Source organism: Bradyrhizobium sp. CSA207, from assembly GCF_029051685.1.
Classification (GTDB): domain Bacteria; phylum Pseudomonadota; class Alphaproteobacteria; order Rhizobiales; family Xanthobacteraceae; genus Bradyrhizobium.
Map to the genome: position 1 here is coordinate 115,344 of NZ_JAACFT010000021.1, position 43,964 is coordinate 159,307.

49 protein-coding genes and 3 pseudogenes (1 of these 52 only partly in view) are annotated in these 43,964 nt (G+C 61.7%); 19 read left to right on the forward strand and 33 right to left on the reverse strand.

What is annotated here, in order from left to right; translation table 11 throughout:
- The 4 genes from GWG65_RS23850 to GWG65_RS23865 form a co-directional block, all read left to right on the forward strand.
- On the forward strand, nucleotides 1-264 hold the end of the coding sequence (locus GWG65_RS23850; RefSeq protein WP_275198013.1) for a hypothetical protein. Its footprint begins 309 nt before the window's first position; only the last 264 of its 573 coding nucleotides appear in the window; its start codon lies beyond the left edge, outside the window; it ends in the stop codon at nucleotides 262-264.
- Nucleotides 203-697, forward strand: a complete 495-nt coding sequence (locus tag GWG65_RS23855) for a hypothetical protein (protein ID WP_275198014.1) — start codon at nucleotides 203-205, stop codon at nucleotides 695-697. The genes GWG65_RS23850 and GWG65_RS23855 overlap by 62 nt, the downstream gene beginning before the upstream one ends.
- Nucleotides 698-1,005: 308 nt before the next feature.
- Complete coding sequence (locus tag GWG65_RS23860) at nucleotides 1,006-1,362, forward strand: hypothetical protein (protein WP_275198015.1); 357 nt, start codon at nucleotides 1,006-1,008, stop codon at nucleotides 1,360-1,362.
- Nucleotides 1,349-2,698, forward strand: coding sequence for a tyrosine-type recombinase/integrase (locus tag GWG65_RS23865; RefSeq protein ID WP_275198016.1), 1,350 nt, complete (start codon nucleotides 1,349-1,351; stop codon nucleotides 2,696-2,698). Before GWG65_RS23860 ends, GWG65_RS23865 begins: the two co-directional genes overlap by 14 nt.
- Here GWG65_RS23865 and GWG65_RS23870 read toward each other — a convergent pair.
- Together GWG65_RS23870 and GWG65_RS23875 are read right to left on the reverse strand one after the other, a co-directional pair.
- Nucleotides 2,695-3,984, reverse strand: coding sequence for a hypothetical protein (locus GWG65_RS23870; RefSeq protein WP_275198017.1), 1,290 nt, complete (start codon nucleotides 3,982-3,984; stop codon nucleotides 2,695-2,697). The two genes, GWG65_RS23865 and GWG65_RS23870, sit on opposite strands and share 4 nt — an antisense overlap.
- A gap of 790 nt (nucleotides 3,985-4,774) precedes the next feature.
- Nucleotides 4,775-5,098 carry a helix-turn-helix transcriptional regulator gene (locus GWG65_RS23875; RefSeq protein ID WP_275198018.1) on the reverse strand — a complete coding sequence of 108 codons (324 nt, stop codon included), beginning with the start codon at nucleotides 5,096-5,098 and terminating at the stop codon, nucleotides 4,775-4,777.
- Nucleotides 5,099-5,473: 375 nt separating this feature from the next.
- On the opposite strand from GWG65_RS23875, the gene GWG65_RS23880 reads away from it, so the two are divergent.
- From GWG65_RS23880 to GWG65_RS23900, 5 genes and pseudogenes are all read left to right on the forward strand, one after another.
- The gene (locus GWG65_RS23880; RefSeq protein ID WP_275198019.1) at nucleotides 5,474-5,770 is read left to right on the forward strand and encodes a hypothetical protein; all 297 of its coding nucleotides are present in this window, start codon (nucleotides 5,474-5,476) and stop codon (nucleotides 5,768-5,770) included.
- Nucleotides 5,760-6,332, forward strand: coding sequence for a hypothetical protein (locus GWG65_RS23885; protein ID WP_275198020.1), 573 nt, complete (start codon nucleotides 5,760-5,762; stop codon nucleotides 6,330-6,332). Before GWG65_RS23880 ends, GWG65_RS23885 begins: the two co-directional genes overlap by 11 nt.
- Before the next feature lie 318 nt (nucleotides 6,333-6,650).
- Nucleotides 6,651-7,754, forward strand: a complete 1,104-nt coding sequence (gene dinB, locus GWG65_RS23890) for a DNA polymerase IV (protein ID WP_275198021.1) — start codon at nucleotides 6,651-6,653, stop codon at nucleotides 7,752-7,754.
- A gap of 76 nt (nucleotides 7,755-7,830) precedes the next feature.
- The gene (locus GWG65_RS23895) at nucleotides 7,831-8,085 is read left to right on the forward strand and encodes a plasmid stabilization protein (RefSeq protein ID WP_275198022.1); all 255 of its coding nucleotides are present in this window, start codon (nucleotides 7,831-7,833) and stop codon (nucleotides 8,083-8,085) included.
- Nucleotides 8,082-8,177 (forward strand): annotated as a pseudogene (locus GWG65_RS23900) (VapC toxin family PIN domain ribonuclease); the annotation flags it as partial. The gene GWG65_RS23895 and the pseudogene GWG65_RS23900, both read left to right, overlap by 4 nt.
- 41 nt (nucleotides 8,178-8,218) lie before the next feature.
- Here the strand turns inward: GWG65_RS23900 and GWG65_RS23905 are convergent.
- The 4 genes from GWG65_RS23905 to GWG65_RS23920 form a co-directional block, all read right to left on the reverse strand.
- On the reverse strand, nucleotides 8,219-8,686 hold the full coding sequence (locus GWG65_RS23905; protein WP_275198023.1) for a metallophosphoesterase family protein: 468 nt from the start codon (nucleotides 8,684-8,686) through the stop codon (nucleotides 8,219-8,221).
- Nucleotides 8,687-8,767: 81 nt separating this feature from the next.
- Nucleotides 8,768-9,694, reverse strand: a complete 927-nt coding sequence (locus tag GWG65_RS23910; RefSeq protein WP_275198024.1) for a Ku protein — start codon at nucleotides 9,692-9,694, stop codon at nucleotides 8,768-8,770.
- 225 nt (nucleotides 9,695-9,919) lie between these two features.
- The gene (locus GWG65_RS23915) at nucleotides 9,920-11,080 is read right to left on the reverse strand and encodes a PHB depolymerase family esterase (RefSeq protein ID WP_275198025.1); all 1,161 of its coding nucleotides are present in this window, start codon (nucleotides 11,078-11,080) and stop codon (nucleotides 9,920-9,922) included.
- A gap of 4 nt (nucleotides 11,081-11,084) precedes the next feature.
- Nucleotides 11,085-11,504, reverse strand: coding sequence for a CopG family transcriptional regulator (locus tag GWG65_RS23920; RefSeq protein WP_275198026.1), 420 nt, complete (start codon nucleotides 11,502-11,504; stop codon nucleotides 11,085-11,087).
- 544 nt (nucleotides 11,505-12,048) lie between these two features.
- Here GWG65_RS23920 and GWG65_RS23925 point away from each other — a divergent pair.
- From GWG65_RS23925 to GWG65_RS23935, 3 genes and pseudogenes are all read left to right on the forward strand, one after another.
- Nucleotides 12,049-12,501, forward strand: a pseudogene (locus GWG65_RS23925) (hypothetical protein).
- Nucleotides 12,502-12,503: 2 nt separating this feature from the next.
- Nucleotides 12,504-12,779 (forward strand): annotated as a pseudogene (locus tag GWG65_RS23930) (SOS response-associated peptidase); the annotation flags it as partial.
- 2 nt (nucleotides 12,780-12,781) lie between these two features.
- The gene (locus GWG65_RS23935) at nucleotides 12,782-13,009 is read left to right on the forward strand and encodes a hypothetical protein (RefSeq protein WP_275198027.1); all 228 of its coding nucleotides are present in this window, start codon (nucleotides 12,782-12,784) and stop codon (nucleotides 13,007-13,009) included.
- A gap of 102 nt (nucleotides 13,010-13,111) precedes the next feature.
- On the opposite strand, the gene GWG65_RS23940 is transcribed toward GWG65_RS23935, so the two are convergent.
- From GWG65_RS23940 to vapB, 13 genes are all read right to left on the reverse strand, one after another.
- Nucleotides 13,112-13,387, reverse strand: a complete 276-nt coding sequence (locus GWG65_RS23940; protein WP_275198028.1) for a hypothetical protein — start codon at nucleotides 13,385-13,387, stop codon at nucleotides 13,112-13,114.
- Nucleotides 13,388-13,581: 194 nt separating this feature from the next.
- A complete protein-coding gene (locus GWG65_RS23945) occupies nucleotides 13,582-14,352 on the reverse strand; it encodes an amino acid ABC transporter ATP-binding protein (protein WP_275198029.1) in 771 nt (256 codons plus the stop codon).
- 15 nt (nucleotides 14,353-14,367) lie between these two features.
- Nucleotides 14,368-15,144 (reverse strand): glucose 1-dehydrogenase, encoded by a 777-nt coding sequence (locus GWG65_RS23950; protein WP_275198030.1) that lies wholly within the window; start codon nucleotides 15,142-15,144, stop codon nucleotides 14,368-14,370.
- Complete coding sequence (locus GWG65_RS23955; RefSeq protein WP_275198031.1) at nucleotides 15,141-16,136, reverse strand: NAD(P)-dependent oxidoreductase; 996 nt, start codon at nucleotides 16,134-16,136, stop codon at nucleotides 15,141-15,143. Before GWG65_RS23955 ends, GWG65_RS23950 begins: the two co-directional genes overlap by 4 nt.
- 3 nt (nucleotides 16,137-16,139) lie before the next feature.
- Complete coding sequence (locus GWG65_RS23960) at nucleotides 16,140-16,811, reverse strand: amino acid ABC transporter permease (protein WP_275198032.1); 672 nt, start codon at nucleotides 16,809-16,811, stop codon at nucleotides 16,140-16,142.
- 9 nt (nucleotides 16,812-16,820) lie between these two features.
- Nucleotides 16,821-17,492 (reverse strand): amino acid ABC transporter permease, encoded by a 672-nt coding sequence (locus GWG65_RS23965; RefSeq protein ID WP_275198033.1) that lies wholly within the window; start codon nucleotides 17,490-17,492, stop codon nucleotides 16,821-16,823.
- A 54-nt stretch (nucleotides 17,493-17,546) separates the two neighbouring features.
- On the reverse strand, nucleotides 17,547-18,386 hold the full coding sequence (locus GWG65_RS23970) for an ABC transporter substrate-binding protein (RefSeq protein WP_275198034.1): 840 nt from the start codon (nucleotides 18,384-18,386) through the stop codon (nucleotides 17,547-17,549).
- Between the two features lie 52 nt (nucleotides 18,387-18,438).
- Nucleotides 18,439-19,356 carry an allantoinase PuuE gene (locus tag GWG65_RS23975; RefSeq protein WP_275198035.1) on the reverse strand — a complete coding sequence of 306 codons (918 nt, stop codon included), beginning with the start codon at nucleotides 19,354-19,356 and terminating at the stop codon, nucleotides 18,439-18,441.
- A 13-nt stretch (nucleotides 19,357-19,369) separates the two neighbouring features.
- The gene (locus tag GWG65_RS23980) at nucleotides 19,370-19,912 is read right to left on the reverse strand and encodes an ureidoglycolate lyase (RefSeq protein WP_275198036.1); all 543 of its coding nucleotides are present in this window, start codon (nucleotides 19,910-19,912) and stop codon (nucleotides 19,370-19,372) included.
- Nucleotides 19,913-20,071: 159 nt separating this feature from the next.
- Nucleotides 20,072-20,812 carry a GntR family transcriptional regulator gene (locus tag GWG65_RS23985; RefSeq protein ID WP_275198037.1) on the reverse strand — a complete coding sequence of 247 codons (741 nt, stop codon included), beginning with the start codon at nucleotides 20,810-20,812 and terminating at the stop codon, nucleotides 20,072-20,074.
- A gap of 671 nt (nucleotides 20,813-21,483) precedes the next feature.
- Complete coding sequence (locus GWG65_RS23990) at nucleotides 21,484-21,756, reverse strand: hypothetical protein (RefSeq protein ID WP_275198038.1); 273 nt, start codon at nucleotides 21,754-21,756, stop codon at nucleotides 21,484-21,486.
- Between the two features lie 50 nt (nucleotides 21,757-21,806).
- A complete protein-coding gene (gene vapC, locus GWG65_RS23995) occupies nucleotides 21,807-22,205 on the reverse strand; it encodes a tRNA(fMet)-specific endonuclease VapC (protein ID WP_275198039.1) in 399 nt (132 codons plus the stop codon).
- On the reverse strand, nucleotides 22,205-22,438 hold the full coding sequence (gene vapB, locus GWG65_RS24000) for a type II toxin-antitoxin system VapB family antitoxin (RefSeq protein ID WP_275198040.1): 234 nt from the start codon (nucleotides 22,436-22,438) through the stop codon (nucleotides 22,205-22,207). Before vapB ends, vapC begins: the two co-directional genes overlap by 1 nt.
- A gap of 279 nt (nucleotides 22,439-22,717) precedes the next feature.
- On the opposite strand from vapB, the gene GWG65_RS24005 reads away from it, so the two are divergent.
- Nucleotides 22,718-24,145 (forward strand): Fic family protein, encoded by a 1,428-nt coding sequence (locus GWG65_RS24005; protein ID WP_275198041.1) that lies wholly within the window; start codon nucleotides 22,718-22,720, stop codon nucleotides 24,143-24,145.
- A gap of 207 nt (nucleotides 24,146-24,352) precedes the next feature.
- Here the strand turns inward: GWG65_RS24005 and GWG65_RS24010 are convergent, their stop codons facing one another.
- Nucleotides 24,353-24,568, reverse strand: a complete 216-nt coding sequence (locus GWG65_RS24010; RefSeq protein WP_275198042.1) for a hypothetical protein — start codon at nucleotides 24,566-24,568, stop codon at nucleotides 24,353-24,355.
- Between GWG65_RS24010 and GWG65_RS24015 the strand changes: the two genes are divergently transcribed.
- Nucleotides 24,552-25,403, forward strand: a complete 852-nt coding sequence (locus GWG65_RS24015) for a polysaccharide deacetylase family protein (protein WP_275198043.1) — start codon at nucleotides 24,552-24,554, stop codon at nucleotides 25,401-25,403. The two genes, GWG65_RS24010 and GWG65_RS24015, sit on opposite strands and share 17 nt — an antisense overlap.
- Before the next feature lie 12 nt (nucleotides 25,404-25,415).
- Nucleotides 25,416-25,832: a VOC family protein gene (locus GWG65_RS24020; protein ID WP_275198044.1), complete on the forward strand. Its 417-nt coding sequence runs from the start codon at nucleotides 25,416-25,418 to the stop codon at nucleotides 25,830-25,832.
- A 510-nt stretch (nucleotides 25,833-26,342) separates the two neighbouring features.
- Here GWG65_RS24020 and GWG65_RS24030 read toward each other — a convergent pair.
- The 6 genes from GWG65_RS24030 to GWG65_RS24055 form a co-directional block, all read right to left on the reverse strand.
- On the reverse strand, nucleotides 26,343-27,182 hold the full coding sequence (locus tag GWG65_RS24030) for an ABC transporter ATP-binding protein (protein WP_275198045.1): 840 nt from the start codon (nucleotides 27,180-27,182) through the stop codon (nucleotides 26,343-26,345).
- A gap of 77 nt (nucleotides 27,183-27,259) precedes the next feature.
- Nucleotides 27,260-28,579, reverse strand: coding sequence for an ABC transporter substrate-binding protein (locus GWG65_RS24035; RefSeq protein ID WP_275198046.1), 1,320 nt, complete (start codon nucleotides 28,577-28,579; stop codon nucleotides 27,260-27,262).
- Between the two features lie 132 nt (nucleotides 28,580-28,711).
- Complete coding sequence (locus GWG65_RS24040) at nucleotides 28,712-29,839, reverse strand: branched-chain amino acid ABC transporter permease (RefSeq protein WP_275198047.1); 1,128 nt, start codon at nucleotides 29,837-29,839, stop codon at nucleotides 28,712-28,714.
- A 15-nt stretch (nucleotides 29,840-29,854) separates the two neighbouring features.
- Nucleotides 29,855-30,784: a branched-chain amino acid ABC transporter permease gene (locus GWG65_RS24045; protein WP_275198048.1), complete on the reverse strand. Its 930-nt coding sequence runs from the start codon at nucleotides 30,782-30,784 to the stop codon at nucleotides 29,855-29,857.
- A 10-nt stretch (nucleotides 30,785-30,794) separates the two neighbouring features.
- The gene (locus GWG65_RS24050) at nucleotides 30,795-31,580 is read right to left on the reverse strand and encodes an ABC transporter ATP-binding protein (protein ID WP_275198049.1); all 786 of its coding nucleotides are present in this window, start codon (nucleotides 31,578-31,580) and stop codon (nucleotides 30,795-30,797) included.
- Entirely contained in the window at nucleotides 31,577-33,547 is a 1,971-nt protein-coding gene (locus GWG65_RS24055; RefSeq protein WP_275198050.1) for an AMP-binding protein, read from the reverse strand. The genes GWG65_RS24050 and GWG65_RS24055 overlap by 4 nt, the downstream gene beginning before the upstream one ends.
- 392 nt (nucleotides 33,548-33,939) lie before the next feature.
- Between GWG65_RS24055 and GWG65_RS24060 the strand changes: the two genes are divergently transcribed.
- Nucleotides 33,940-34,086, forward strand: coding sequence for a hypothetical protein (locus GWG65_RS24060; protein ID WP_275198051.1), 147 nt, complete (start codon nucleotides 33,940-33,942; stop codon nucleotides 34,084-34,086).
- Between the two features lie 133 nt (nucleotides 34,087-34,219).
- Here the strand turns inward: GWG65_RS24060 and GWG65_RS24065 are convergent, their stop codons facing one another.
- The 5 genes from GWG65_RS24065 to GWG65_RS24085 all read right to left on the reverse strand — a co-directional run bounded on the left by GWG65_RS24065 (nucleotide 34,220) and on the right by GWG65_RS24085 (nucleotide 38,559).
- Nucleotides 34,220-34,582, reverse strand: a complete 363-nt coding sequence (locus GWG65_RS24065) for a hypothetical protein (protein ID WP_275198052.1) — start codon at nucleotides 34,580-34,582, stop codon at nucleotides 34,220-34,222.
- A 170-nt stretch (nucleotides 34,583-34,752) separates the two neighbouring features.
- Nucleotides 34,753-36,255: an amidase gene (locus tag GWG65_RS24070; RefSeq protein ID WP_275198061.1), complete on the reverse strand. Its 1,503-nt coding sequence runs from the start codon at nucleotides 36,253-36,255 to the stop codon at nucleotides 34,753-34,755.
- Nucleotides 36,256-36,955: 700 nt separating this feature from the next.
- A complete protein-coding gene (locus tag GWG65_RS24075) occupies nucleotides 36,956-37,114 on the reverse strand; it encodes a hypothetical protein (RefSeq protein WP_275198053.1) in 159 nt (52 codons plus the stop codon).
- Nucleotides 37,115-37,417: 303 nt separating this feature from the next.
- Nucleotides 37,418-38,146 (reverse strand): SAM-dependent chlorinase/fluorinase, encoded by a 729-nt coding sequence (locus tag GWG65_RS24080; RefSeq protein WP_275198054.1) that lies wholly within the window; start codon nucleotides 38,144-38,146, stop codon nucleotides 37,418-37,420.
- Nucleotides 38,147-38,226: 80 nt separating this feature from the next.
- Nucleotides 38,227-38,559, reverse strand: a complete 333-nt coding sequence (locus GWG65_RS24085) for a hypothetical protein (RefSeq protein ID WP_275198055.1) — start codon at nucleotides 38,557-38,559, stop codon at nucleotides 38,227-38,229.
- A 228-nt stretch (nucleotides 38,560-38,787) separates the two neighbouring features.
- On the opposite strand from GWG65_RS24085, the gene GWG65_RS24090 reads away from it, so the two are divergent.
- Nucleotides 38,788-39,273: an adenosine-specific kinase gene (locus GWG65_RS24090; RefSeq protein WP_148741438.1), complete on the forward strand. Its 486-nt coding sequence runs from the start codon at nucleotides 38,788-38,790 to the stop codon at nucleotides 39,271-39,273.
- A 646-nt stretch (nucleotides 39,274-39,919) separates the two neighbouring features.
- Nucleotides 39,920-41,194, forward strand: coding sequence for a DUF2252 domain-containing protein (locus GWG65_RS24095; RefSeq protein WP_275198056.1), 1,275 nt, complete (start codon nucleotides 39,920-39,922; stop codon nucleotides 41,192-41,194).
- Between the two features lie 331 nt (nucleotides 41,195-41,525).
- On the opposite strand, the gene GWG65_RS24100 is transcribed toward GWG65_RS24095, so the two are convergent.
- Both GWG65_RS24100 and GWG65_RS40475 read right to left on the reverse strand, forming a co-directional pair.
- Entirely contained in the window at nucleotides 41,526-42,761 is a 1,236-nt protein-coding gene (locus tag GWG65_RS24100) for a hypothetical protein (protein WP_342760663.1), read from the reverse strand.
- A complete protein-coding gene (locus tag GWG65_RS40475; RefSeq protein ID WP_342760664.1) occupies nucleotides 42,722-43,198 on the reverse strand; it encodes an adenylate/guanylate cyclase domain-containing protein in 477 nt (158 codons plus the stop codon). Before GWG65_RS40475 ends, GWG65_RS24100 begins: the two co-directional genes overlap by 40 nt.
- A 370-nt stretch (nucleotides 43,199-43,568) precedes the next feature.
- On the opposite strand from GWG65_RS40475, the gene GWG65_RS24105 reads away from it, so the two are divergent.
- Nucleotides 43,569-43,748 carry a hypothetical protein gene (locus GWG65_RS24105; RefSeq protein WP_275198057.1) on the forward strand — a complete coding sequence of 60 codons (180 nt, stop codon included), beginning with the start codon at nucleotides 43,569-43,571 and terminating at the stop codon, nucleotides 43,746-43,748.
- Nucleotides 43,749-43,964: the final 216 nt, after the last annotated feature.

The window sequence follows — 43,964 nt, forward strand, 5'->3', positions numbered from 1 at the left end:
CATCTTGACTTCACGCTTATTCTACGGGGACGGCGGTACGCATCACGCATTCCCAAGCGCGCCGACGTCCCGTGTCTGCTTGTCAATCAACCTAAAGTCCGAGATCCATTTCATGGAGAGGCCAATGGTGAGCGACTTCGTTTCCTTGCGCTTGATCGGCGTCCGCCCGCTGTTGATGCATGCCGGCCGGTTGTGCGACCCCTTGGATCCGATCTCGCGCGAGCTCGCGAGGATTACCGGAAAGCGGCTGAAAACCGTCTCTGACCATCGCGAGATCGCGCGCATCGAATGGTTCGGGGGACTCTGGCTCGATGACGGCCGCCCATGCATTCCCGCCGAGGCGATCGAAGCTGCCTTCATCGCGGGTGCGAAGATGCAGCGGCGGGGAAGACAAGCTGCGGCCGGAATCGAGGTCGACGGTCCGGCCAGGCTGTTCTACGACGGCCCGCAGGATATCGATGAATTGTGGAAGCAGGAGCGCTTCCGTCTGCGGGTGCCGGTGCGCGTTGGCACGGCGCGCACGATGCGAACGCGACCGCGGTTCGACACCTGGAACGTCGATTTCAGAGCCTCTTATCTGCCGAGCCTTCTAAGTCCGCCGTTAATCGCGGACATTTTTGTGGCCAGCGGCGTTGCGCGTGGACTAGGCGACTGGCGGCCCAAATTCGGAAGATTTCGCGTCGAGTGTCTCGACTGACCAGCTTCGTGGCGGGGTGTGGCCCGGCCTGGCATGGCACGGTCCGGCGTGGCAAGGGGAGAGCCGGCGCAAGCCGGCTGCTCCAGCCACGCCTGCCCGATCCGACGCCGGACATTGGGCGAGCGTACCTCGAAATTGAATCCTTCAGACCATTGTCGCGGCCACAAACGTGAGGTGTCGTGCAGCCCCGAAAGGGGCCGCTCGGACGGCGGAACGGAAAGGACGGTGCGCTGGCCACCACCCCACGAATCCTTGGACGTCGCTTTGGGCCGGCAAGCAAAAGTTTTCCGCGCGAGAGGTTCGAGCCGATGCAAGGACTCGACGATCACCTCGTTGAGACGCTGCGTGACGGCTTTGGCGGACACCCGACCGTCAGCTTCGTCCAGGCGTGCAAACTATTGAATATCAATGCAAAAACGTTGCGGAGCCACGTCCGCCGCGGTAGCATCGCCTTCCGGCAAACGGGGCTCGGCAAGTTCCGCGTACGCCGCGAGTTTGCACTGCAGGACCTCGTAGACTTCTACACGGGAACCCTGCGCCGACTGGAACCTACGGCGCCGGTCCCGCCCGCCCGCGTCGACAGGAGCAAACGGGCCAGTTTCTTGGACGGCCACGCCACCCGCCGGGCCGCCCGGAAGGAGCGCAAACGCCATGCAAGCGCCTGACCGCAACGCTCACACACAGGATCGCACCGGCCAATCGGAACCGGTCAACGTCTATTTGCACACGGGCAGCCGGTTCTGGCAGATGCTGTTCGAGGTTAACGGCAAGCCCTACCGGAAGTCGTCACGAACCACGAGCAAGCGCGAGGCGATCGCCAAGGCGAAGCGATGGAAGGCGGAGGTGCTGGCTGAGCGCGCCGAGCGCCGGCCGGCGGCATGGTCCGACGCGCGCCCACCGACCGCGCTGCCCGATATGCCCTTTGGCGAAGCGGCGCAGATCTATTGGGACCAGCAGGGCCAATTCACCCGCAACGCCGAGGCCTTGGACGGTTACCTCGCGCGCATCGTGCAAATGGTCGGCCCGGACAAGATGTGCAGCACGATCGCCCGCGACGACGAACGCCGGATTCGCGCGGCCCTGCGGCGGGGCGAGCGGCCGGAGGGCATCGGCAAGCTCGGGCGGCCGCTGAAGGTCACGGGGGCCTACCGCCCAAGATCCATCAACGGCTACACCGACTTGATCGGCACCGTGCTGAACTGGGTCGAGATCATTCCGCCCTACCGCTGGGGACGCCGCCGCCGGCGGGATGAGACCGACCGGGAGATCGTGCGGCCGCGCTATCGCTGGCTGACCTTCGAGGAGCAGTGGCGGCTCGACAAGGTGATGGAGCCCGATCTCAAGGACGCGGTGCTGTTCGCGATCGATGTTGGGATACGCGAGGACGAGCTTAGCAAGCTGACCTGGAGCGCGATCGACTGGGCGCTCTGCACGGTCACCTTCCCGCTCAAGGCAAAGGGCACCGACGAAAAGATGCACACCGTCGACCTCACCGAGGAGGCGATGGCGATCCTCTATGCGCGCCGGGCACTGCACAAGCGCGAGGGTGTCCGGTCCGACCGCATCTTCCTGCTGCGCGCCCGCAGGAATCACTGGCATCAGGGCGAATTGCGCAAGAAGGGTGAGCTGATCGAGTTCTCGCCGCAACTGCTGTACCGGCGGTTCATCGAAGCCTGCGGCGCCGCCGGCGTGCAGGACATGCTGTTTCACGACTTGCGGCGGACCGCCGGTCGACGCATCTACGATGAGGAAGGCTCGGACATCGAAGCCGCCCGCGCGCTGCTCGGTCATGTCGACATCAAGACCACCCAGGACTATCTCGGCGTCACCGGGACTGCGATCAATCCGCACCTGCGCCGGCGCAGCGCTCGCGCAAAACTCGCCCTGGCTGAACTCGAGGCGGCGGCGAGGCGGACCGACGCCGCGCCGGGCAGCCGCGCGCACGTGCTGCACGACGTGCTGACGCGCCCGCCGACACCGCGCCTGCGCCGCGTACGCTAGACCCGCTCGACTCGCGCGGCAGATGGTCTGCGCGCCATGCGGCGTGCTTTGCGTCGCGCCGCGCGGGGCCGCGCGATCACGTAGCCGCCGCCGCGGATGTCGAGCGCGCCGGCCTTCTTGCCCCGCTTAAGACACTGGGCCAGCCACACCGGGCTGAGATCGGAGAGCTCCGGCTCGAGGCTTGCCGCGATGTCGCGCCGTGCGAGCGGCGAAGGCGAGACTGCGATCGCCACCACCATCCGCACCCACAACATGCGGCCGAATTCGCGTGCCAGCTTGGCGTCGGTGTCGTCACTCGCCCAGACTTTCTTCGGCCGCGGCGCCGCCTCGTAGTCGAACCAATAGGCGCCGCGCCGGCCAGGCACGCGTGCGATCCGCGACCCGGCCAGCGCGGCGGCCAGATCGAGGTAGGGGCGGTTGGTCGTCAGGGGAATGCGGCCCGTGCTGATCAGCGCCTTAGCCGCCATCGGCCGACGCCCGGCACGAAGCTCGAACGCGACCGCACGCGCCACCTTCGGCTTCGCTGCGCCCTGCCAGTCGGAGTCCACAACGGGCATCGGTGGATCGGCGTCGGCGCGCTCCGCGCGCTCGCGCATCACGTAGGCGCGAATGCGCGCCAGGCGCGCTGCCTTGACCACGGGCGACTCCGGCGGGCGCGCAATAGCTCGCCGCGTCGGCGGACGCCTCGGTCGCGACGGCCGGTTCGTCGGCCACGACCGCGGTCGGCCTTTTGGCGCATCAGGCGGTCGTGCACTGACGGCAGGCTTGGATGTCCTGGCAGCGACCCGCTCCTCGTAGCCCGCGAGAAACGTCCGCCGGGCCGGCTCGTTCGGAGCTGTGCCAACGGGCGCGCCCTCAGGCTTGAGGTCTTGCCGCAATGCGGCCGCGTTGCTCCGAGGAACTGGGTCGCGGCGCGCCGTGGCACGCGGCTGCGGCGCCGGAATCGGCCGCGGAGCGCCAGCGCTCGAGGGCTGGTCGTCGCGCGGCGGCGCTGCGGGTGCGGTGACTGCGCCCCGCGCGCGCGGCTGCTCGCTAAGGGTCAGGATCAACAGCAGGTCGCGCGCGAACCGATACGCGGCGCGCAGCACCGGACCGGGCAGCCGCGCCGCCATCATCTCGCGATCGCTGCGCCAGCGGTTGAGGCAGCGTGCGACGTTCTGCTTGCGGCCGCCGGCGCGGCGGACCACATCGGCGAGCCTCACCGCGTCGAGCCCACCGTGTTCGAGCAGCAGTGCGTCGGCCGCGGCGTACACCCGCGCTTCGGTCGAGGGCTTGTCGTCTGCCATCGCAAGTCTCCAAGGATTCGTCGGCAGGTGCGCGCCGGCCGTGTTGAACCGCCATGCCGGCGGGAGCGGGCGGGCTCCCAAATCCGCCGGCGGCGGGTCCCGAAGAATCCCCGAAGTCGGCCTGCAAATGCAAGAACTGCCTGCGGCGCAGGCAGTTCTTGCATTTGCACTTACAGGGGCCGCCTGTAAAGCCGCTGGCTTCGTCCTGCGAAGGGCACGGCCGGAATACTTAAAAGAACGGGTTTCCAAACAATGACTTAGTCCTTCATCGCTCTGACAACGGTTCGCGATCAAATGGGGAACAAAGAGCAAACAGTGGCAAACAAGGGAAGCCTATGTCCCGAAGTCCTCCCGAAGCCGGGAGCTGCCCGGTTCCCGGGTTCGGAGCTCGAAACTGCTTAACCAGCCTTGCGGGCTCACCAGCGGCACACCTAGCGCGCCGTCACAGAAGCGACCGCAGCAACTTCTCCACGGCTGTGCTTTCCGCCCCAGTAGCATGGTGGATCGTCCGACCCACCGTTGGCCGTCGCGACGCCACAGCACAACGCCAACTTGGCGTGGCCAAGGATTAGGGTTCGGCAAAGGAAGTGCCCGGCAAGATCGGCTAGTGAAGTTCGGCGTGTGTGCGTCCGGCCCGGGCCTTATCGCGCTTCTTTTGCGAGGGCGCGCTGGGACAGTCGCCTGCTCGGACCCGCAAACATCTTTGCTGTCGGAATCAGCAGGTCAGCGACATCGACGCCGTGGATGCGATCAAACGGAAACGAGTGGAAATGCGAGGCGCAAAGGAAAGTCAGCCGCGCTTGGCCCGACCGTGCCTAGTTTCGCCGGCACCGACCCCGCTCGCCGGCCCGGCAGCATCGGCTGCAGGCCGATCGGCCAGCACCTTTTTGGAAGGCAGCAGCAGCTCCGCGACCTCGACGCCCAGCGCGGCCGAGATCTTATCCAGTGATTCCAAGGTTGGATTTGCGGTCGCGAGCTCCAATGCGCTGATCAGCGCCTGACGCAAACTCGCCTCGTCGGCGAGGTCGTACTGCGACCACGATCGCTGCAGACGAAGCTCTCGAAGGTTGCGGGCAAGCAACCGCTTGGTGTGTGCCGGATTTCGCCGCTTCATCCGTCAGGATGATGCATTCCGCAAGCGCGGACAAAACACGCTTTAGCGTGTTAAATACGCTATGACGTGTTCCGTTCACCGATTCTGCTCTTACCGTCTCGCGATGAATGCCCCCTTTCCGGCCTCAGTCAGGTACGCGCTTAATATCTGGAAGCTGGAGGCATCGCTGCAATACCCAGCATGCAAGCGGCCCAATTGCCGGTGGCGAACATCCTCAGGCTGCGCCGAAATCGAGCCGCGGCGAACTCTGACGATGTAGTAGGAGGATTGCGAGCGCGGCGCAGTGGTCGAGCACCGATCGCTGGGCCCTCTCGTTTCCCGACCTTGCAAATGCGTTGAACAATTGCTATCGTCTGTTCAACGCTGGAGGTTGTCATGGCTGTGCGGACCCGCACGTCGACAGAGACCGAGAAGCACATTGCGCTTACGCGCAACCGGCTCGTGCTCGAGCAGGCGCGCGCCGTCGGGCTGCTCGGTAAGGCCAAGAACACGCGCTTGTCCGGGCGCGTGCCGGCAGGCCTGATCGAAGCGGCAAAGAAGCGGGCTCACGTATCTTCCGATACCGAACTTCTAGAGCTCGCGTTGTCGCGTTTGGCACTCGAAGACGATTTCGGCGCGCGTCTTGTTAGGCGCAGGGGAAGCATCCCGGCAGATATCGATCTTGCCATTTGATCTCCAGGGAGCATTGCGGAGGCTGAAGCCGCACAAGCGTTTGGAACGGTTGACGCGACGAGCAGATTCCGAGCTTGCCTGGGCGTCCGACGAGCCGCTCATCGGCGGCGCGCTAATTCTCGATACCAGCGTTTACCTCGACGTCTTGCAGGCACGCACGCCGGACGCTGTCGATGAATTGCTGACATATCGCGTCTGCCACCACTCGGCCGTCTGCCTTGCCGAACTAACGCATGTGTTCGGGCGGCTCGATCCGGCTCACCCCTCAACGATTGGGGTTCTGCAAACGGTACGGGATGTGATTGAAGACATTCCGCAGCATCGCTTGCAAGCTCCGGATACGGCGATGTGGGGCGAAGCGGGAATGCTTGCGGGCGAGCTCGTTCGTCTCAGCGGCGCGCCGAAGGGGGCGGGTCACGAGCGGAAATACCTCAACGATGCGCTCATCTATCTTCAGGCACGGGGTATCGGTGCCAGCGTATTAACAGGGAATGTCGGCGACTTCGACTTCCTGAACCAACTTGTTCCGGGAGTTCCGATCATTCTATATCGGCAGGTGTGAGCCAATTCCCGCAGTCATTCAGAAATTCCCGCGGTGCCAACAAGAAGTCCGGACAGGCTTAGAAGCTCCCACGACAGTTGAGGCCACGGCGTAAGGTCATTCCACACGATAATCCGGATAGCCAAAACTCTTAAGCTCCCGTCGGACGGGCCTTGTGCCGCTCCCGACGGATTCACCGATTTTGGTATCGGCGGAAGTCCGAAGCAAGCCACCAGCGGCTTGGCCCCGACCCAGCGATGTATCAACACGAAATTCCGAATGGCCTTTTGTTCTGACAGCTCTATTTGTCAAGGCGGAGCGAAGGACGGACCCGTAGAGATGGACGCACCGGCCGAAAGCCGACCCGACACCGGCCTTTCCCACCGCAAGATCATCCACATCGACATGGACGCCTTCTACGCGTCGGTCGAGCAGCGGGACAATCCGGATCTTCGAGGCAAGCCAGTCGCGGTCGGCGGCTCGGCGGAACGCGGCGTCGTAGCTGCGGCAAGCTACGAGGCCCGCAAGTTCGGAGTCCGGTCTGCGATGGCGTCCGTCAGCGCCAAGAGGCAGTGTCCGGACCTGATCTTCGTAAAACCGCGCTTCGAGGTCTACAAAGCGATCAGCCGGCAAATCCGCGAAATCTTCGCGGAGCACACGTCGATTATCGAACCGCTGTCGCTGGACGAGGCCTATCTGGACGTCACCGAAAACCTGCAGGGCATCCCCCTCGCCCGCGACGTCGCGCTGCGGATCCGCGAGAAGATCAAGGCCGAGACGGGCCTCAACGCTTCGGCCGGCATCAGCTACAACAAGTTTCTGGCGAAACTCGCTTCGGATCACAGGAAGCCGAACGGCCAGTACGTCATCTCTCCGGAGATGGGCGCCGCGTTCGTGGAGCCCCTGCCGGTCGGCAAATTCCACGGCATCGGTCCGGCGACGAGCGCGAAGATGAATGGCCTCGGCATCTTCACCGGAATGGACATCCGCAACCAGACGCTCGAGTTCATGAATGCCAACTTCGGCAAGTCCGGGGCCTACTACTACTGGATCTCGCGCGGCATCGACGACCGTCCCGTCAGGGCCAACCGCATCCGCAAGTCCATCGGCGCCGAGAACACGTTCTCGGCCGACCTGACGACTTTCGACGCCATGGCCGCCGAGCTCCGGCCGCTGATCGACAAGGTCTGGCGCCACTGTGAGAGCACCGGCAACCGGGGACGGACCGTGACGCTCAAGGTCAAGTTCTTCGATTTCGAGATCATCACCCGCAGCAGGTCCGTCGTGGCGCCGGTTCCGAGCCGGGACGATCTCGAAAGCCTAGCCGTCGGCCTGCTGCAGGCCGAGATGCCGATGCCTAAGTCCGTGCGGCTACTGGGGGTCTCGCTGTCATCGCTGCAGGCTAGTGATCTAGCCGAGCCGCAGCTGGATCTGCCGATCTGAGGCCATTATCCCTTGAAAAATGCTATCAATTATTTGACTTTGATAGCATCGCCGTCCGTCTCTGGAGGACGCCATCATGGCCGATGTCACCATCCGTAACCTCTCCAAGGAGGCGCATCGCGCTCTGAAAGTCCGCGCGGCGCAGCACAATCGCAGCGCGGAAGCGGAAATGCGCGCCATTCTGGAGGCCGCCGTGCGTCCCGAGGGCCGGCCGCGGCTCGGCACCGCCCTTTCGGAGATGAGCCGGAAGATCGGCCTCACCAATGCCGATGTCGAGGCACTTGAACATGGCCGCGCCGCGCGTGCCGCTGAGCCGATGCGCTTCGAATGATCTTGCTCGATACCAATGGGGTCTCCGAGGCGATGAAGCCCGAACCGCATCCATCGGTCCGCGACTGGCTCGACGCCCAGGCGGCCGAAACGGCACCGAAAGTTTCGCCTGACTGGACGTGCGGCGGCGCGGCCTATCCAACTTCAAGATCGTGGATGATCGGTTTCAGACCGTCGGGCGTGATTTCGAGGCGCGCAAGCGTGATCGGTAGCTTGAAGCGTTGGCGCCCAGCACTGCCCGGATTTAGGTAGAGCAAGCCGTCGACGGTGTTGATCTTCGGCACGTGGGAGTGGCCGGAAACAATGACATCGATGCCCTCAGCTACGGGATCGACCTGCAGGGTGTTGAGGTCGTGCAGAACGTAGAACAGCCGTCCGGCGAGCCGCACGAACTCGGTTTCGGCAAATTCGGTGGCCCACTCGCCCGTATCCACGTTTCCTCTGATCGCCGTGACGGGGGCAATTCTCCGCAGCGCGGTGATGATCTCGGGATCGCCGATGTCGCCGCCGTGAATTATGTGGTCGACATGGGCCAGCAGGCGCAGCGCCTCCGGCCTGAGCAGGCCGTGCGTATCCGAGATGATGCCGATGGTGAAAGTCATCGAAGCGTCCGGCTGAAGCACTCTATCGCGCGTTGGGCCGCGGCTTCCTGATGCACCGCCGGTGCCCCGGACATCAACCGCCTAAGCCGACTTCCGCCGCTGGCCCGTCGCGGGCTTCTTCGCCGCTGCTTCCTTCACCGGCTTCTTGCCTTGGATCGTCATCAGCATCTCTTTCTGGCCCGCCGCCGCCTTGCGCGGCTTCTTGGCGGGCTCTGCTGCCTTCGCCGGCGCCGCCTCCCGACCGACGCTCTGCCGCAGCGCCTCCATCAGATCGACCACGTTTTCGCCTTTGGGCCGCTCCTTCGGGCGGATGGTCTTGCCTGCGCGCTTCTGGTTGATCAGGTCGACCAGCGCGGTCTCGTAATGATCCTCGAATTTCTCGGGGTCGAACGTGCCCGTCTTCTGGTTGACGATGTGCCTTGCGAGGTCGAGCATGTCCTTGGTGACTTTGACGTCCTGGATCTCGTCGAAGTACTCCTGCTCGGAGCGGACCTCGTAGGGGTAGCGCAGCAGCGTACCGACGAGACCCTTCTCCAACGGCTCGAGCGCGATAATGTGCTCGCGGTTGGTGAGAACCACGCGGCCGATCGCGACCTTGTCCATCTCCCGGATGGTCTCCCTGATCACCGCGAAGGCGTCGTGACCGACCTTGCCGTCGGGACGAAGGTAGTACGGACGGATCAGATAGCGCGGGTCGATGTCGGCCTTGTCGACGAACTCGTCGATCTCGATGGTCCGCGTCGACTCTAGCGCCAGCTCCTCGAGCTCCTCCTTTGTGACCTCGATGTACTGTCCTTTGTCGAGTTCGTAGCCCTTGACGATGTCCTCGTTCGCGACCTCGTCACCGGTATCGGCGTCGACCTTTAGATATTTGATGCGGTGACCCGTCGCCCGGTTGAGCTGGTTGAACGCGATCTTCTCGCTCTCCGACGTCGCCGGATAGAGCGCCACCGGGCAGGTGACGAGGGACAGACGCAGGAAGCCTTTCCAGTTCGCTCGCGGGGCCATGGTGAACGCAACGCTCCAGGGTACGGGGACTCGGACTCAAGACGAACGGGGGCGGCCAGTTCCGACACGCCAGCCGCTTACCCCGAGATTCATTTGCGTCGGCCGCGATGCCAGCAGAATCCGAACCGGGCCTCTTCACTCTCAGAACGAAACGGGAATATAATCCGTGTGCGAGACCAGCTGGCTTCAGCTCGCTCGGGAACCGCTGCGCGAACCTGGTTTCGACTAACTCCCGAGCGAATGATCGAGGAAGAAGCGCAGCATTTCCCTGGTTGCGTCCGGCCCGCGCGGATCGGTGTAGGAGCCTGCGGGACTGCCTCCCGCCCAGGCATGGCCAGCGCCGTGAACATTCCAATGCTCGGACACGACGCGCCCGTCCGCATGGGTCAGGATCGTGCGGGTATATCCGTGCCCGTCCGGCACTCGTCCGTCGATCGCTTTCGATCTCATCCCCGTCGCGGCCTGCTCGACAATCCGGTCGGCGTTGTTCGGATTCACAGTGGTGTCACGGTCGCCGTGGAAAACGATGATCGGCACTGACGGGCCGCCATTCCTGGCTTTCCCGCCGCCCTGCCGCATCGCGACGAACGCTGAGGGAAGATCGCTTGCTGCGCCGCATGCCAGGCCGGAATGGATCCCAACGGCCGCGTACAGATCGGTGTGCGTCGCCCCCATGATGGCGGCAGCCGCCCCGCCGGCCGAGAGCCCTGCGACGTAGACGCGGTTCGGGTCGATCGGATAGTCCTGCATGATCTGACGGGTGATGCCCGCGATCAGCGACGGCTCGCCCCCGTTCCGTTGCTGGTCGCCCGTGCGAAACCAATTCCAGCATTTTGACTGATTGGCTCCGCTGGGCTGCTCCGGATAGACCACGAAGCAATTTCGTTCTTCCGCCAGGAAATTCATCCGGGTGCCAGCGGCGAAATCGTCCGGCGACTGGGTGCAACCGTGGAGCATGACCACGAGCGGAAGCGGTTCTCCTTGCGAGCGGCTGGGGATGAACAGTTTGTAGGTCCGGCTTCCGGCAGCGTTGCTGAAGGTCCCCGCGATAAACCTCGTTCCTTCGGGTGCGATATCCGTCGTGGCAGGCGGAGCGCGCAGGCCGAGTCCGGATAACTTTCGCATCGCGTCGAACGGCGCTGGGCGATTGCGCCACTGCACGGAACTGGCGTGCGTGCTTTGGCGGCCCTCCTTCTCCTCGAGAACGTTCGCCTTCAAGTCGATGGTCAGCGGCTCGATCTTCGCCGGCTTGGCTCTGGCCGTGCCACCGGACGGCTCTGCGGCGCTCTCGCCGCGAAGCATGCGCTGCAGGAGCGCGGTGGCCTCTACAAGTTGGCCGGCTCGCGTGAGACGCGTGGCATCGCGAACTATGTTCTGATCCAGCATCACATCACCTCGTTCTATCGGCGAGAGCGGCCTTGACCGCGGGAGTCGCATGGAGGGCTCCGAGCACCGACACCGAAGCGATGGTGGCGCGGGCCAGATCGGGCGTGACGTCCTGGGCGATGGTCGCCAAGCCGAGAACGTTGATGTGCAGCATCTCGCCGGCGCGTCGTGCCGCCTCGAGATCTTCGCGGCTGTAATTCCGCAGCCCAAGGTCCAGGCTGTTTCGGACCGTCGACTGCTTTACGACGTCCGCGTGCCGCTCGAGCTGGTTGCGGATGGCCGTTCGGATGAAATCGGTACGGTTGGAATAGAATCCCTCCTGCACCATCAGATCGACCTGACCCAGGTCGACGTAACCGAGGTTGATGGTGATCTTCTCGGTGTCGGGCGTTTTTGGCCGCAGGTCGCGCACATCGTCAGCCATCTGCAGTTCTCCAGCCCATCCATGTGGATGGCTATAGGATGTCAGGTGGATGTCTTCTGGCGATCTACAAGGGGCCAAGGTCGATTTTCGCGGAACGGAGGCGGGTCGCTCCTGGGTCCTCCGGCGAGGCTCACCAAGGTGACTTGGCTCCCCACGCCGGCTGCTCGTCCCCGATTTTCGCCGGATGCGCCGGCCGGGACTCGACTTCAATGTTCTTGATATGTTCTAATACGACATGACCGACCGCCCCGCCAGCTGGCGCTTCCCCACCGTGAAGCACATGCAGAAACTCGCCTCCTCCATCGGTAGCGACCAGAAAACGCGGCCAGCGCGGCCCCTCGGACCGGCAGACGACCTCCCGGTCGAATACTGGCGAGCGCTGCTGGACGACCCTCGCGCAGAAACCAAGCCCGCGCCTCCCGGAGGGGCGCTGCGGCTGGACCAAATCTCTCAACATCTTCTGAGGGTGGGGTGCCGGCGCTGCGCCAGCGGCTGCTGGCCTGCGTTCGAGTAGTCGTCGGCGCGGCCGGAACTGGATGCTGCCATGGCACCGAAGCATCACCCGACGCCGCCCAGCGGCGGCGACCGCAAGGCGCTCAGCAAGGAGCTCTCGACAAGGCGCGCGCAATGACGACAATCCTGGCCGCGCAGTCCGCCCAGGCACGCGCCAAAGGCGATGCGCTGATCAAACAGGCCGACAGGCTATTATGCGAAAGCTGGAACGAACTCATGTGGGCGGACGGCGAGCCGATCGGCCCCTTCAGCGACAGTCGACCAGGCGATCAACGGCGGCTATCCGTGGCTCGAGATCCGATGCTCACGCTGCAAGACGCTGCGCGACGTCGATCTGGCGGCGTTGCCACACGCCTCCACCACCTTTGTCCACGACTTGGCCGGCAGGCTCCGGTGCAGCAAATGTGATAAGGCCGGCCGCCGACCTGCCGTCATTCTGCTTCAGCTCACGCAGCGGCCCCGCCACGCCGCTACGGAGACGTGACCATGTGCAATCTCTACTCGATGACCAAGAACGTCGACGCGATCCGCCGGCTGTTCGATGCGCTCAACAGCCATGTAGGCAACTTGCCGTCGATGCCCAGCATCTTTCCGGACTATCCGGCGCCGATAGTTCGCAACGCACGCGACGGCCGTGAGATCGTCATGGCTCGATGGGGCATGCCGTCCTCCCAGCAGGCGCTGTTGGAGGCCACCAAGAAACGAGCCCAGAAGCTCGAGGCTAAGGGTAAGCCGGTCGATTTCAAGGAATTGCTTCGGATACGATGTCGCGCTACCTGATCGACCGCATCCGCACGCTGCCCAATCTCACCATCCATGTCGGCAGCGAAATCGCCGCGCTCGAAGGCGACTGCCAGACCGGGCTTACCGGCATCGTCTTCCGCGACCGCAAGGACGGATCGACCGAGCGTTGTGCCGTCAGGTACCTGTTCCTGTCACCGGACGTTCCTGCCAGGGCTGAAAACGTAGCCTCGTCGAACACGATCAAGTGAGATCCAGCAGTCCGAGCCGTACACGGGGCCGCGACACGCTGCAATGGTAACGTGCGCCATCGAGTTGAGCGCGGGATTCTCCGAGTACGCAAAGAGGAGAGTTCAGCTGCATAGCTGGACGCGCGACCGTTTGACGGTGGACGATACGACCCGATCGTAGGTTTCGAGTGCCGCATCCGTCGCCAACCTGACCATTTCGCGGTAAGCAGCCTCGTTCACTTGAGTGAAACTGTCGCGGATTGCTTCGGCCAACTCTGCTTCGGTGACCGATGATCGATTTGGCTCTGCTTGTCTCGTAAGGTGGCTATACAGATTGAGACGGTACGCCTCGGTCGAAAGTTGCCAGGCCCAATCTTCGAGATTTAGTTGTTCAATCATCGGCACTATGCAGAACCGGTGGGATGGGAAGGTATGACACCCGCGGGCAAGGAGCAGATAGCGGATGCAGATCGATAAAAACACCAACCGCGGTTGGCCCAATACGTCTTGTTCTGCCCTCGCCGTTTTTCAGCTCCATTGACTTCCAAGGCCGCAGCGATTGACGATATCCACTGTTGGGCAACCTGGATGCCTTAGTGCATGATCTGCTTCAGGAACGCACGAGTGCGCTCGTGCCTGGGATTCGAGAAGAACTCGTGAGGCAAGCCCTCTTCAATAATCACACCAGCATCCATGAACACCACTCTGTCCGCAACGCTTCGTGCAAAGCCCATCTCGTGAGTTACACATACCATCGTCATCCCTTCGCGTGCGAGTGAGACCATCACGTCGAGCACTTCCTGGACCATCTCTGGATCTAGAGCTGACGTCGGCTCGTCGAACAGCATGACTTTTGGCTTCATGCAGAGCGCCCGGGCAATCGCAACGCGCTGCTGCTGTCCACCCGAGAGCTGGCTTGGATACTTGTCCGCATGCTCGACGATCCGCACCCGTTCCAGATACTGCCGTGCTGTCGCTTCGGCTTCCGGCTTTGGCAGCTTGCGGATTTTGATTGGCGCGATCATCAAGTTCTGAAGCACGGTGAGATGCGGAAACAGGTTGAACTGCTGGAATACCATTCCGACGTCGCGGCGCACTACATCCACATTTTTCGTGGTATGATCGAGTTCAACGCCGCTGACGATGATCTTGCCGTCGCGATGTTCTTCGAGCCGGTTGATGCAGCGGATCATGGTCGATTTTCCCGACCCCGAAGGACCGCAGACCACCACGCGTTCGCCGCGCGCGACGCGGAAGTTGATGTCCTTCAGCACCTGAGTACTACCGTACCACTTGCTCACCCCAGTCATCTCGATCATTGGCGCGGCTGCGGCGGCAACTGTCAAATCAGGCTTGCTCATCATCGAGATCTCCAGGACTCACGCGGCCATCCAGCCGCCATCGACCAGAATGTTCTCACCGGTGATGAAGGTTGCATCGTCCGAGGCCAGAAAAAGTGCGGCGCCGGCGACATCGTCCGGCGCGCCCAGGCGCGGCATCGGCGTGCGGCTACGTGAGTAATCCATCCAGCGTGTTTCTGCGGCGCGTCCCGACTTGCCCGTCACGATCTTGCCGGGTGCCACCGCATTGCAGACGATATGATTCCGCGCATAATCGGCGGCGATCTGCCGGGTGATGTAAACTACGCCGGCCTTCGAGGTGCCATAGGCGATATCCTCCGGACAGGCGATCATGCCGTGCTGAGACGAGATATTGACAATCCGGCCGCGCACGCCGTTGCGCGCCTCCTGTCCCAGCATTGCGCCGACAGCAGCCTTGCTCATCAAGAATACGCCAGTGAGATTAACTGCAAAGGCGCGGTTCCATTCGTCAAGGCTGGTCTCGAGCAAGGGTTTGCCGATGCCGATGGCGGCATTGTTAACGAGACCATCGAGCCGCCCGAACGTCTCCACAGCCAGCGCAACCGCCTGTTGAGTTTCGCTTTCGGACGACACGTCGGTGCGGATGAACTCTGCCTCGTGCCCGGCTGCCCGCAGCCGATCGATGGTTGGAACACCGCCTTCACGCACGTCGGTGGTGACATCGGCCAGCACCAGCCGTGCGCCTTCGGCCGCAAAGCGGAAGGCGATCGCGCGCCCGATTCCAGACGATGCGCCTGTGATCACGATCGATTTGCCAAGTAGTCGCCCGGTCATGACGCGCCCCCGGAAGTTCTGCCGTTCAGCCCCATCCAAGATAAATAGTCAGCGGCGGCCTCGCTCACCGGAAAGGCCGGGCTGAACCCGGTGTCACGGGTAAGACGCGCGATGCTCAATGGCGCGCGATCGACGGGCAGGTTGTAGACGATGCCGGCGGTCTCACTCGATGCGGCGTACCGCCAACGGAAATCCGGAAAGCGAGCCTCCAACGTGCGACACCAGCTCGGCACGTCTGACAGGCAGCCGCCACCGACGTGATAAATCGCATGGCCGAGGCCCTCACCCATGGCGACTGCAGCGATACCGGCGGCGGCATCACGCGAGTAGATCCAGTCGGCACGCATCGCACGCGGTAGCACTGCCTCGTGACCAGACTGGAGTGCCCGCAGGACCTGGTGGTGCGGGCTGAGCGCATCTCGCACCGGGGTCGGCAATTCCCAAGGACCATAGACGGGGCCGAGCCGGACAATTCGTGTGTCGCAGCCGTGGAGATGCGCGATCCTGATCGCCGCCTGTTCCGCCGCAAGCTTGCTGATACCGTAGAGTGCGGCTGGCGCCGGATGGCTGATCGCTTCCTCGAAATAGCCGGACGGGGCGGGTGCAGAAAAACCGTAGACGGCAACAGAACTCACCGCGACGATACGTCGAATTCCGCCATGCGCGATCGCGCGCTCCATCAGGTTGATTGTACCGCCGACATTGACATCGACGATCCGGCGAGCATCCGTACGTTCACGCTGCTCATTCGATGTCACTGCGGCCGCGTGGACTACGCGGTCGATTGGCGCAGCCGCCAGCGCCGTGTCGAGATCGGTTTGGCACGTGACATCGCCGTTGACGCAGACGGCGCCTGCAAGCTCAGATCGCGCCAGCAGCTCCATCGGAGCCGGCGCCAAGTCGAACAGCACGACACGCTGGCCCGTCGCCAGCAAACGCTCCGCGAGCGCGAGTCCGATGAATCCGGCACCGCCCGTGATCAACGTGGCCATGGCTTACCGTGCTACCAGTGCTTGCCGCTCCAGACGCGCCACCCAACGCGCGATCGGATACAGCAGGACGAAGAAAATCACCGCCGCCGCCATCAGCGGCGTCGGATTGTAGGTCTGCTCTTGAGCGACGCGTGCCGAGCGCAGCAGTTCTGGCAGCGCGACTAGCGCACCGATCGAGGTGGCCTTGATCAGCTCCAGTGAATTGCTGGCCAGCGGCGCTAGCACATTGCGTATCGCCTGCGGCAGGACGATGTAGAGCACGACATGCAGCGGCTTGAAGCCGAGCGCACGCGCTGCCTCGTACTGACCTCGAGGCACGGACGCAATCCCGGCGCGAAAAATTTCGCCGTAATAGCCGGAATTGTTAAGCACGATCGCGAGAATGGCAGCAGCAAATCCGCCCAGGGTCAACCCGAGAAACGGCAGGCCATAGAACACGAGGATCAGGAGCACTACCACCGGAAATGCCCGGAAGACATCGATGTAGATCAGCAAAGCGACGTTCAGCCAGCGATGGTGGAAGCTGTAGGCTACTGCGATGGAAAGACCTAACAGAAGACCTAGCGGCAGGGCCACCAGCGCCAGGGTCAGGGTGTAAAGCAGGCCCTGCAACAACAGCGGATAGACCCGCATCAGCGCGTCGATGTCGGCAAAATTGTCCAGCAGCGCCTGCATGGTATCCTCTCATCGTCCCTGCGCTGATCGCCGCTCGATCCATCGGCTGGCAACTACGAGCGGCAGAAAGAACAGCACATAAAAGGCCGCGGCGAGCGTCAGTGGCGAGGGGTTCGCGACAATCGCAGTCACGCTCTGCGCCTGCCCCAGGGTCTCCGGCAATGACACCGCGGTGCCCAGTGCAGTGCCCTTGCTGATCGAGATCGCCCGGTTGGTCAAAAGCGGCACCGACAGCCGGAAGGCCTGAGGCAGAATGATTTGCAGCAACGTGCGTACCCGACCAAATCCGAGAGCGCTCGCTGCATCCCATTGTCCGCGCGGCACCGCCATGATGGCCGACCAGAAGATCTCGCTGCTGAACGCCGACAACACCATGGCCAGCGACAGCACCGTGGTCACGAATGGCGAGAGGGTGAGACCCACGTACGGCAAGCCGAAATAGATGAACACGATGATGACGAGTTGTGGCAACGTCCGCAGCACGTCCACGTAAACAACGATCAACGCGTTCAACAGCCGCAGGTTGGCACAACGAAGCAGCGCTAACAGCAACCCGGTCGCGATGCCGAACGCGATAATCAGCAGCGCGACGGCGACCGTCACGCGAAAGCCCGCCAGCACGTCCGGAAACGCGAGCGCGATGACCTTCGGATTGAAATAGTACTCGAGAATGCGGTCCATCGGCTGTCACCAAGTGGCGGTCGGACCGCCCTGCGATCCGGCTCTCGTGCCTGGCTACTTCTTGCACGCCGGAATGTGGGCGGCCGGCTCGAAGCCTTTGAAGCCGGGAGGCCCGTAGCCGAAAAACACCGTCTCGATCGCCGAGCCGGCATCCGGAGCGGCCCCGTACCACTTCTCGTGCAGCTTGCGCAGCCGCCCATCGAGTTTCATGCATTCAATCACGCTCTCGACCTTGTTGCGATACTCGATGTCCTCCAAACGGAACGCATAGGCGAAGTTGCGGCCGTTGAAGTCCTTGTAGCCAACCTTGATCGTTTTGTTCTGGCTGGCCGCATACACCGTCGTCGGAATTTCGTTCAGCGCGGTGAACGCGCGCCGGGTCAGCACGGCCTGCACGCTGTCCGGAAAGGTATCGTAACGCTGCACCTCGAACCCGAACTTTTCGGCATTCGCGGTCGCCCAGGTGTCTGAGATCGTGCCGCGATTCACTGCCACCGCCTTGCCCTTTAGATCGTCAAAGCCTTTCATTTCGTCGGCGGCACGGACCAGAAAGCCGTTTCCGGTGGTAAATAGCGGTTCGGTATAGAGCATCCGCTCGGATCGTTCGGCTGTCAGGTTGAGCGGGTTGACCAGGAATTCGACCCGCTTGGCAAACAACGCCGCAAACAGCCCTGAGAAGTTGATGTCGACGATTTCGACCTTCGAACGGCCGAGTTCCTTACCGATCTCGTTAATGAGATCTACGCCGAAGCCCTCGGGTCCGTTCGCTCCTCGGACCATCCATGGCGCGACACCAAAATCGGACGCGACCACCAGCGGCTTATCGGAGGGATGATCTGCCTCCTGAGCGTGAGCCGGGTTCCAGCCCGCGACCTGGATCCCGGCTAGGATCAAGGCGATTACAAGATGCTTCGATCGGAGCGTCATCGGTCGGGTCCTTCCATGCTCAAGGTTTCACGGGTTGTGCGGGATGCGTGGCAATCCAATGCCGGGCAATGTCGGCGCGCCGGCAAATCCAGACCGCATCACGCTTGGCGACGTGGTCGAGAAACCGCGCGAGGCCCGCAGCCCGACCCGGATGGCCGGCGATCCGGGTGTGCAGGCCCACCGACATCAGCTTCGGCGCGCTTGCGCCTTCGGCATGAAGCATGTCGAAGGCATCTTTCAGATAGACGAAGAAATCGTCAGCCGTCGTCATCGCGCCACGGATGAACTTGGCGTCGTTGTTCACAAGACCATAGGGGACGATCAGATGCGGCTTGCCCGCGGCGGTGGTCCAGTACGGCAGCTCGTCATTGTAGGCGTCGGAATCGTAAAGGAAGCCACCCTCCTCGGCCACCAGCCGGCGGGTGTTCACGCCCGCGCCGTAGCGGCAATACCAGCCGAGCGGCCGCTCACCGGTCGTCCGGGTGAGACTCGCAATCGTCTTTCTGATCCGCTCGCGCTCCTCATCTTCGCGGAGATGCTGATGCCGCTCCCAGCGCCAGCCATGGGCGCACACATCGTATCCATGCTCACGGATGGCCGCGGCCGCCTCCGGGTTGCGCTCCAGCGCGAGGGCGCAACCCATCACGGTGGCGGTCATGCCGCGCTCCGCGAGTAACCGAATCAGCCGCCAGAAGCCGACGCGGCTGCCATATTCGAACATCGATTCCGCAGCGAGATCCCGTCCCTCAAAGCCGCCCCCGCCCTCCGTCAGCGCCGTCTCGGTGATGCCGTCGCCATCAGCAAACGACGCCTCCGACCCTTCCTCATAATTGATGCAGATATTGAGCGCGACGCGCGCAGAGCCAGGCCATTTCGGATCCGGCGGATTACGTCCATAGCCGATGAAATCGCGATCGTGATCAGCCTGCGCGGGCATGGTGGTTTGCCTCCTATAAGCGTGCTGGCGGCATTACGATGGTCACCGCGACATCGAGACCGAAGAACACGTCATCGTCGTGCAGGCCGGTTACCCCCATCGCCACCGCAAACTCCATGGGGGCGTCGAGCACAGTCATCGGATGATGCCACACATTGCGCGCGTAAGTGACGACCTGGTCAGGGCTCGCGATGAACCCGCGCAGCATGGTCAGGTCAGGATCACCGTCCGGTGCGGCTGAGCAGACCACGGCCAAATAGCGCGCGGAGCCGAGCGGCACGAAGGTCTGCGCGGAATACGGGTGCCGCTCTAGCATGGTAGCTCGCAACGGGAGCCGTCCCAACGTCACCGCTCCGCTGATCCAAAGCGAGAACGATTTTGCCTCGTCCGCACGGTTCTGCATGGTCGGAAGGTAACGCCTTCGCTCGCCGGTCGGACGCGAAGCCACGTCGCCGAAAGGAGCAAAGGCCGCGGCGGACAGCGGCTCGAGCGAAACCGTATACGAAGGAGAATCGTTCATGGAGTTGATGTCCCGGCGCCGGTCAGACTTGCCCATTATACCAGCGGTATACCATTGGCCTTACCGTTATCGCTTTGTCAAGGTCGCAAACAGCGACCGCCGCGCACATCGGCGGCAATCGAAGGCGAAAAATCGAGCAGAATGCGGCGCGGCTGAACAGGCCTGCGCTGGCCAGGAACCTTACAGCGATGGCGATCAGCCGTGACTGTCGGGAAGGAATATCCCGAACGTCTCCAGCATGCCCTGGCGGACATTGGTGAGATGCTGGATCATGGCATGGCGCGCCACCGCCGCGTCACGCTTGATGATGGCGTCAACAATGGCAAGATGCTCGCGACACGCCGGCAACAGACGTTCGGGACGCCGCTCCACGTTGCACATCCTGATCTTGCGGCGGGTCTCTCCGATCAGGGCGGCAAGAGAGCGATTGCCGCAATGACTGGCGATCTGATCATGGATCTCGTCATCCAGCGTCCAGTGCTTGGCCTTGGTGATCTCAGCGGTGGACAGGATCTTCTCAAGGCTAGCCTTGATCGGCTGCAGCACATCGAGGCTGATACGGGTCGCGGCAAGCGAGGCCGCCTCGCTTTCGAGAATGAGTCGCAGATGGATTAATTCAAGCAATTCGGCGATACCGATATTGCGAACAATCACCGAGCCATTCGAAAGTTGTTCCAGCCGACCCTCGCCGAGCAGACGGCTGATTCCGGCACGCAGCGGAGTACGCGACACCTTAAGGCGAAGCGCTAAGCGTCGCTCCTCGATCACCTCACCCGGCGCAAGTTGCCGCGATTCAATCAAGTCTAGAAGCTTTCGATAGGTCGCCTCGGTGACGCTACCGTCCGACCGCAGACGCCTCGGTGCCTCTGCCGCTGCTGCGCGCAGGGCAGTCGTTGCGGATTGGCGCCTGCGCGCGGTCGACTTGGTCACGTTCATTCCTCGGGGCGCCGTTCGCCAACGACAAATTGATAGTCATGCAATTGCGACTTGTCGAGATGCATCGCGTCGGGCTTATGCTGGATCGAGCAGGACAATAGGAGCTGCGAAACCCACCGCTGCAGCGCCGCATGTTGCTACCACCGGCATTTGCTGCGCAAGCAACCTTGGCTCTGGTTTTACCATGAACCACGTGTATCCGAATGGAATACCACGGGTGTGAGCCTCGCGGCCGTACGTCAGCTGGCGTGCTGCCAGACCCAACGGACCAGCCGACCATCGATTTCCATGGCCTGTATGACCATCCGCCGCTCGCGATTCGTCGCCTCCGACATCGTTTAACGCCCCGCGGGTGACTGACGCGAGGGACTTAGCACCAGCGATTTCGACTCTTCGAGCCGCAACACCCACATCATGAACGAAAGCAGCCGGTTCGGGACGTGCCGGGAATCAGTCGGTGCAAAACGTACGGGTAAGCCTTTAGTTTTGCTCGAAAACGGCCGATCACGCACCTATAGTCGCGCCCAATAAATGCAAAGCAATTACTGGCAGCAAGTTAGCGGGCCGTCTGGGCTCCGTTCCAGTGGGAACCAACTTGCTGCCCGTGCCGACTTGGGGGCAGAGCGTGGCAGAGAGTATCGAGGCAACTAAGGTTGCCGGTGAAGTTAGGGTCAATTGCGCCGCGTCAGGTATGGGTTGCGGACGGCCGGATCGTCGGCGTGGCGGTCGATATATTCCATTCCCGCTTTCAGAGCCAGAAACATCGTTGCGCCGCTCGAGCCAGGATGCACTTCTTGAAGCGACATCGAGCTATTCTTGAAATCGCAAATCCACGGCTTGTCCGGAAGTTGCCCATCCCTTTCGCGCCATGGCCCGGACTTCGCCAGAACCAGATGCGGGTAACGGTTGATCAAATCGTCCACGAGAGATTCATAGTCAGACATCTTGGCTCCTGATCATTCTACGGACCGTCTTCAGATCATCCTGACCTCAGTCAGACCCAGTTCTCGACTCTAACCCCCGGCATGCGAGTAAACTCGCGCATGTTGTTAGTAACGATGATCAATCCTTCGCTGCGGGCATGTCCACCGATCTGCATGTCATGCGGACCACAGGGCGTTCCCACTCGCTCGAGTTCTGCCCGGACCTGACCGTAATGCGCGGCCGCCTTGTCCGCAAATGGCAGCACGTCAAGACGCGCCACGAAATGCTCGATAGCCGTTAGATTGTCGGCGCGGCGTGCGGATTTCTCTGCGCCATAATGCAATTCGCCAAGCGTGATGCTTGAGATACAGAGTTGTTCGGCCAGAGCATTGAACTTTTCGCGTAGTTCCAGTGGATAGTTCTTTATGACGTAGATGCAGATGTTCGTGTCGAGCATATAGGTGAGCATCAGAGCGGCTCGCGCTTCTCGGCTGCCGGCTGTCCACGCTCAACCATGAAATCCCCGCTGACGCGCGGTCCGTTCTGAAACAGATCATCCCATCGTTTGCCTTGAGGCACGATCACGCGGCTGCGGCCAATCTTCAGAATGTCAACCTGATGCACATTCTCTGGAAAGGCGACTGCCTTGGGCAGGCGGACGGCTTGGCTGCGATTACTGATGAACACCGTCGAGGTCGTCATGCTGCTTCCTAGTGTATATCCAAATGGGATATACATAGACCAGCGATGATATTTTTACAAGACCGCCCTGTCTGGCCATTTAGTCCCTACGGGTGGAATCCAAGTTCCGAACGTGGAGAGGGGAGCGTCCGACGCTCCGATCCGCCATCAAGTTCGTCTCTCGTTCGGAATCGGCAAGGAGATCGGCAAAAATCGGGGCGAAACCCTTTCCGACATGCCCGAAAATGGTATAATATTATGCTGTTATAGTTGAATCGCGAAGGCAGAAAGATCGGCAAAATGACCGGTATCGCCCATATGGAACCGATGCTTCCGGACCTTGATCCCGGCCTCAGTGATCAGGTACTCGCTCTGGTCGAGAAGTCCAGCTCCTTCAGCGGAGGCCTCAACGCGTCGCTTAAAGCTTCCGTCGGCGACATCGTCAGGGCGATGAACTGCTACTACTCCAACCTCATCGAAGGTCACGATACCCATCTCGCCGATATCGAGCGAGCGATGAAGAACGACTACTCGAAGGAGCCGAAGAAGCGGGACCTTCAGCTCGAGGCTAAAGCTCACATCGAAGTGCAGGGGATCATCGATCGCGGAGAGATGCCGTCCCCGGCTTTGTCGGTCGAGGGCATCTGCTGGATCCACCGGGAGTTCTGCAGCCGTCTTCCTGACAGCCTGCTGGCAATCGAGGACCCCGTCACGAAGGCGACGATCCGCATGACGCCTGGCGAACTCAGAAAGCGACACGTAAAGGTCGGCGAGCACCTTGCCCCCGAGCCGGCAACGCTGCCGGCTCTTCTTGCCCGCTTCGTCCAGGCCTACTCGTCGCCGATGCTGAGCAAGACGCAGCGAATTCTTTCAGTCGGCGCCGGTCATCACCGCTTGGCCTGGATCCATCCTTTCATGGACGGGAACGGCCGCGTCACCCGCCTCTTGTCGCATGCGCTCCTGAAAGAACTCGGCATCGGCTCGGAGTTGTGGTCCGTATCGCGCGGCCTGGCGCGCAACGTCGGCCGCTACAAGGAACTGCTGCAGGCCGCGGACGAGCCTCGTCGCGGAGATCTGGACGGGCGCGGCACCTTGACCGAAGCCGGCCTCGCCGAATTCTGCCGGTTCTTCCTTGAGGTCTGCATCGATCAGATCGACTTTATGAGGTCTCCGCTCAATCCTTCCGAGCTTATGAACCGCGTCGAGGTCTGGGCGGACGAGGAGGTTCGAGCCAAGCGTCTTCCCAAGGGTTCATGGCGGCTCCTGCGGGAGGCGATCTTGATCGGAGAGTTTCCGCGCGCACGCGCTGTCGAATTGACAGGTTACCAGGACAGGCAGGCGCGCACGGTACTCGGCGAGTTGGTCGCGAAAGGCCTCCTAGTGTCCGATACGCCGAAGGGCCCTGTCCGTCTTGGCTTCCCGTCGACCGTCATCGAGCGCTGGTTTCCTGGACTGTACCAGCCGCGTCCGTCGATCGTCGCCGAGGCGAGCAAGACCCCAGCCCCGACCGCAGCCAGCGACGGAGAGAAAGCCAAGCTGGCCGAGGAATTGAGCTCGCGCATGGCGCGGCGGGGCTGGGCGGTCCCGGACAATTTCGCAGAGACGATCTCCATCTATGCCGACGAGAGCGCCCTCGCTGCCATGCTGGAACAGGTCTGGCGAGCCAGCACGCTCAAAGACCTGCTCGACGAGCACCAGATAGTCATGCCGGGAATGGCGAACGACTAGGGTCGCCCTGAAAAAAGCCCCGCCGTTCGGCGCGGCTTTTTGCGATCGCGGGCCTATGCCCAAATCGTGGACGTTCTATGGTGTGAACCAGACCGGTGGCGCCGAGTAGAGGACCTACTTTGCCCCGATTAGGGGACGTACTTGTAGGGGACGAACTATGCCCGCGCGGCGATCCCCAACGCTAGGAGCTCCGCTCTCGTTGGATGTTTACGCCGCAACTTGCGCAGCCTTCGCACGCTCCTCAAGAGCATAGATCGTCGATACGAGGTTGTCGCGTCGCTCGCGAAGATTTAGCGCAAGCAGCGGATATATCGGCTGCCGCACGTCGAACACTCCTGCCTTGACCTCTTCTTCGAGGATATCGGAATTCAAAAGATCGACGCGCCACCATAAATCGGAGATGGCGGTGAGCTTTTCGCTCATGTTCGAGGGCGGCGGCCAGCCGATCTCGGGGGCCGGCGGCGTGATCCCCGACAAGATCGAGGACGGCGTACCCGACCTGCCCACCAACGCCTTCTTCGCTTACGGCCACTACGAAGGCATTCCCCGCGTGCTCGACCTGATGGACAAGCACCGGATCAAGCTCTCATCGTTCATGATCGGCAAAGCGGTCGAGACCTCGCCGGACCTCGCCCGGGAGATCGTGCGCCGCGGTCATGAGGCTGCCGCCCACGGCCGCGTTTGGGACAATTCATACCGACTCTCACGCGATGAGGAAAAACGCTTCATCGCCGACAGTGTCGAGACGATCCAGAAGATCACCGGCGAGAAGCCGCTCGGCTGGAACGCCTACTGGATGCGCAACTCCATTCACATCCTGGAGACGCTGCAGGATCTCGGTTTCCTCTATCACATCGACGAGCCGAGCCACGACGAGCCGTTCATCGTCCCGGTGCGCGGACGGGACTTTGTGACCGTTCCCTACACCTTCCACATGAACGATATCGTCTCCTTCCCGTTCGACGGCTGGAATCCGGCCGCCTACGAGCAGGCGCTGCGCGATGAATTCGACCAGCTTTACGACGAAGGCGCGCATCGGCGGCGCATGATGGTGATCAGCCTGCACGACCGCATCTCCGGCCACGCCGGCCGGGTTCGCGCCCTCGACCGCTTCCTGACCTACGCAAAGAGCAAGGAGGGCGTCTGGTTCGCCCGGAAGGACGAGATTGCCCGGTGGGCGCTCGATCATCGCGCCGACACGCCCGTCATCGAACGCGGCTCGCCGAACGTGACGGGCTTGCCCGGACCTACGGCCTGAAGGAATATCCTTATGTCAGCTCAACTGAACCAGGCGCGCGTCCTGCTTGATCACGTCACGCTGCGCACCAACGATCTTGAAGGCACTCGCGCCTTCCTGGAAGCCGTGCTGGATTTGAGGCCGGGCTATCGGCCGGCCTTCTCCTTTCCGGGCTACTGGCTCTATGACGATGCCGAACCTGTCGTGCACCTGATTCCGGGCCGTGGCGGTCCGGCAGATCGAACGGGTGAGACAATCGACCACGTGGGCTTTCGTCTTACCGATCATGACGGCATGCGCCGCAAGCTGGATGACCTCGACATCCCCTATTCGCGAATGGAGTTGCCCGAGCTCGGTGAACGCCGCCTCTTCGTTCGGACCCCCGCGGGAATACTCCTGGAGCTGGTTTTTCGCGATACGACAACCATTTCCAAGCAAACGAGTGACTAATAGGTCTTCAAAACCTGCCATTTTCACTCTTGCTCACTTGCTATCGACACCCGCCCTCGCCGCCGGCGACGTAATGAATGACCGCTTCGCGCCATTAGCAGACTTTCAAACCGGCTTTGGACCGCGACGAACGCGCTTTGGCTATTCCTTTGTCGAGCTTACTTTGGTCGCTTGCGGGCGATTTACGCAACCGTGGTGCCGCATATTCCAGAAAACTGTGCATCTTTAGAGGCAAAAGACCTTGACCGGCATGAACCCAAATGCACGGGCATTGGTTCGGGCTCGTACTCCGTCTGAACGATCCGGATTTTGCCCTCGCTGATAGCTTGGGCGACCTGATAAGACAGGACGTGGGTAATACCAATCCCGGCGATCGCGGCATCAATCGCTGCCTCCGCCGTGTTGACATTAAGACGGCATCTTGGACGCTGCGCCTGAGCGAGATCTGGTCTTGCGCCGGGATCGCGCGGCGGGCCCACTCAACGGGGGCCGATCACTCAGCGTCGTCACCTAAGCGAGCCAGCGTTTGCGCCGCTTGTAGTGCTTCACATCGCGGAATGATTTTCGCTTCTCGCCGGCGACGCCAAGATAGAATTCCTTGACGTCCTCATTTGCGGCGAGCGCCCTGGCCTCGCCGTCCATCACCACGCGGCCATTTTCGAGGATATATCCGTAGTTGGCGTATTTGAGTGCCATATTGGTGTTCTGCTCGGCGAGCAAAAACGAGACACCTTCCTTGACGTTCAGATCCTTCACGATCTCGAAGATCTCTTCGACGATCTGCGGCGCGAGGCCCATCGAAGGCTCGTCGAGCAGGATCATCTTCGGGCGCGACATCAGCGCACGGCCGATCACGCACATCTGCTGTTCGCCGCCCGACGTATAGCCGGCGGTCGAATTCCGCCGCTCCCCGAGACGGGGGAAATAGGCATAGACTCGCTCCAGATCCTGCGCGATCGCGGCCTTGCCGTCCCTGCGCGTGAAGGCGCCGGTCAGCAGATTCTCTTCGACCGTGAGGTGAGCGAAGCAACGCCGTCCTTCCATCACCTGAATGCAGCCGCGCCGCACCACATCGTTTGGCGATAGCGACTGCACTTCGACGCCGTCGAACAGGATCGAGCCCTTGGTGACCTCGCCGCGCTCCGCATGCAGCAGATTGGAAACCGCCTTCAGCGTCGTTGTCTTGCCCGCACCATTGGCGCCGAGAAGCGCGACAATTCCGCCCCGTGGCACATCCAGCGACACCCCCTTCAACACGAGGATGACGTGATCGTAGACAACCTCGATATTGTTGACCGATAGAAACAGCGCTGCCGCTTCTGTCGCGACGGCGGCCTTAGGGATTGACACGCGGCTCCTCCAGACGGTTGCGGCTCTCGGGATATCCGGGAGGAGGCGAACGCTCCTCCCGGATCGCCGAGATGAGTTCAGCTCTCCTTCGAGCAGTCCCGCGGCTTGACGTTCTTCTCCGCGGCATACTTCCCGGAAACTTCCTCGACGAGCGGTTCGGTCTCGGATTGGTTGGCCGTGTACCAGTCAGAGATGACTTTCCAGCCCTTGCCGTCCCACTGCTGTACGCGCCCGTCCCGCGCGCCCTCGTGGTCGGAGCAAGAAATCCTGATCGGCTTCAACATACCCTCGAAGCCGAGTTCCTTGATACGTGCATCCGAGAGGTTGAGGTTCTCCAGACCCCAGCGGACCTGCTCGCCCGTCAGCGGCTTCTTGCCGAACTTTTCCTGCGCCTTGCGGATCGCCTCGACCCCGAGCATGGCGTTCACCATGCCGCGGTTGTAGAGAACCTCGCCGACCTTGCCGGGCTCCGACGCCCCCTTGTCCCTTGCATAGACGTACTTCTCGATGTCGGCATGCACGAGGAACTTGCCTGCGCCATGCTGAAGCATCAGCGACTTGTAGCCGACGGCTTGATCGCCTGCGGGAGTTACATCCGGCTCCGCGCCCGACCACCAAACACCGATCATCTTGTCGCGCGGATAGGCAACGGCCGCCGCTTCCTTGACTGCCGTGCCGTTCATGACGCCCCAGCCCCAGACCAAGACATAGTCCGGCCGATTCTGGCGGATCGCAAGCCATTGCGACTTCTGTTCGACACCGGGGTGCGTCACCGGGATCGGCGTGAACTCAAAGCCGTACTTCTTTGCCAGCACCTGCAGCATCGGGATCGGCTCCTTGCCGTAAGGGCTGTCGTGATAGAGCAATGAAATCTTCTTGCCTTTCAGCTTGTCGAAGCCGCCGACCTCCTTGGCGATGTGCTGAATCGCGATATCGGCCGCAGACCAGTACGTGCCGAGCAGCGGGAAATTGTACGCGAACACGGCTCCATTCTTGGAATCGGCACGGCCGTAGCCCATCGTGATAATCGGGATCTTGTCAGTCGTGGTCTTTTCAGTGAGGGCGAATGTAATGCCAGTCGACAGCGGATTGATGAAGGCCGCGCCGGTCGGGCCCTTGCCTTTGAGACGCTCGTAACACTCAACGCCCTTGTCGGTGGCGTAGCCAGTCTCGCATTCCTCGACCAGAAGCTTGACGCCGTTGATGCCGCCGTCGCGCTCATTGATCAGGCTGTAGTAGTCAGCCACGCCGTTTGCATACGGCACGCCGTTCACGGCGTACGCGCCCGTCCGGTAGGACAGTATCGGGATGAACTGTTCGTTCTGCGCCGCAGCCGGAGCGGCAAGCGCTGCGCTTGATAACATGGCTGCCGCCAGTATCAGTTTGTTGCGTACCATATTGGTGTCCTCCTCATTCAGCCCGGTTTTTTGCCGTACCGGGTCTTGTTTTCGCGGGGCTTCCTTGCTGCTGTTGCCAACGACCGCCGCTCCGCGTTGCGATCTCCGGCTTCCTTCGCGCTGACCGCCCCTTCAGTAGGGAAACGGCCAAAGTCTGAGCTTCTCCTTGCCAATCGATATGAGCCGGGCAAACCCATGTGGCTCCTTGATGAGAAGATAGCAGATCAACGATCCAAAGATGATGAATTCCAGATGAGTGATCGTCTCTGTCGATAGCGGCACACCGAGCTGGGTTGGAATCAGGTTCAGCAGGATCGGCAGAATGAGGATAAAGGCCGCACCGACGAACGAACCCATGATCGATCCCAACCCGCCGATGATCACCATGAACAGAAGCTGCAGCGAACGGTCGATCGAGAACGCGAGCGGCTCCCATGAGCCCAGATAGACGAACGCCCAGAGGGCGCCGGCCACGCCGATGATAAATGAAGAGACCGCAAAAGCCGTGAGCTTTGCGTAGAGTGGCCGGATGCCGATCAGCTCGGCGGCTATGTCCATGTCGCGGATTGCCATCCACTGTCTGCCGAGATTGCCGCGAACGAGGTTCTTCGCCAGGACCGCGAACACGGTTATGAAGATCAGGCACAGCAGATAGCGCTCGATAGGCGTGTTTACGGCCAGACCGAAGAAATCCAATCTCGGCGCATTGACCGACCCTGACGGCGCGTAATTGGTGAACCACGGCACCCGCAGGAATACCCAGTCGAAGAAGAACTGTGCCGCGAGCGTTGCGACCGCGAGATAAAGGCCCTTGATCCGCAGACTGGGAATACCGAAGAGGATGCCGGCAATCGCTGCCATGAGCCCGCCGAGCAAAATGGATGGCAGCACAGGCAATGGCGGGATCGAAATCGCGAAACCAAACCAGGCGAGCGGAATATGAACGCCGGTTCCCAACTTGTAAGCAGAATAGGCGCCGATAGCCATGAATGCGCCGCTGCCGAGCGAGATCTGGCCGCAATAGCCGACGAGAACGTTTACGCCGATCGCGGCGAGCGCGAGGATCAGGAAGGGCAGCAGAATGGCCCACAGCAGATACTCGCTGTTGAACGGCCAAATGTGGAAAGTCGCCAGCAGCGGCACCCCAACGAAGGCGATCCCAAGCAAGATACCAAGCGCAATTCGATCCTGGCGGATCGGGAAGATCGCCATATCTTCCGCGTAAGTCGTCTTGAATTGGCCAGCCTCACGATAAAGCACAACAAATTCCTCGTCTCAGATACGTTCGATGATCCGCTCGCCGAACAGCCCCTGCGGCCGCACGAGCAGTACCGCCAACGCCAGCACATAGGCGAACCAATATTCGATACCGCCACCAATATACGACCCCAGGAACACCTCCGCGATCTTCTCGCCCGCACCCACAATGAACCCGCCGACGATGGCCCCTGGAATTGAGGTAAGGCCCCCAATGATCAGAACCGGCAAGGCCTTCAGCGCGAGAAACGTGATGGAGAACTGTACGCCCAGTTTGGTACCCCACACGGTCGCCGCAACCAGCGCAACGAGACCGGCGGCAAGCCAGACTACGAACCAGATCCAGCTGATTGGAATCCCGACCGACTGCGCGGCCAAGTGGTCATCTGCAACCGCCCTAAGTGCGCGACCGGTCTTGGTACGCTCGAAGAAGATCGCGAGGCCCGCGACCAGAATGCCGGCGATAAAGCCGCCCCAGACATCCAGCTTGTTGAGCAGAATTCCACCGGGAAAGAGATTTTCAAACAGGAACCAGGCGTCCGTCGGAAACAGCCGCAAAGGGTAAGCATCGGAACCGAAGATCATCTGGGCCGCACCCTCGAGGATGAATGTCACGCCGATGGTAGACATGAACAGCGTAAGGGCGTCCTGGTTGACAAGAGGTCCGATCACGAACCGCTCGATCAACCAGGCCGTTATCGCCATGATCACGGCAGCGAAGCCAATGCCGAGGATGATCGCAGCCCAAAGCGGGAAACCCCAGGCCACCAGCAGGTCGAGCGAGCGAACCAGCGCAAGCCCGGCGAGCAAGACCATTGCGCCTTGCGCAAAGTTAAAGACGCCGGATGCTTTGAAGATCAACACGAAGCCGAGCGCGACCAGCGAATACAGCACGCCGGACATCAATCCGCCGATCAGCACTTCAAGAAATTGACCCAACGCGATCACGCAACGCTCCTTAATGCGCGACGCCGAGATAGGCGTCGATCACGCCCTGATTCTTCTTGACCTCATCCGGGGTGCCGTCGGCGATCTTCACGCCGTGATCGAGTACCGCCACGCGATGGGAGAGATCCATCACCACAGCCATGTCGTGCTCGATCAGCGCAATCGTCGTGCCGTAATGATTGTTCACGTCGACGATGAACCGCGACATGTCCTCCTTCTCCTCGAGGTTCATGCCTGCCATCGGCTCGTCGAGGAGAAGAAGGTCCGGCTCCATCGCAAGGGCGCGGCCGAGTTCGACGCGTTTCTGCAGGCCATATGGCAAACGCGCAACCGGCACCTTGCGGATCGCCTCAATCTCCAGAAAATCGATGATCTCCTCGACCCGGTGCCGATGCTCGATCTCCTCCGCCAGCGCCGGTCCGTAGCGCAGCATCTGCAAAAAAAGGCCCCGGCGCATCCTCAATGTGCGGCCAGCCATAATATTGTCGAGCGCGCTCATTCCCCTGAACAGTGCGACGTTTTGAAAGGTGCGCGCGATGCCGCCACGGGACGCCTCGAACGGCTGCATCTGGGCGCGGGTCTGTCCCTTGAAGGTGATCGCGCCATGATTGGGATGATAGAAGCCGTTGATGACGTTGAGCATCGAAGTCTTCCCGGCGCCGTTCGGTCCGATGATGGCGCGAATTTCACCTTTCCTGATGTCAAACGAAACGTCCCTCAGCGCTTTCACACCGCCAAACGCCAGCGATACCCCCTGGACCAGAAGCAAGATTTCGCTCGTATCCGGCATCCTCATGCGGCTTTCCCCAATGGTTCTCTCGCACCAATTGTTTGCAGATCGCGGATCCTGACCCGAGCCGCGATCACGCCCTTGCGGCCATCCTCAAAAGTGACCTCGGTGGAAATGTCCGCTTCATGCGAACCGTCGTAGAGCGCCGTGACCAGTGGCGCATAGCGCTCGGCGATGAACCCGCGGCGAACTTTCTGGGTGCGGGTCAATTCGCCATCGTCTGCGTCGAGTTCCTTGTGCAGAATGAGAAAGCGGCGAATCTGCGCGCCCGCCAGCACCTTTCCCTCCGCGAGAGAGCGGTTCACCTCGGCAACATCTTTCGCCACCATGTCGTAGACCAGCGGATGCCCCGCCAGCTCCTGATAGGAACCGTATGCGATGTTGTTGCGTTCAGCCCAGTTCGCCACAGCGACCGGGTCGATATTAAGAAAGGCGCAAACGAAATCTCTGGAGTCGCCGTAAACGACCGCTTCCTTGATGTTGGGGAAAAACTTCAACTTGTTCTCAAGATACTTCGGCGCAAACATCGTGCCGTCAGCCAGCCGGCCAACATCCTTCGCGCGATCGATGATCTTCAGGTGCCCGGTCTTCTCGTCGAAGAAACCGGCGTCGCCGGTCTTGACGTAGCCGTCGGACGTCATGGCCTCCGCAGTCTTCGCCTGATCCTTGAAGTATCCGACGAACATGCCCGGTGAGCGGAATTGCACCTCGCCAGTTTCCGCAATGCGGATGTCGACGTTCGGTGCAGCCGGGCCGACCGTATCGGAGTAGATCTCACCGTCAGGCTGGCAGGTAACGTAAAGGAACGCTTCGGTCTGACCGTAGAGTTGCTTCAGGTTCAATCCGATCGAGCGATAGAACGCGAACAGATCCGGACCGATGGCCTCACCTGCAGTATAGGCGACGCGTACGCGAGACAAGCCAAGAACGTTCTTGAGGGGCTCGTAGACCATCAAGCGCCCGAGTGCATAGAGCAATCGGCCAGACAACGGCACCGGCTTTCCGGTCAAAATCGACTCGCCATACCGCCGCGCAATGCCAAGGAAGTAGCTGAACATGCGTCGCTTGATGGCTGCCGCGTCCTCCATGCGGATCATTACCCGCGTCAGCATGGCCTCGAAACCGCGCGGCGGGGCGAAATAGAAGGTTGGTCCGATCTCGCGCCGATCCTGTTCGATCGTCTCACCGCTCTCGGGACACGCCATGCAGAATCCGGCGACAATGCCCTGTGCATAGTTGAGGTAATGATCACCAACCCAGGCGAGCGGCAGGTAGGCGAGCGCCACATCCTTGTCGGTCAGGCTGTCAAACCTGACGGTATCCGTCGCAGCGTCGATGCAGCCTCGCGCCGACAGCATGACGCCCTTCGACGCGCCGGTGGTTCCCGAGGTGTAGAGGATGATCGAGATGTCAGAACCTTCACCCTGCCGGATGAACTCATCGATCTGCCTGCCGAGCGCCGCGCTCGCCGCAAGCGCGGCGCGGCCGTCTTCGATGACATCGCGGATTGCGATCAATCGGTCGTGGTCGTAGTCATCGAGGCCACGCGGCTCGTCATAGACGACCTTGTGGAGATGCGGCACCCGGCCGGATACAGAAAAGACCTTGTCGACCTGCTCCTGATCTTGCGCCGCAACAAACTTCACGTCGGCCTGAGCGAGGACATAAGCAAGCTCGTCGGCCACTGCATCCGAATAGACCGGAACCGGAATCGCGCGCAGCACTTGCGCTGCCATCAGCGTCCAATAGAGCTTCGGCCGGTTGGAACCAACGATGGCGATCGTGTCTCCTGGCTGCAGTCCCAGTCGATGCAAGCCCGCAGCATAAGCGCGCACGATCTCTGCGACCTTCGCCCAGGTCCATGTCTGCCAGATGCCGAGATCCTTGTGCCGAAACGCAGGACGGCCGCTAAACTGCGCGGCATTTCGCGCCAGCAGCTTGGGGAACGTGTCAAACGATCCGCCAACGGCCATGTCGGTCTCTATCCAAAACCGGCACGTTGGTTCGCGCCTGCTTATTGTGACGCTGCGCCATTCGGGATGCAGCCATACGGATTCCGCATGCGTCCTTACATTACAACGGACCGAAAGTCCTACAAGTCCCGGCTTGACCGACCCGAACCCGTTGGTGGGTATCAGTTGGTATAAATAAGAAAGCTGGCGACCGGCGGTGGCGCAGCTCTACTTGCAGTGGCGGTCCTTCGAATATGCAGACTGTAGTTCATCTGCAGGACGCCTTGATACGTCCACGCGCTCCCATGCTTGACCGCGATTGAGGCCGCGCTGACGGGCCGTTCGAATTCCATGTTCGCTCCGATCTCCATCTTAAGTCACTTCGCGCCGAAACGCCCGGCGTCTGGATCACGATGAGATTCGACGAGGTTCTCGACGCCGCCGCCAAAGCTGCGTTACGCGACATGATCGAACTCATCCGCGAACGAGGCAATGCCATGCGGAGCCGCCCCATGAAATCGCCCGACAACGCCGCGGCCAGTCGGGAATCCAATAGCTAAAGCACCTGATCTCGAGAATCGCGCGAGGCGGAGACGTATCACACAACAGCCCTTCGGCCGGCCATACCTCTCTCCGCTGACCGCAGGCGCGCCGCATCGAGTCAGCGGAATTCGACCAATCTTGGACTCGGGTCTAGGCAGCCCGATTCAGCAGGTAACGTGAAAAAGGCCAATCTTCTTCGCGCGCGAGTTGTTGAACGTATGGAGGGGTCGGCTGCAACAGGGACCGTGCAACCCTTTTTCGCAAAATACGCCTCAGCTTCCGGCGATAGATGCACATTGCCCATCTGGCCCGAGCCAAGAACCAGCTGCTCGCATCCTTCTCAAAGACGAACTTCGCTTCGTCCTTCGAGAGGATATGCGAGGTGCCGTAGTACTTCTTCGACAGCTTCTTCTTCCGCCTTGCCACTTCGCCGGACAGACGAATGATCACGTGGTGTTCATAAGTCTTTCCGTCAATCGTGATGGTGCCGAATGTAGTGCGTTCGATATCCATGGGCCTGACCTCCTCATGATCCCGGCACGAGGCCCCGCCCCGACTCCGCGTCGGCAGACGAGCCTGGCATCGATGTCAGGGCAGCCCGCGTCCGCTCGCCGGCTCGCGGACCTCCTGCTTTCGAACCTTGGACCCGGCGGTGCCGTTAGCCGACAATTCGCTGCTGCCGTCTACCCGACGATCTGGAACGCGTCAGCCGCACGCAACACCGTGCCGTCCTCCCAGTGGCGTCCGACCAGCATCATGCCGACAGGGAGCCCTGCCGACATGCCTGCCGGAACCGTGGCGGCAGGATGGCCAGTGACGTCGAACGGGCAAGTGTTGGAAATCATTTCGAGTGCCCGCGCAACGTAGTCCTCGCGGCTCGCGTCCGGCGGTGGGAGTAGCGTGGCCTTCAAGGGTAACGTCGGCATGAGCAGGAGATCGACGTCTTTGAGTTGCTCATCGTAGGCGGCGCGTAGCATGCGCGCGAGGTTTTGGGCCTTGGCGTAGTAGCGACCCTGATAATTGTCCTGCATGTACTGGCCAAGCAGGACAACGAGCTTGACGGTCTCCGAAAGGTCGTTGGCGCGCACCCGCCGGCTCCGGCCGTAGAAGTCCAGTAGCGAGGTCGTGTAGTGCCCTTTCCAGTTGGTTCCCATGCTGTTGCCCGCGACCATCAGCGCCGTGGCGCCCTCGACGGCGATAGCGTTCCAGATATGGATGCCGTCGCGGTGGAGGGGAATTGATACCTCGCTTACAGTCCCTCCCGCTCGCGTCAAGCGCTGTGCTGCCTCGCGCACCATGGCGTCGACGTCGGGCTCGGAATTGGGCCAGCCAAACCCTTCCTTGACGATCCCGATCCGCAGGCCGCGGGCGTCTCCGGTGAGCTGCTTGGTATACGCTTCCGTATGCAGTCCCGCCGGTTGGCGCGGGTCGAGGCCATCGGCTCCGGCGAGCACCTCGAGAAGCCGGGCGGCATCGCCGGCGGTACGGGCAATGGGCCCGGTATGATCAAGTGTTAATTCAATCGGGAAGACGCCTGTGTAGGGCACAAGCCCGTGGGTGGGCTTGTGGCCAACCGCTCCGCAGAAAGAGCTGGGAATTCGGATCGACCCTCCCTGGTCGCCTCCGATGGCCATGTCGCACTCGCCGGCGACGACGAGCGCCGCGCTGCCGCTGGAGGAGCCGCCGGCAGATCGCTTCGGATCATGCGGATTGAGCACGGGCCCAGTGTCGGAGGTATGGCTACCGCCCGAGAAGCAAAGATGCTCGCACACGGCCTTGCCGATGATCTCCCCACCGGCATCGAGGATGCGGGTCACAATGGTTGCATCCACGTCAGGGACGTAGCCCTCCAGCACGTTGGAACCGTTCATCATCGGGATGCCGGCAACGCACACATTGTCTTTGATGGCGATTTTCTTGCCCGCGAGAGGCCCCGACGTTGCGCCTTTGATCGAGCACCTCCAGTACCAAGCGTTGAGCCGATTGTCCGAGGCACCTGGACGGAACCCCGCGTTCCGCGGGTACTTCACCGCCAATGTCGGCTCCGCGAACTGGTCCAGGCGACGGTACGACGAAAGTACGCCGTCCATGAGGTTGCGGAACGACGTCAGATCGTCGCGGCTGAGATCCAAGTTGTAGGATTTGGCGATGCGCTCCAATTCACGCAGCGGTGGCTTGCGCAGCATCCGCGGGGCCGTCGTCGTCGGGGGTGGCGGTTGCATGCCCGCCTCGGCGGCCGCACGAACGGGTGTTGTCGCCGCGGCGACAACGGTTGCTGCTGCGCCGGCATGAAGGAAGCGACGACGCGAATAATCTGGCGAGGCTCTCATAGCATATCCTCCCTCGACCAATGGGTTGACTTCTCAAATCCACCGCTCGCCCTAAAGCGTCGGGGACCGTCTGGTGGTCGGTGGCCGCGACGGTCACCAAGCGGAGGCTGCCGACGCTGCGGCCGGCGTGCCAAGCTGCAACATCACAGTGAGTCCTTGCATCCGGACTGGGCTGAGGCGCAGCAGCCGCATGAGGTCGGGACGTGAGGCCTGGCCGAGCGGATCGTGACGGCAATTAAGGCGTGTACTGGATGCCGCCGGCATCCTCGCGCGGACTGCGGAGCGACGCGCCGTCCAGCGGCAGATTATCGCGCAGCCACCGGCGACCTTCAAGAGCTTGCATCTCTCACGGTCCGCGCCCGCCAGCCACGTCGCGGCGCACTTCCACCTTCGAACATAGGTTGCTCGGCGGTGGCGCCGACAATCGCAACGGAACCGGACGCGCGAGCCGCAGTTGCAAGACAAGGTCGGCGGCGCAGCGCCCGCGATCGCGAAGCGGATTAGCTATCGGTGGATCGCGTCAGGTCACCCAACCTCCAGTTTCTCCACTCAGATTTCAAGAAAGCAGCGTGGGCCATTCTCGCGCATAGCGCGGCGCCGTCTTCAGGGAGGACTTGTGGTGCTCCTTTCCTCGGGCATCGGCGATCGCGCCGGGCCGCAGCCTGATGCAGGCAATGCCGCTCGAAGACGTTCTGACGACGATCACCATCGTCATCCCAAACGTCATTCTGGTCAAATCGCTCATGGGGCGTACTCGCGAGCCTTGGCGGTGGCCGGTGAAGCGCGATCGCGCTCCGGCGACCATCGGAGGCTTGCTTCAAAGGTTCAGTCTTCGCGATTTCACTGCACCCGGTATTTGCTCATGTAGTGTTTGCGCAGGATGTTGCGGGTCTGCTCCGCAGGGCGCCTGTTAGCACTCACCTGCGGCTTGTCGCGGCGCTCCGGCGGCTTCGGCCGATGCGGATGAGGGCGCTGTTTGGTCGAATGTTGCCTTCGGGTCAAAGCAGCAGACCTTTGTTCATGCGACCAACTCGACCGGACTGCCGATGGCAAGACCGAGATCGCGGTCCGCCCGCCCCTGATTGACGGCAATTTCGGCAAGCCCGTTGGAGTTCTCATACCAGAAAGCCGCGCGCGGCGGCAGATCACTGAAGGTCCTCGCGCGGTCCAGAACCCGACCCACCGCGGTCAGCCTTGCGCCGGGCGGCAGCTTAGCCGCCCTCAGCCCGGTCATCGCATTGCCGTAGTGATCGACGTAGACGATCTCGCAGAGGTCGTCCGGCCAGTCTGCCCGGCGATCTCCGCCATCGTGACGTGGCCGGCCGGGGGGCGGATCACCGCGCGCCAGCATGGCTGCCACCGGGGCGAAGAGGTCGCGCCCGTGAAAGCTGGCCGAGAGATGCTTCGGCTTCCAGTCGATGTCCCAGCTGTGCGTCTCGCGGGCACGGCGCTGGATCTGCTCGAACAAGCCGTTGCCGGGGCCGATATACCAACGGCCGTCGGCCTCGAGAAATATGGATGGCCGCGTCCCGCCGACGCCGGGATCGACAACGCAGAGAAAGACGGTTCGCACCGGAAACCATGCCGCATAGGCCGCCAACAGATACGCCGATGCCTTAGGGTTGCCGACTGGCGCATCAGCGAAGAGATCGATAATGGGTATGCCCGGCGCCATCTGGTGCAGCACCGCCTTCATCTGACCCGTATACGGGCCGCTCAACCCAAAATCCGTAAACAGCGCAATCATGGTGTCAGCTCGCCCACTGCGCCGGCGCCTTGCAACGTCGCAGTTGGTTAGCGTTATCCCTTCCCTGATCCTTTGGCTCGCTATGCGCGAGCCGCCGGCGCCTCTTGCTCAGGGTGGACGGCGCTCGGGAGCGTTCGCGGCCGGCCTGCCGGCAGCATCATCGTCTGCGCCGTGAGCAGCCACGGCATCCACATAAATCGCGTGGCATGCACCCAAAACGTGAAAGGGTTAGCTGCCTCGAACAAGGACCCGAGCGCGTCGAAGGACGGTGTTGCCCGCAGGTCAATTGACATCTGCTCCCAATCGCCATTCGGCGATTGCCGGTGAATGATGTCGATGTCGAGGCCGGGCAAACGCGCGCTTGCTCTTGTGGCATCGATCTCGCTCTCTCGACTGTATGTCCGCTCAGGCATCGGCCCTCACCATCTCCGTGCACCGCTTCCATCCCGCTGGCGATTATCGCTCATCATTCCCGGTAATGAAAGCTCGCAGACTTGCTGCCGCGACCATGGCCGCTCCCCGCGGAAGGACAGAACCCCGCCTCGTTGAGGCGCGTGGCGTTTCGCCCGCCTGTGGCGGCTTGCAATCACCTTCCGGCGGCCTACCATGGAATGCGTAGCTCACCCTGCAGGAGCGCAGCCATGGAACTCACCGTGGTGCCCATCGTCAAGCCGGACGACGCCAACTTCATCTTCGGCCAGTCGCATTTCATCAAGACCGTGGAAGACCTCCACGAGGCGCTGGTGGGCGCGGTTCCGCGCATCCGCTTCGGGCTGGCCTTCTGCGAGGCCTCCGGCAAGCGGCTGGTGCGCTGGTCGGGTAATGACGAAGCCTCACTCACCCTCGCACGCAACAACGCATTGGCCATCGGCGCCGGCCACACTTTCCTGATCTTCCTGGGCGACGGGTTCTTTCCCGTCAACGTGCTGGCTGCGGTGCGCGCGGTGCCGGAAGTCTGCCGCATCTATTGCGCGACGGCCAACCCGACACAGGTAATCGTCGCGCAAACGGAGCTAGGCCGCGGCGTGCTCGGCGTGGTGGATGGCGCCTCGCCGTTGGGTGTCGAAACCGACGCCGACATTGCGTGGCGGAAAGACCTGCTGCGAAAGATCGGCTACAAGCTGTAGTGGCTGGATGAAGCCGAAGTCGACAGGCCTGCACGGACAACACCGCCGAGCCCAACGCCATTAACTCGATCGCCAGACGCCCGGCTCGTTCACGTATACTGAGGCCGTGAACTGCGCGTATTACCAAGTGAACCAGGTGAGCTATGAAGGCTTCGGCGAAGCCTTGCAGTGTGGGTTGGAGCAAGGCTGGTGGACCAAGCCGAGCGCTGTGACATGGTCGCAACGCGGGGCGCTGTTCAAGGGCGATCACGAGTTGAGCCCAATGCTCTGCCTTGGGTTTTGGACGCTATCTACCCGAAAGCGGACTCGTTGTGCTCCCTTTGAGTTTTGTCGAGTTTGACCCGACTCGGACATGGGCTGATTGTTCCTTTGGTCCCCTCCCAACTCTTTCGGCCCGGATTCACCGATAAGATGCGCGGCTCGCTGATTGTCCTGGTGGGTCTCTGGCCGTCCAGGGCTGGACCGGCGTACGGCACGGTCACCGTTGCCGGCTTGCGACAACTAGGCGGCTTCATATACCGTTTGGCTTTCGTTGAACGACTTCCAGATGACGGTCACTTTGGGTTCGCGTACCGAGCGGTTCCAAGTGGGCAAAGCGCTCCGACGCAAGACGCCGCGAGAAGCACATGCCGACCTTAAAGGATCGATGTCGCGCAATGCCGTTGCAATTCTCGCCGAGAGCGATCCGGATCGCGTTCCGGAGCTTGTGCCGGAGCGTTATGCGCGAATGACGATCAACCCGTTCGCGTTCCTGCGCGGCGCCGCCGCGGTGATAGCGACAGACTTGGCCGCCCAGCCAATGGCCGGAATACCGGTGCAGGCAGGCGGCGACAGCCACCTGATGAACTTCGGCGCCTTCGTTACTCCCGAGAACAATATCCTGTTCGACGTGAACGATTTTGATGAGACGCTGCCTGGCGTCGATTTCACCGTCGATCTGAAGCGCCTCGCAGCGAGCGTAGCGGTGGCGGCATCGGCCGCAGGCACAAACAAGAAACAGGCCCGCGCGATCGCGGCTGTGACGGTCAAGGCCTATCGGACACACATTTCCGCACTCGCCAAGCTGTCGCCGCTGGAAATCTGGCACAGCCGGATCGACCTCGAACAGGCGATCAAGCAGATCGGCAATAGCGATCTGCGGCGCCAGCTCGTTGGCGTGATTGCTAAGGCGCGGGGCGAGGGCTTGTCGAAGGACGACAATTTTCCGCATCTCGTCAGCGGCGATCATCCGAAAATCGTCGATAAGCCCCCTACTATTTTCCATCTCGATCCTAAGGCCGACGCGCGACACCGGCTTGGTGTCGAGCGCGTGTTCGCTGCCTATCGTAAAGGCCTCAATCCTGATCGTCAGCGGTTGCTCGACCGTTTCACAATGAAGGATCTCGCCTTTAAGGCGGTGGGCGTCGGATCCGTCGGCACATTCTGCTGCGTGGCATTGTTCATGACCGACGACAACGAGCCGTTGTTCTTGCAGGTCAAACAAGCGCAGCGATCGGTTTTGGAACGGCTCGGCGGCAAGCTTGCCTACAAAGGAAACCAGGGCCACCGGGTTGTGGAGGGCCAGCAGATGATGCAGGCCGCCAGTGACATCTTTCTCGGTGCTACGCAGGACGATGCGACCGGCCGTCAGTTCTATGTTCGGACGCTGAAAAACCGCAGGCTTGGCGCCGTCAGCGAAATCAGCGAAGGCGAGGCACTCTCGGACTATGCCCAGCTATGCGGTCGAACCCTCGCGCGTGCCCATGCGCGCTCCGGCGATCCGGCCGCGATCGCTGGCTACACCGGCAAGAGCGACGCGCTCGATGACGCGATCGCGTCCTTCGCGACGGCCTATGCCGATCAGACAAGCGCCGACCACGCCGCTCTGGTGAAGGCGAAGGGGACCAAACCGACGGCTACGAAGAAAGCGAAAGCGACTTAGTCGAAGGGAGAGCCAGGCTCCGCTCCCCAAGATTTAGGCGGCGTTGAAATCGCCTACTTGTGCGGCACGAAAGTCCGGAAGTGGTACCTTTGAGAGATCCCGCCCCGCTCCGAAATTGTCTGCTTTCATGGGTAAAGTGACTGGCGTAGGGTCGGAATGACGAGATTGGACTCATATAGGGCATTCGCCTGTAAATCACAGGCCGTCCGCATCGGGTAAGGCGACGACTTCGATGCGACCTCAACCATTCCAGCCGGCCTTGCGCAAGCCCTCGACGAGATGGGCGTGGTCCTCCGGACGAAACCACGGAGCTCTCTTGCGGACATACATGTCAAATGCCCCCGGTGCGCGCGAGAAGGCCTTCTCCAATGCTTCTTTCGCTTCCGATGTGCGCCCAAGTTGGCCCAGCGCCGCCGCGGGCCAGCGGTAGATCATCGGAAAATCGGGAAACGACCGGATCAGTCGTTTCGCAGCTTCGATCGAAGCCTCGTATTCGCTGCAGAAATATAGTCCGCACGCAACGTGCAACAAACGTACTGCCAGATACGGATCGCGTGGGTCGAGCCTGATACATGTTTCGAGAGCCGTGAGCCCTTCCCTTGGCCGTCCCGCGAAGATTAGCGTCGCACCCCTGTGGCCATGCGCGATGGCCAGATTTGGACTCATTGAGAGAGCTCGCTCGATCTCCGCCAACGCACCCTCGGCGTCGCCGCGCGCTTGCAAAGCCCAGCCGAGGCAGGAACCGGGATTCTGCATCGGCGCCATCCAGCGCGACCGCCCGACGGGCCAAGGCCTCGGCCGAGTGTTGCGCGCTTGGCAGATCCAGCTTCTGGTAGATCGCGGCCGCTTGCAGCTGATACAAGGCGAGCGCGCTGTAGCCGCCGGCGAAGGTTGGGTCGAGATCGATTGCCTGCTTAAAAAAGCTCTCTGCAGTCACATCGTCGTCGGGCGTAGCTTTGCTAAGATGCCACAGACCGCGCTGATATGCCGCCCAGGCATCAAGGCTCTCCGGTGGCTTGCGCATGGCGCGTCGCAGCTCGGCGTCTGCAATGGCGGGGGCAAGGGCGGTCGTCAGCGCTTCGGTGAGTTCGTCCTGCATAGCGAAAATATCGGCGAGATCGCGGTCGTAGCGCTCGGCCCACACATGGTTGCTGGTTCCGGCCTCTATCAATTGCGCAGTGACGCGGATCCGATTGCCGGCCTTGCGCACGCTGCCTTCGAGCACATAGCGCACGCCGAGTTCGCGTCCGACCTGCTTCACATCGACCGCTCGACCCTTGTAGGTGAAGGAGGAGTTCCGGGCGATGACGAACAGCGAGGGATAGTGCGATAGTGCCGTAATCACATCCTCAGCGATCCCGTCGGAGACGAATTCTTGCTCGGGGTCGCCGCTCATATTGGTGAATGGCAGAACGGCGACGGACGGTTTGTCGGGCAATGCGAGCGCCGGCACCTCAGGTTTGCGCGTCGCGGGCCGCTGGCTGGGAATGATGATCTGATAAACGTGGACCGGCCGGGCGATATTCTTCAGCGTTTGTTCGCCCGCATCCTCGACGTCGAAAGACACCTTATCGCGCGCATGACTGAGCACTGTACGTGAGATACATATGCCGCCGGGTTCGGCCAGCGCCTCAAGTCGTGCCGCGATGTTGACACCATCGCCATAGAGGTCTCGGCCTTCACGTCCCCAAGATTAACCCCGACACGAAACTCAATTCGTTTCTCCTGCGGTACGTCGGCATTGCGTTCGACCATGCCCTGCTGAACCTCGATCGCGCAGCGAACTGCATCCACCACGCTTGGAAACTCAATTAGAATTCCATCACCGGTCGTTTTCACGATGCGGGCGTGATGTTGCTTGTTCTTTGGATCGATCAGCTCGCGGCGAAGCAGCTTGAGCCGGGCGAGCGTGCCCTCTTCGTCCGCACCCATCAGCCGGCTATAGCCGGCAATATCGGCGGCGAGGATAGCGGCGAGCTTACGTTTGGTCTGATCTGATGCCATTGGGGTCGGTTCCCCCAGTTCCTTATCTCCATCCTACCACCAAATGCGTTGCCTTTAGGGTCCTTTACGGAGATGGCCTGCCGTGAGATCAGAAGTCGACGTTCCGGCGACTGTCCGCATTGCGCCAAGAGCTGCCGCTCTACGCTCACCGCGGCTGCCGCGGTCGCTGTTGTAGAATTGGGTGGGTCGAGCGTGCCGTCGGCGTGTTTGGCCCGAAGCAGCCAATCCCCTCAGCTGAGCAAACGTCAGCTCTCCTCGAAGGAAGATTAGAGGCTCGCACACAGACCATTCCTGCCCCTCACAAGGGCGTTCCGGAGTAGCCCCTTATCCGTGATTTTGATATCTTCGGCCGGCTTATGGAGGACGACTCGTGCCGGGATCCGTTGAGATCGACGAGGAGCTGTACAAGCGGCTGGCCGAAGCGGCCGCGCGTGAGGGCAAGGGCGCGCAGGCTTTCGCCAATGAGATCCTTCGCGTTCAGCTTAGAGAAGTAGAGAGAGCCCACCAGATCGTGAGTGCGTTCGACGTCGCTCGCCCTGACGAAGACTAGCCTATCGCATCACACCGCCTCTCGCTCAAGTGCGGTCAGCTTCCGAGCCAGGCCGTGTGAAAACGTTCTGTTTCCGGTGATTCGCGCGGTAGGATTCCCTGCACTTGCGGGGACGTCCAATGAAGCGCTTTGTTGAAGGGGTGGATCGCGGGCAGAGCATGCTGTTTCCGGCATCGCTCGATGACTATGTGACCGTGGATAATCCAGTGCGAGCGG

Coding starts and splice junctions, on each gene's coding strand:
- GWG65_RS23860 (WP_275198015.1), top strand. CDS start 1,006: ATGCAAGGACTCGACGATCACCTCGTTGAGACGCTGCGTGACGGCTTT.
- GWG65_RS23865 (WP_275198016.1), top strand. CDS start 1,349: ATGCAAGCGCCTGACCGCAACGCTCACACACAGGATCGCACCGGCCAA.
- GWG65_RS23870 (WP_275198017.1), bottom strand. CDS start 3,984: ATGGCAGACGACAAGCCCTCGACCGAAGCGCGGGTGTACGCCGCGGCC.
- GWG65_RS23875 (WP_275198018.1), bottom strand. CDS start 5,098: ATGAAGCGGCGAAATCCGGCACACACCAAGCGGTTGCTTGCCCGCAAC.
- GWG65_RS23880 (WP_275198019.1), top strand. CDS start 5,474: ATGGCTGTGCGGACCCGCACGTCGACAGAGACCGAGAAGCACATTGCG.
- dinB (WP_275198021.1), top strand. CDS start 6,651: ATGGACGCACCGGCCGAAAGCCGACCCGACACCGGCCTTTCCCACCGC.
- GWG65_RS23895 (WP_275198022.1), top strand. CDS start 7,831: ATGGCCGATGTCACCATCCGTAACCTCTCCAAGGAGGCGCATCGCGCT.
- GWG65_RS23905 (WP_275198023.1), bottom strand. CDS start 8,686: ATGACTTTCACCATCGGCATCATCTCGGATACGCACGGCCTGCTCAGG.
- GWG65_RS23910 (WP_275198024.1), bottom strand. CDS start 9,694: ATGGCCCCGCGAGCGAACTGGAAAGGCTTCCTGCGTCTGTCCCTCGTC.
- GWG65_RS23915 (WP_275198025.1), bottom strand. CDS start 11,080: ATGCTGGATCAGAACATAGTTCGCGATGCCACGCGTCTCACGCGAGCC.
- GWG65_RS23920 (WP_275198026.1), bottom strand. CDS start 11,504: ATGGCTGACGATGTGCGCGACCTGCGGCCAAAAACGCCCGACACCGAG.
- GWG65_RS23935 (WP_275198027.1), top strand. CDS start 12,782: ATGTCGCGCTACCTGATCGACCGCATCCGCACGCTGCCCAATCTCACC.
- GWG65_RS23940 (WP_275198028.1), bottom strand. CDS start 13,387: ATGATTGAACAACTAAATCTCGAAGATTGGGCCTGGCAACTTTCGACC.
- GWG65_RS23945 (WP_275198029.1), bottom strand. CDS start 14,352: ATGATGAGCAAGCCTGATTTGACAGTTGCCGCCGCAGCCGCGCCAATG.
- GWG65_RS23950 (WP_275198030.1), bottom strand. CDS start 15,144: ATGACCGGGCGACTACTTGGCAAATCGATCGTGATCACAGGCGCATCG.
- GWG65_RS23955 (WP_275198031.1), bottom strand. CDS start 16,136: ATGGCCACGTTGATCACGGGCGGTGCCGGATTCATCGGACTCGCGCTC.
- GWG65_RS23960 (WP_275198032.1), bottom strand. CDS start 16,811: ATGCAGGCGCTGCTGGACAATTTTGCCGACATCGACGCGCTGATGCGG.
- GWG65_RS23965 (WP_275198033.1), bottom strand. CDS start 17,492: ATGGACCGCATTCTCGAGTACTATTTCAATCCGAAGGTCATCGCGCTC.
- GWG65_RS23975 (WP_275198035.1), bottom strand. CDS start 19,356: ATGCCCGCGCAGGCTGATCACGATCGCGATTTCATCGGCTATGGACGT.
- GWG65_RS23980 (WP_275198036.1), bottom strand. CDS start 19,912: ATGGGCAAGTCTGACCGGCGCCGGGACATCAACTCCATGAACGATTCT.
- GWG65_RS23985 (WP_275198037.1), bottom strand. CDS start 20,812: ATGAACGTGACCAAGTCGACCGCGCGCAGGCGCCAATCCGCAACGACT.
- GWG65_RS23990 (WP_275198038.1), bottom strand. CDS start 21,756: ATGTCTGACTATGAATCTCTCGTGGACGATTTGATCAACCGTTACCCG.
- vapC (WP_275198039.1), bottom strand. CDS start 22,205: ATGCTCACCTATATGCTCGACACGAACATCTGCATCTACGTCATAAAG.
- vapB (WP_275198040.1), bottom strand. CDS start 22,438: ATGACGACCTCGACGGTGTTCATCAGTAATCGCAGCCAAGCCGTCCGC.
- GWG65_RS24005 (WP_275198041.1), top strand. CDS start 22,718: ATGACCGGTATCGCCCATATGGAACCGATGCTTCCGGACCTTGATCCC.
- GWG65_RS24010 (WP_275198042.1), bottom strand. CDS start 24,568: ATGAGCGAAAAGCTCACCGCCATCTCCGATTTATGGTGGCGCGTCGAT.
- GWG65_RS24020 (WP_275198044.1), top strand. CDS start 25,416: ATGTCAGCTCAACTGAACCAGGCGCGCGTCCTGCTTGATCACGTCACG.
- GWG65_RS24035 (WP_275198046.1), bottom strand. CDS start 28,579: ATGGTACGCAACAAACTGATACTGGCGGCAGCCATGTTATCAAGCGCA.
- GWG65_RS24050 (WP_275198049.1), bottom strand. CDS start 31,580: ATGAGGATGCCGGATACGAGCGAAATCTTGCTTCTGGTCCAGGGGGTA.
- GWG65_RS24055 (WP_275198050.1), bottom strand. CDS start 33,547: ATGGCCGTTGGCGGATCGTTTGACACGTTCCCCAAGCTGCTGGCGCGA.
- GWG65_RS24060 (WP_275198051.1), top strand. CDS start 33,940: ATGAGATTCGACGAGGTTCTCGACGCCGCCGCCAAAGCTGCGTTACGC.
- GWG65_RS24065 (WP_275198052.1), bottom strand. CDS start 34,582: ATGGATATCGAACGCACTACATTCGGCACCATCACGATTGACGGAAAG.
- GWG65_RS24070 (WP_275198061.1), bottom strand. CDS start 36,255: ATGCTGCGCAAGCCACCGCTGCGTGAATTGGAGCGCATCGCCAAATCC.
- GWG65_RS24075 (WP_275198053.1), bottom strand. CDS start 37,114: ATGACGATGGTGATCGTCGTCAGAACGTCTTCGAGCGGCATTGCCTGC.
- GWG65_RS24080 (WP_275198054.1), bottom strand. CDS start 38,146: ATGATTGCGCTGTTTACGGATTTTGGGTTGAGCGGCCCGTATACGGGT.
- GWG65_RS24085 (WP_275198055.1), bottom strand. CDS start 38,559: ATGCCTGAGCGGACATACAGTCGAGAGAGCGAGATCGATGCCACAAGA.
- GWG65_RS24090 (WP_148741438.1), top strand. CDS start 38,788: ATGGAACTCACCGTGGTGCCCATCGTCAAGCCGGACGACGCCAACTTC.
- GWG65_RS24095 (WP_275198056.1), top strand. CDS start 39,920: ATGTCGCGCAATGCCGTTGCAATTCTCGCCGAGAGCGATCCGGATCGC.
- GWG65_RS40475 (WP_342760664.1), bottom strand. CDS start 43,198: ATGGCATCAGATCAGACCAAACGTAAGCTCGCCGCTATCCTCGCCGCC.